At 62.1% G+C, this 48,670-nt stretch carries 41 protein-coding genes (1 of these 41 only partly in view); 19 read left to right on the forward strand and 22 right to left on the reverse strand.

Translation table 11 applies throughout. The features are described from left to right. Nucleotides 1-2,070, reverse strand: the 5' portion of a protein-coding gene (locus tag AYK65_RS11655) for a TonB-dependent hemoglobin/transferrin/lactoferrin family receptor (RefSeq protein WP_081158434.1). Its footprint begins 132 nt before the window's first position; the window shows 2,070 of its 2,202 coding nt (coding positions 1-2,070); its start codon is at nucleotides 2,068-2,070; the stop codon falls past the left edge of the window. 380 nt (nucleotides 2,071-2,450) lie between these two features. Between AYK65_RS11655 and AYK65_RS11660 the strand changes: the two genes are divergently transcribed. After that, a complete protein-coding gene (locus tag AYK65_RS11660) occupies nucleotides 2,451-3,269 on the forward strand; it encodes an extensin-like domain-containing protein (RefSeq protein WP_026617978.1) in 819 nt (272 codons plus the stop codon). Between the two features lie 223 nt (nucleotides 3,270-3,492). Continuing rightward, complete coding sequence (locus tag AYK65_RS11665) at nucleotides 3,493-4,002, forward strand: DUF1993 domain-containing protein (protein WP_046118600.1); 510 nt, start codon at nucleotides 3,493-3,495, stop codon at nucleotides 4,000-4,002. A 305-nt stretch (nucleotides 4,003-4,307) separates the two neighbouring features. On the opposite strand, the gene AYK65_RS11670 is transcribed toward AYK65_RS11665, so the two are convergent. From AYK65_RS11670 to AYK65_RS11700, 7 genes are all read right to left on the reverse strand, one after another. Then, nucleotides 4,308-5,987 (reverse strand): formate--tetrahydrofolate ligase, encoded by a 1,680-nt coding sequence (locus AYK65_RS11670; protein WP_081158436.1) that lies wholly within the window; start codon nucleotides 5,985-5,987, stop codon nucleotides 4,308-4,310. 83 nt (nucleotides 5,988-6,070) lie between these two features. Next, nucleotides 6,071-7,294, reverse strand: coding sequence for a DUF2333 family protein (locus tag AYK65_RS11675; protein WP_026617981.1), 1,224 nt, complete (start codon nucleotides 7,292-7,294; stop codon nucleotides 6,071-6,073). 3 nt (nucleotides 7,295-7,297) lie between these two features. Then, entirely contained in the window at nucleotides 7,298-8,587 is a 1,290-nt protein-coding gene (locus AYK65_RS11680) for a DUF6638 family protein (RefSeq protein ID WP_081158438.1), read from the reverse strand. A gap of 19 nt (nucleotides 8,588-8,606) precedes the next feature. Further along, a complete protein-coding gene (locus AYK65_RS11685; RefSeq protein ID WP_081158440.1) occupies nucleotides 8,607-10,523 on the reverse strand; it encodes an AAA family ATPase in 1,917 nt (638 codons plus the stop codon). 3 nt (nucleotides 10,524-10,526) lie between these two features. After that, nucleotides 10,527-11,675 (reverse strand): hypothetical protein, encoded by a 1,149-nt coding sequence (locus AYK65_RS11690; protein ID WP_081158442.1) that lies wholly within the window; start codon nucleotides 11,673-11,675, stop codon nucleotides 10,527-10,529. Nucleotides 11,676-11,736: 61 nt separating this feature from the next. Beyond that, entirely contained in the window at nucleotides 11,737-12,825 is a 1,089-nt protein-coding gene (locus AYK65_RS11695) for a coiled-coil domain-containing protein (protein WP_081158444.1), read from the reverse strand. A 168-nt stretch (nucleotides 12,826-12,993) separates the two neighbouring features. Beyond that, nucleotides 12,994-13,623, reverse strand: coding sequence for a thymidine kinase (locus tag AYK65_RS11700; protein WP_081158446.1), 630 nt, complete (start codon nucleotides 13,621-13,623; stop codon nucleotides 12,994-12,996). Between the two features lie 294 nt (nucleotides 13,624-13,917). Here AYK65_RS11700 and AYK65_RS11705 point away from each other — a divergent pair, with 294 nt between their 5' ends. From AYK65_RS11705 to ade, 8 genes are all read left to right on the forward strand, one after another. Then, the gene (locus tag AYK65_RS11705; protein WP_081158448.1) at nucleotides 13,918-14,871 is read left to right on the forward strand and encodes a choline ABC transporter substrate-binding protein; all 954 of its coding nucleotides are present in this window, start codon (nucleotides 13,918-13,920) and stop codon (nucleotides 14,869-14,871) included. Between the two features lie 186 nt (nucleotides 14,872-15,057). After that, nucleotides 15,058-15,903, forward strand: coding sequence for a choline ABC transporter permease subunit (gene choW, locus AYK65_RS11710; RefSeq protein ID WP_026617988.1), 846 nt, complete (start codon nucleotides 15,058-15,060; stop codon nucleotides 15,901-15,903). Continuing rightward, on the forward strand, nucleotides 15,900-16,946 hold the full coding sequence (gene choV, locus AYK65_RS11715; protein WP_081158451.1) for a choline ABC transporter ATP-binding protein: 1,047 nt from the start codon (nucleotides 15,900-15,902) through the stop codon (nucleotides 16,944-16,946). Before choW ends, choV begins: the two co-directional genes overlap by 4 nt. 85 nt (nucleotides 16,947-17,031) lie before the next feature. Next, nucleotides 17,032-17,775: a HugZ family pyridoxamine 5'-phosphate oxidase gene (locus tag AYK65_RS11720; protein WP_081158453.1), complete on the forward strand. Its 744-nt coding sequence runs from the start codon at nucleotides 17,032-17,034 to the stop codon at nucleotides 17,773-17,775. Nucleotides 17,776-17,893: 118 nt separating this feature from the next. Further along, complete coding sequence (locus tag AYK65_RS11725) at nucleotides 17,894-18,238, forward strand: ArsR/SmtB family transcription factor (RefSeq protein ID WP_026617991.1); 345 nt, start codon at nucleotides 17,894-17,896, stop codon at nucleotides 18,236-18,238. 93 nt (nucleotides 18,239-18,331) lie between these two features. Continuing rightward, nucleotides 18,332-18,874, forward strand: coding sequence for an ATP-binding protein (locus AYK65_RS11730; protein WP_081158583.1), 543 nt, complete (start codon nucleotides 18,332-18,334; stop codon nucleotides 18,872-18,874). Between the two features lie 236 nt (nucleotides 18,875-19,110). Next, nucleotides 19,111-20,439, forward strand: coding sequence for an omega-aminotransferase AptA (gene aptA / locus AYK65_RS11735; protein ID WP_026617993.1), 1,329 nt, complete (start codon nucleotides 19,111-19,113; stop codon nucleotides 20,437-20,439). Between the two features lie 192 nt (nucleotides 20,440-20,631). Continuing rightward, nucleotides 20,632-22,329, forward strand: coding sequence for an adenine deaminase (ade, locus tag AYK65_RS11740; protein WP_046118594.1), 1,698 nt, complete (start codon nucleotides 20,632-20,634; stop codon nucleotides 22,327-22,329). A gap of 61 nt (nucleotides 22,330-22,390) precedes the next feature. Here the strand turns inward: ade and bglA are convergent, their stop codons facing one another. Beyond that, nucleotides 22,391-24,037 carry a beta-galactosidase BglA gene (gene bglA / locus AYK65_RS11745; RefSeq protein WP_081158585.1) on the reverse strand — a complete coding sequence of 549 codons (1,647 nt, stop codon included), beginning with the start codon at nucleotides 24,035-24,037 and terminating at the stop codon, nucleotides 22,391-22,393. Between the two features lie 142 nt (nucleotides 24,038-24,179). Here bglA and AYK65_RS11750 point away from each other — a divergent pair, with 142 nt between their 5' ends. Then, on the forward strand, nucleotides 24,180-25,106 hold the full coding sequence (locus AYK65_RS11750) for a sugar kinase (RefSeq protein WP_081158455.1): 927 nt from the start codon (nucleotides 24,180-24,182) through the stop codon (nucleotides 25,104-25,106). Between the two features lie 87 nt (nucleotides 25,107-25,193). Here the strand turns inward: AYK65_RS11750 and der are convergent, their stop codons facing one another. The 3 genes from der to AYK65_RS11765 all read right to left on the reverse strand — a co-directional run bounded on the left by der (nucleotide 25,194) and on the right by AYK65_RS11765 (nucleotide 28,096). After that, a complete protein-coding gene (der, locus tag AYK65_RS11755; RefSeq protein WP_081158458.1) occupies nucleotides 25,194-26,624 on the reverse strand; it encodes a ribosome biogenesis GTPase Der in 1,431 nt (476 codons plus the stop codon). Nucleotides 26,625-26,754: 130 nt separating this feature from the next. Next, nucleotides 26,755-27,423, reverse strand: coding sequence for a tetratricopeptide repeat protein (locus AYK65_RS11760; protein WP_081158587.1), 669 nt, complete (start codon nucleotides 27,421-27,423; stop codon nucleotides 26,755-26,757). A gap of 85 nt (nucleotides 27,424-27,508) precedes the next feature. Next, complete coding sequence (locus AYK65_RS11765; RefSeq protein WP_081158460.1) at nucleotides 27,509-28,096, reverse strand: NnrU family protein; 588 nt, start codon at nucleotides 28,094-28,096, stop codon at nucleotides 27,509-27,511. A gap of 202 nt (nucleotides 28,097-28,298) precedes the next feature. Here AYK65_RS11765 and AYK65_RS11770 point away from each other — a divergent pair, with 202 nt between their 5' ends. Continuing rightward, nucleotides 28,299-29,300 (forward strand): polysaccharide deacetylase family protein, encoded by a 1,002-nt coding sequence (locus AYK65_RS11770; protein ID WP_026618000.1) that lies wholly within the window; start codon nucleotides 28,299-28,301, stop codon nucleotides 29,298-29,300. 12 nt (nucleotides 29,301-29,312) lie between these two features. Here the strand turns inward: AYK65_RS11770 and sbmA are convergent, their stop codons facing one another. The 10 genes from sbmA to glpK all read right to left on the reverse strand — a co-directional run bounded on the left by sbmA (nucleotide 29,313) and on the right by glpK (nucleotide 38,071). Next, nucleotides 29,313-30,575, reverse strand: a complete 1,263-nt coding sequence (gene sbmA, locus AYK65_RS11775; RefSeq protein WP_026618001.1) for a peptide antibiotic transporter SbmA — start codon at nucleotides 30,573-30,575, stop codon at nucleotides 29,313-29,315. Nucleotides 30,576-30,723: 148 nt separating this feature from the next. Next, a complete protein-coding gene (locus tag AYK65_RS11780; RefSeq protein ID WP_081158462.1) occupies nucleotides 30,724-32,034 on the reverse strand; it encodes an MFS transporter in 1,311 nt (436 codons plus the stop codon). Between the two features lie 116 nt (nucleotides 32,035-32,150). Beyond that, complete coding sequence (gene map, locus AYK65_RS11785) at nucleotides 32,151-32,900, reverse strand: type I methionyl aminopeptidase (protein ID WP_081158464.1); 750 nt, start codon at nucleotides 32,898-32,900, stop codon at nucleotides 32,151-32,153. A 67-nt stretch (nucleotides 32,901-32,967) separates the two neighbouring features. Then, the gene (locus tag AYK65_RS11790; RefSeq protein WP_081158589.1) at nucleotides 32,968-34,026 is read right to left on the reverse strand and encodes an LLM class flavin-dependent oxidoreductase; all 1,059 of its coding nucleotides are present in this window, start codon (nucleotides 34,024-34,026) and stop codon (nucleotides 32,968-32,970) included. Nucleotides 34,027-34,136: 110 nt separating this feature from the next. After that, complete coding sequence (locus AYK65_RS11795; protein WP_420810243.1) at nucleotides 34,137-34,598, reverse strand: DUF1801 domain-containing protein; 462 nt, start codon at nucleotides 34,596-34,598, stop codon at nucleotides 34,137-34,139. 113 nt (nucleotides 34,599-34,711) lie between these two features. Further along, entirely contained in the window at nucleotides 34,712-35,179 is a 468-nt protein-coding gene (locus tag AYK65_RS11800) for a DUF1801 domain-containing protein (protein ID WP_081158468.1), read from the reverse strand. 5 nt (nucleotides 35,180-35,184) lie between these two features. Then, on the reverse strand, nucleotides 35,185-35,412 hold the full coding sequence (locus AYK65_RS11805) for a hypothetical protein (protein WP_081158470.1): 228 nt from the start codon (nucleotides 35,410-35,412) through the stop codon (nucleotides 35,185-35,187). Between the two features lie 70 nt (nucleotides 35,413-35,482). Next, the gene (locus AYK65_RS11810; protein ID WP_081158472.1) at nucleotides 35,483-35,914 is read right to left on the reverse strand and encodes an SRPBCC family protein; all 432 of its coding nucleotides are present in this window, start codon (nucleotides 35,912-35,914) and stop codon (nucleotides 35,483-35,485) included. Continuing rightward, on the reverse strand, nucleotides 35,911-36,234 hold the full coding sequence (locus AYK65_RS11815; RefSeq protein ID WP_026618009.1) for an ArsR/SmtB family transcription factor: 324 nt from the start codon (nucleotides 36,232-36,234) through the stop codon (nucleotides 35,911-35,913). Before AYK65_RS11815 ends, AYK65_RS11810 begins: the two co-directional genes overlap by 4 nt. Nucleotides 36,235-36,577: 343 nt before the next feature. Then, nucleotides 36,578-38,071: a glycerol kinase GlpK gene (gene glpK, locus AYK65_RS11820; RefSeq protein WP_046118588.1), complete on the reverse strand. Its 1,494-nt coding sequence runs from the start codon at nucleotides 38,069-38,071 to the stop codon at nucleotides 36,578-36,580. Nucleotides 38,072-38,424: 353 nt separating this feature from the next. Between glpK and AYK65_RS11825 the strand changes: the two genes are divergently transcribed. The 7 genes from AYK65_RS11825 (at nucleotide 38,425) to AYK65_RS11860 (ending at nucleotide 48,580) form a co-directional block, all read left to right on the forward strand. Further along, complete coding sequence (locus tag AYK65_RS11825) at nucleotides 38,425-39,201, forward strand: 3-hydroxybutyrate dehydrogenase (RefSeq protein ID WP_081158474.1); 777 nt, start codon at nucleotides 38,425-38,427, stop codon at nucleotides 39,199-39,201. A 22-nt stretch (nucleotides 39,202-39,223) separates the two neighbouring features. Beyond that, nucleotides 39,224-40,711: a xanthine dehydrogenase small subunit gene (gene xdhA / locus AYK65_RS11830; RefSeq protein ID WP_081158476.1), complete on the forward strand. Its 1,488-nt coding sequence runs from the start codon at nucleotides 39,224-39,226 to the stop codon at nucleotides 40,709-40,711. Between the two features lie 174 nt (nucleotides 40,712-40,885). After that, on the forward strand, nucleotides 40,886-43,222 hold the full coding sequence (gene xdhB / locus AYK65_RS11835) for a xanthine dehydrogenase molybdopterin binding subunit (protein WP_081158478.1): 2,337 nt from the start codon (nucleotides 40,886-40,888) through the stop codon (nucleotides 43,220-43,222). 496 nt (nucleotides 43,223-43,718) lie between these two features. Next, the gene (locus tag AYK65_RS11845) at nucleotides 43,719-44,627 is read left to right on the forward strand and encodes a LysR substrate-binding domain-containing protein (RefSeq protein WP_081158591.1); all 909 of its coding nucleotides are present in this window, start codon (nucleotides 43,719-43,721) and stop codon (nucleotides 44,625-44,627) included. 149 nt (nucleotides 44,628-44,776) lie between these two features. Then, entirely contained in the window at nucleotides 44,777-46,009 is a 1,233-nt protein-coding gene (locus AYK65_RS11850; protein WP_026618016.1) for a urate hydroxylase PuuD, read from the forward strand. Further along, nucleotides 46,006-47,322 carry a guanine deaminase gene (gene guaD, locus AYK65_RS11855; protein WP_081158482.1) on the forward strand — a complete coding sequence of 439 codons (1,317 nt, stop codon included), beginning with the start codon at nucleotides 46,006-46,008 and terminating at the stop codon, nucleotides 47,320-47,322. Before AYK65_RS11850 ends, guaD begins: the two co-directional genes overlap by 4 nt. A gap of 112 nt (nucleotides 47,323-47,434) precedes the next feature. Beyond that, nucleotides 47,435-48,580: an alpha-hydroxy acid oxidase gene (locus AYK65_RS11860; RefSeq protein ID WP_046118585.1), complete on the forward strand. Its 1,146-nt coding sequence runs from the start codon at nucleotides 47,435-47,437 to the stop codon at nucleotides 48,578-48,580. The last annotated feature ends 90 nt before the right edge of the window (nucleotides 48,581-48,670 follow it).

The following is a 48,670-nucleotide window of genomic DNA, read 5'->3' on the forward strand; positions in this document are numbered from 1 at the left end:
ATTCACCCTCAGCCCCGGCATCTGTTCCGGTTGCCACCAGCCGGTGACGTCCAAGATGCCGTAGCCCGGAGCCTTGAAAGTGTTGGTCGACTTGTCCGAAACGGCCATCGCAGCCGTCAGGATGACGTCGGTTCCCCAGGTTTCCGTGGCATAGCCGACACCGAGAACTCCCTTCAGCGGAGGCACTGAACCCAGCGCCTCGTCGGTGTCCAGATCCCTGCCATAGGCATAGGCGAGCGCGGTGCGCACATGGACGCCGTTGGCGAAAACTTTGTGGCCTGACACTTCCACCCCGTGAATGGAGACGTTGGCGCGGTTGATCGCCTCGGTTATTCCGAGCGGATAGGTGAACGTCGGATCCGCATAGTTGATCCGGTCAATGAAGTTCTTGTACCTGTTATAGAATGCACTGACGCGGCCGCCGAACTCCTCGTCGCCGAGGTTCGCCCCGACCTCGAAGCCGTGGCTCGTTTCGGGCTTCAGATCGGGATTGCCGATCTGCAAATAGCTGCCCGGCGCGCCGTAATTCAGATAGAGTTCCTCGGCGGTCGGCGGCCGGAAAGCCATCGCCCATTGGGCGAAAAGCTCGACCTGTTCGGCTGCCTGATACGTCGCAAGCAGCTTCGGTGACAGGGCATAGTCGCTCTGGCCGGGCGGCAGGCCGTCATAGTTGGGATTGCGCATATAAGCGGCGGTGTTCTCAGGCGAATAATCGTACCAGTCGAAACGGAGGCCCGGCGTCAGCGCGAACAGGCCATCGCCGATCGAGATGCGATCCTGCAGGTAGATGCCGAACTTCTTGCTGTCGACGTCGGGGCTGTCCGACTGGTTCGTATGCAGGAAGTTGCAGGTAGGGCTCGGCGTTGTGTCGCAGCTATCCTCACCCGAGGAATATTGATGGAGTTTCCCGAGGGCAAAGTCGCCGCCAAGCGTAACCTTGTGCTGCAGGAAACCGGTATCGAAGAACTTATCGACATAGCCGCTGGCGCCGAAACTTTCCTCCTCGGCTTCGTTGAGCCGTGAATACTCGCCGATGACCGACGTGCTGCGGTAGGCATCGATACCGTTTTCCCTAAACAGCCTCTGCCAATAGACAACGGCCGAGGCGCTGTCGAACCAAGCGCCATCGTCAACGGCCTCGAAATCATAGTCGAGCGACAGGCGCTCGCGCCGGGTGTTGTCGAGCTTGTCGTAGTTGCCTGGCCGGTAATTGCCGGTGAGGCTTTGGCCGGACATGAAATCGATATCCTTGTCGCGATCGAAGCGCTCGGCAGTGAAGCCGAAAGTATGGCCGCTATCGGTGTATTGCCGGACCTTGAACAGAAGGTTGTTCTGGTCGTAGTCGGCCGGGTCAGCCTCGGTACGCGTCGTGAAATAGCCGCCGACGTCGCCATTGCTTTCCCGTTCGTGCCCTTTCTTATAGCCGCCCTGGAACAGCACGGCCGTGTTGTCGTAGCGTGCTGCAACGGCGGCGGAGCCGCCGAGGCTATCGTCTTCGCCGTCATAGGCGAATTTGAATATGCCGCCCCAGGTCCTGCCTTCGCCGATCAGGTCCTCCGGCTCAAGGGTGCGCAGGACCACCGCTCCCCCGAGCGCGCCGCCGCCAGCCCGGCTGGAATCGGCGCCGCGCACGATATCGATCGTAGAGAGCGCTGCGAAATCGAAGCTGTCGATGCCGCCATCTGCATCGCGCGCGCCGTCATCGAGGAAGGGGATCGGAATGCCATCGATCGTCGTCAGCACGCGAGCGCCCTCAAGACCGCGAATGTTGACGCTGCCGCTCGTGCGGTTGAAGTTCACACCGGGCTCGAGGCTTCTGCCCAGATCCTCGAAACTCGATATCTGGTTGTTGTCGAGTTCTTCTTCGGTGACCCGCTCGGCGAGCGGCGTGTCGGCCACGCCTTCCTTCTCTTCACCCTTGACGGTCAGCTTCTTCAGCGCCGTCACGCGCCCCTGTTTATCTGCGGCGGCGGCCGCCTCGTCTGCCGATTGCGCGTAAGAAATCGTTGTTCCAGCTAGGGTGAATGCCGTGCACGCCAAAAGCGCCAGGCGATGATGCCGGTTGAGCATGGACCAGTCCTTTGAGATGTTGGCCGGGCTTGCTGTTGAGCGGCGAACTCAAGGGCTGGCTGGGCAGGCGTCGGGAATTGGGAAGACGGACTTGTCGCCGCCTTCTTTAGGCCACATAAAAAACATGAGTGTAAAAGTCAATATATATTGAGGGGTGGGGCCGACACAGTTTTCCGACGATCGAAGGCCTCGTCCTCAGTTTCAGCACATTTTGAAACAGGATTGTTTCTTCGCGCGTTTCGCCGTTCTGGCCGCCACCGCATCCTGCCTTAAATCGAAATCGATCTAAGGACGGAGGCATGCAGCGGTTCGAAGTGTTACAGCGATCTTTTTGCGCGTCTGTTCAGAAGCGCGGCGCTGTACGGAATAGGAGGACCTGCATGCGCCGCGTTGCCGGAATGTTACTGCTCTCCACCTTCGTCCTTGCAGGAGCGACCCTGCCGATGGAGGGACCGCTACCGGTACCGAGGCCCGCAACGGATGGCGATCAGCCAACGCCAACGCCGCGGCCCGCGGTACCGCGCGCGAATGATGAGAACGGCGAGGGCGAGATCAACGCCCGGAGTGGGCGAGAGCTACCCCCGGGCTGGAAAGATGATGCTCTCGATGCCGTGCCGGTCGTCGAGATCGAGAAGGAAGACCCGCAAGCCTATGCGTCCTGTCTCTCCGCGCTCAGGTCGCTCGGCAGCACTTTTGCCGAGGCCGACCGCATCGATGACGGCAAGGGCTGCGGCATCGACAAGCCGATCGATGTCGATGCCATACTGCCGGACGTGGCCCTGAAGCCTGACGGCATGATGCGCTGCGAAACGGCCTTGGCGCTTGCTCGCTGGACCAAGGAGACCGCCACTCCGGCCGCCAAAGCTGCTTTCGGACCCGACACCCGCATTGCCGCCCTGAACCAGGCCTCCACCTATGTCTGTCGCCTGAGGAACAACGGCACCACCGGCAAGATCTCCGAGCACGCCCGCGGCAATGCAGTCGACATCGCCTCCTTCACTCTCGCGGACGGCAAGATCATCGAGATTCAGCCGCGGGATGAAGATGGCACGATGGCCGGCGCGTTCCAGCGAGCGGTCACGGCCTCTGCCTGCCTCTACTTCACAACGGTGCTCGACCCGGGCAGCGATGAGGCACATGAAGACCACCTGCATCTCGACGTCATCGAGCGGAAAAACGGGTATCGCTATTGCCGATAGGGCGCGATGGGCCGCGGAACTCCCTCATCCGCCTGCTAGCACCTTCTCCCTGCAAGCGGGGTGAAGGAAACGCCCCAAGTCCCTCGCAGTGGTCGGAAATGTCGCCAGCCTCGATTGAAACCATCGGCGATCGGCACGATCTATGGGGCGGCACAACGGCGACAAGCCGAAAGTGTTCCGTGTCGCTTGACTGCAATCGCCCGTCTACTCGAGGAGCAATTCCATGCCGCTGACCATGTACACGCTTTCCGTGCCGGCCTTCACCCGTGGCTTTTCCGCCCTCAGCGGCATTCTCGACAAAGCAGAGACCTTCGCCTCGCAGGCCGGCCTTCCGCTTGCCGAGCTCTTCGATGCAAGGCTTGCGCCTGACATGCTGCCGCTGGCGGGCCAGATTCAGCGGGCAAGCGACACGAGCAAGAACGCCATTGCGCGGCTGACGACACTTGACGTGCCGCGCTTTCCGGATGAGGAACGGACCTTTGCCGACTTGCGTGAGCGCATCGCCAAGACGGTTGCATTCTTGGAGACGGTGACCCCCGATGACCTCGACGGCAGCGAGACGCGCGAAGTGACGCTCAGCTTCCCAAGCTTCAAGACGACGCTCAGCGGCGAGGATTACCTCACGAAGTTCGTCCTGCCGAACTTCTACTTCCACGTCACCACCGCCTACGCCATCCTCCGCCACAAGGGCGTGCCGATCGGCAAAGCCGACTATATCGTCGGCCTCGGCTGAAACGCGACGGCGAGACTCTTGATGCGGATGGAGACACCCCCCTCTGCCCTACCGGGCATCTCCCCCACAAGGGGGGAGATCGAAGGAGGCACCGCTGTGCACCATTGCGGCCTCTGTTTGTACGGTTGCCTCGTCGAAGGAGAGGAAGCGGGGAGCGCGCATCTTGCCAATCTCCCCCCTTGGGAGATGCCCGGCAGGGCAGAGGGGGGTGCCACCCGAAGCAGTTTGGAGATGCCATTTCTCGTGATAGCCGGTCGTTGCCGCAACAGTCAGTTTCGAGCTCGCGCTGACCGTACCTAAAGGCTTCAGAACAATCCCTCAATCAGCCCCTGCTCATTGAGACGGATGCGCTCCGAAGACGGCGCCTTCGGCAGGCCCGGCATCGTCATGATTTCGCCCGTGACGACGACGATAAAGCCGGCGCCGGCCGCAAGCCGCACCTCGCGGATCGGCACGGCGTGGCCGGTCGGCGCGCCGCGCAGGTTCGGATCGGTGGAGAAGGAGTATTGCGTCTTCGCCACACAGATCGGCAGGTGGCCGTAACCCTGATCCTCCCAGGTCCTGAGCTGGTCCCGCACCACCTTGTCGGCGATGACCTCGCTCGCGCGATAGATGTCCTTCGCGATCGTCTCGATCTTATGGAAGAGCGGCATGTCGTCCGGATAAAGCGGCGAGAACTGCGAATGGCCCGCATTGGCGAGGTCGACGACCTTGTGCGCGAGCTCTTCGATCCCGGCCGAGCCTTCGGCCCAATGCTTGCAGAGGACCGCCTCGGATCCGAGCGTTCTGACATAGTCCTTGATCGCCTGAATCTCGGCCTCCGTGTCGGAGGTGAAATGATTGATCGCGACCAGCACCGGCACGCCGAATTTCTTGACGTTCTGGACGTGCCGGCCGAGGTTGGCGCATCCCTTCCTCAGCCCATCGAGATTCTCGCGCCCCAGATCCTCCTTCTTGACGCCACCATTCATCTTGATCGCCCTCACGGTCGCGACGATAACGGCGGCATCCGGCTTGAGGCCGGCCTTGCGGCACTTGATGTCGAAGAATTTCTCCGCGCCGAGATCGGCTCCGAAGCCCGCCTCGGTCACCACATAGTCGGCGAGCTTCAACGCGGTCGCCGTCGCCACCACGGAATTGCAGCCATGGGCGATGTTGGCGAAGGGCCCGCCGTGGACAAAGGCCGGATTGTTCTCGAGCGTCTGCACGAGGTTCGGCTGCATAGCATCCTTCAGGAGGACGGCCATCGCCCCGTCGGCCTTGATGTCGCGGGCATAGACCGGGCTCTTGTCGCGCCGGTAACCGATGATGATGTTGCCGAGACGCTTTTCGAGATCGTGAATGTCCATTGCGAGACACAGGATTGCCATCACCTCCGAGGCGACGGTGATGTCGAATCCCGTCTCGCGCGGGTAGCCGTTGGCGACGCCGCCCAGCGAGCCGATGATCTGGCGCAGCGCCCGGTCGTTCATGTCCATCACTCGCCGCCAGGCGATGCGGCGGATGTCGATCGCCTGCTCGTTGCCCCAATAGATGTGGTTGTCGATCAGCGCCGCGAGCAGGTTATGCGCCGCGGTGACGGCGTGGAAATCACCGGTGAAATGAAGGTTGATGTCCTCCATCGGCACGACCTGGGCATAGCCGCCGCCCGCCGCGCCGCCCTTGATGCCGAAGCACGGTCCGAGCGAGGCTTCGCGGATGCAGACGATCGTCTTCTTGCCGATGCGGTTGAGACCATCGCCAAGACCGACCGTGGTCGTCGTCTTGCCCTCGCCGGCCGGTGTCGGGTTGATCGACGTCACGAGGATGAGGCGGCCGTTTCTCTTTTCCTTCTGCGCCGCGATGAACTCCGCGCTCACCTTCGCCTTGTCGTGGCCGTAGGGAAGCAGGTGCTCCGGCGGAATACCGAGCTTGGCGCCTATCTCCATGATCGGCTTCTTCTTCGCGGCGCGCGCGATCTCGATGTCCGATTTCACCTCCCCCATGGCTCCCCCCTTTTTTGATTTGCGCACCTCACCTCCCGCGGGGTGCGCCGCATCCGTCTCTGTGGGCTTTTATATTCCCGCCGTCAGCGCGCGAGAATGTCGCGCATCTCCACGATATTGGACCTGACGCGAAGGATATAGAAGCCCATGGTGGCAAGATGCGTCGGCATGATCCAGCCATCCTCGCGGCCATTCGAGATGATGAGCGGTTGAATGCGCAATGCCGCGCGAAGCTGCCTCAGGGTTTCCGTATAGATCGGCGTCAGACCGCGTTGCGTGACGACATTCTCGAAGTCCGCGCCGGCCGCCGTCAGAATCCCGTAATAGCCGTAGAGCTGGCCGAAGGCGAACCAGAAGCGATCGTCGGCCCTTGTGTCGAACCAGCCGCCGTTGTGGAATTCCGAACGCTCGCGGATGATCGCCGACGTATTGCCGAGATCGTTGGCGATGCGGTCGAGGAACTCCACCATGTTGTCGGACCGGCCGTCGAAGATCGCCTCGCATTTGCCGAGCGACACGTTGAACTTCCGGAAATCGCGCATCGCCGCCCGATAGAAGCTCGGCGTCGGAGTCTTCGGGCCGAAAGGATTGAGGCCGAAATACCAGGTCTCCTCGTCGAACTGGATGTTGCCGCGCGCGCTCTGCAGATCGTTATTTACGCCGGACGTGCCGCGAACGCGACCGAGCGAATCGACGAGCTCGACCGCAGTGCGGCGAACCGCCTGATTGACGCCGCGCTGGAACGACGCCTTGTTGTCGAGCCACGGCGTATCGTCCCAATCGAGCCCGAAGAGGCCGAGCTTGTAGGCGAGCATCGAGGATATCCAGGCATTCTGATTGACATTGAGATCGATCAGATCGGCCGCGACATCGACGATGGCCGAGGTCTGGCAAACCGTTCCAGCCGGAAGCTGCGCCACTGCAAGAGCCTCCGTCGTATTGTCCGTGCCCGACGGATCGGCCACGGCAGCCTGGCTGGCGGTTGCGGCAGCACCGGATTGTCCCGTCGTCGCGCCGGGGCCGCTGACCGGCGAGCCGGCCGGCGTCTTGCGCTCGGCAAGCTTGTAGCGATCGACGTAATCCGGGTCGAAATTGGTCCAAGCCTGCGTCTGCCAGACGAAGTAACCATAGAAGAGGACGAGCCCCAGGAGGATCAGCGCGATCGGCCCTTTGATGACCCAGCTACGGGCCCGGTACCAATTGCCGAGCACGACGAAAGGCCAGAGAAGCCACGCCACCGCCAGCCCGATGCCACGGCCGATCGCCGTAAAAACACGCTGGAAGAACGCAACGATCGGATCGAACATTTTCTATTCCTCTGTGAGACCGTAGAGCTTGTGGCGGAAGGCGGCCTTGTCCCTGAGATATGTGTCGGTCAGGGTCGCAACAACATACTCGCGGAACTTTTCGCTGTAGCGCTCGTAGGACTCATAGAAGCCCTGCTTGTCGAAGACGAAGCGCGAGACGAAATCGCGGGGGGTGAGTTGCGATATCAGGCGGTTGACCAGCCATTGATCCGGATGCCGCGGCGCCGCCCGGACCAGCAGGAAACGATTTTCCGGCGCCACCTCCTGCATGCTGATCGTGCCCGTCGCCGCGATCGCCCGCGACATTTCCTGAAGGAAGGAATAGATCCCATCGCGCGTGACGAGTGCCGCATTGCGGTGGATCCAGGTCTGCAGCCATATCCGGTCGGCATTCATCAGATCGGCGTTCGGATCAACCTCGTTGATGAGGCCGCGGACGACCATGTCCGCCCGATGCTGGAACAGGCCGGATTCCTGCACCCAGGATGCCTGCGGCAGTTGCAAGCGATTTGTCGTCGCCAGGAAATCGTAGATGCGGGCGTAATCGGTGATAGCGATATAGCTCACTTGCCACGGCCTGGACCGCCGGAAGCCCGGAACCGAGGGATCGCAGATCACCGTCGTCGTCTTCTCGTCCAGGAAAACGTAAACGCCGCCGAAGTGATTGGCCCAGTAGGCCTCATGCCGGAAGACGAGTTCTTCCGGGACGAGCGCGTTCTGCCGGATGTCGCCGGTCGTCTTGGCGAGTTCCACCATCCGCTCGAGCATCGCATCATCGGCCCAGGCATTAGGCACCTTCTTCAGCCGGTCTATCAGTTCACGAAGCTCCGTCGCCTTGCCGAGCATGTCCTCGGCGGAGAGCACCCGGAAGCGCACTTCGTTGATCGACAGGAGATCGTCGATGTCCTCGATGACGGACACCGAGTCCTCGATCTCGCCATAGAGCGCGTCCTTGATCGTGACCGCGTTGATCGCGCGACTGTTGGCGTTGAAGAATTCATGCATCAGCGCCGCGGTATTGGAAAAGCTCGTGTGAACGACCGGCAGTTCCGCCTGCGCGGGCGTCAGGATGATGAAGCGCCGATTGACCCGGTTCGGGTCGAGATAATCGCGGTCCCCCAGTTCCTCGGCGATTTCCGGCGAGAAGCCGGTCATGTCGATGCTGAAGCGTTCAAGCGCCGTCGGTCTGAGGCCGAAACCTTCCAGCGCCTTGTTGTAGCGTGCAATAAGGTGCGGCTCGGAAATGTCGAGCAGCCGTCCGTAGATGAGTTCCGCTTCGAGGAGGCGCTTCATGCGGCGGTATTCTCTTTGATCATCCCTGCCACCTGCCCTCGCGCTTCATCGTCTCGATCTCGCGGATCGCCTTCTCGCGCTGGCGCTCGCGGCGGATGATGTCGGCGACTGCGGCATCGTCGGACTTGTCGGTGTAGCGGAATTCGCTGTCGGCATAGCGGTTGATTTCCTGCAGCACCATCTCGATCGTGATCGGCCCGCGCAGTTCCTCGATCATCGCCTTCTTCTCGTCGTAGGACTTGTGCATGAAGGAGCCCGCATCCCTGAACCAGACGTCGGGCAATTCGACGTCCATGGCGCGCATCTTGATCGCGTCGGTGATATTCCTGATCGCCCGGCCGGTGAAGCGGGGTTCCGCCTCCTTGATCATGTGCAGATAGGCGCCGACGTCCGCAAGCGTGGCGATCTTGCCCTTCTCCTTCTCGTAGCGCTCCCAGACGACGAGCAACCCCTCCTCCTGCGGCCGCGCATGCGCAGAGTAGGATTGAGAGACGGCCCGCTTGATCTCCTGTCCGGCATAAAGTTCGTGTTGCCCAAGCGGAATCTTGTGGTTCTTGCCGACGAGCAGCGCGAAGATGTCGATGTAGTCCGCCTCCGTCTGCGGCCCGTCGACCAGCCAACGCGCGCCGGCCCGCTGGCGCAGCGCATCGTCCACATTCTCCGGGTGGTTCGAGAACATGCCGAAAGTGCAGTTGCCACGCACGACGGTCGAGGCGCCGGCGAAACTCTCCATCAGCACCGCCGTCACCTCGTGCTGGCCGGCCGACGCGCGGTCATCGGAGCGTTTCGCCGCCACCTGGTCGACGTCGTCGATCGTGCCGAAGCCGATCGCCCGCGGGTTCATCACATTGTTGACGAACTCCTTGCAGTTCTGACCCGACTTGCCCTGATAGGACGAAATCTGGTCGACACCGAAGTTCTCGTAATGGAAGGAGTAGCCAGCGACACTGCAATAGTCGTGGAGCATGCCGGCAAGCATCTGGATCAGGATCGTCTTGCCGGTGCCGGGCATGCCGTCGCCGATGAAGGTGAAGAGGAAGCCGCCGAGTTCGACGAACGGATTCATCTGCCGGTCGAAGTCGTAGGCCATCAGCATCTTCGCAAGCTTCAGCGCCTGATGCTTGGCGATGTGGTTGCCGATGATCTCCTCGGGCTTCTTGAAGGTCATGACCAGAGGTTTGCGCTTCTGCCCGGGCGCGACGTCGAAACCGTTCAGCGTGAAGTCATCCTGGTCGAGCCGGATATGGACGTTCTCGAAATTCTGCAGCCCGGTGAAGCGGCCCTTGCGGGCGATCAGGCCCTCGATCGCAACCCGGGAAAAGGCCCGGGCCCGCGCGGTGAGCGCAAGGTCGTCCGGCGCGCCGGCGATGGCGCGATCGAGCCCAGCGACCATGCTTTTCAGCGCGTCCTGGGGCGTGTCGAAAAGGAAATCCGGTTCTGCGGCATCGTCGACCGGTTCCCCCTCCCCCTGCAGCGTCCCGCCGATATAGGCGGCAAGCGTGAAGGCGGCGATATAGGCCGATGCCGATAGCAGCGCCTTGAAGTGGCCCGCATCCTCGCCCGTCAACGGTGCGCTTACATTGCGCGCCTGCAGCTGCTCGAGGCTCGTCTGCCGCGCGAAGACATCGGCAACAGCGAGCGCCACCTGGATGCCGCGCCGGGTGCGGTAGAGGACGGCATGCTGCGCCGGCGAAAGCAGCGGATCGGCGCCGCGCACGGCCTGAACGGTGCGGGCGAGTTCGACCTCATGCGTGCGGCGCTGGCCGCCGGTCGACACGGTCGATACGAAACGCCTGCCGGTACCGGCGATCGGTGCGCCTGCGGGGGCGTCGGCCCGCTCGAGAACAACCAGCTTGGTGACGAGGCTCTGCGCGACCGCCTGATGCTTGGCGATCTCGTCCTCGTGCAGCGTCGTGAGGCCCGCATTCAACGTCATGGTTCAAACCTCGCTCACCACCTGGTTGCCGGAAATGACATGCACCTTGTAATCGCCGAAGACTTGGGCCGCCTCGCCGGCGGCATAAAGGGCCTGATAGGCGTCATGTGGCACCAATGCGTGTTTCTCGTAGGCACTGACGCCCATGCGCGCCGCCTCGAGATTGGCCGTGTCGATATGGAATTCCTCCTGAGCCGGAGTGGTCGACCAGAAGCCGCTTTTCGCCGGCCGTTCCGCCTTGGAGAAAACCTCCTGCACTGTCCAGGTCAGGAGCCAGGCATTTTCGGTCTTGCGCACCCTCGATAGAATATCGTTGATCCTGGCATTGTTCTCCGTGATGCCGGCCGAATAGAAGGGGCCGAGCACGATGCGGCGAAGCTGCTTCGGATGCAGTTCCGGCAAATCCTTGTCGAGATTGGTGGCGATCGTCACCGGCGTCAGCGAATAGGCGCTGTTCTTCGAGGCGAAATCGTCGAAGCGACTTGCAAGCTCGGGATTGAGCAGCCCTCCGACCGGAAGCGGGATCTCCACGTCAGGGTTGAGCTTGCCGTCTTCGGTGACCAGCATCTCGACGATGTTGTCCGAAGAGTCCTCGATCGTCGCCATGTAGACCATGGGCAGCGTCTGGCTGCCGTCGAAGGCGCCCCAGGAAACGACGTAATAGGGCCGCATCGTCTTCGGATTGACGGCGACCCGGATCGTCTCCGGCAGAACGAAGGGCGAGAAGATTTCGCCCTTGCCGATCTGCTCCAGGTAGAGCCTCTCCGCCATGCGGGCCTGCAGTGCCTCCGGAAAAGCCTTCTGCCGCAGGATGAAGTCCACCATTTCCTCGCGCAGCGCATCGGCGGAAGGGATGCTCGCCAGTCGCTTCTCCGCGCTCTGCCGGTCGTTTTCGAGCTCCAGGACGTTCTGGAAAACCGGGAACCCGCTCTCCGCACGCGAGATACGAAAATGCTCGACAAAGCCGATGCGATTTTCCCAGCAGGCGATCGAGGCCTTCAGCCGGGTAAGATAGGGAACGATGACCTCACCGATGACCGTGTTGCGGTAGAGCGGCGAATTGCGGTCGCCGAGAAAGAGTTCAAGCCCCGCCAGAGCGGCCCGGATGGAAGTGAAATACTGCCTGACGGCTGGAGATACGGCGGTATTCATCAAAACCCCTCCGGCAAGTGCCGAAAGGCGGTCGGAAAGCTGGTCATCGCCGGCTTACCGATCACTGCTTCACGTAGTTTGCGGCATTGTGCTTGTCCATCACCGCCTGGAAGCGACGGGCAAAGGCGTCGTCGGCCAATTTCTTGCGCCGCTGGATATCCTGCGTCGCGAGCATGTTCTTTTCATGCATCTCGAGCAGGTCGCCGATATGGCGCTGCGCAGCCGCACCGATCCCCGCCATCGTCTCCTCGGCCGCGGTGTCGACCTGGCTGCCGAGCGTGTTGATCTTATGGGCGACGTCCTGCTGCGCCGCCGTCTTCAGCGAGTCTTCGAGCGCCTTGTAGAGCACGATGCGCTGTTCGGTATCGATTGTCAGCTTGTTGATCAGCGTGTTCTGCGCGGCGATCTGGTTGTTGAGCGAATCGACGAAGGTCTGGAACATCGCGGTGTAGCGTTCGAGCGTCTGGCTCTCGGCGAGCAGTTCCTGCTCCTTCGCCTGCTTCTCGTTGTATTCGGTGGCAAGCTGCGAGCGCTCGCCCTCCAGCTCCGTGCGCGTCTTCTGGTCGGTCGAGGCGGCGATCCGGTTCTCGATGTCGAGCAGCAGCGGATTGAGCTCCTCGATGCGCTTCTGCGTTTCTTCGAGCGCCGCCATCGTGCCCTTGCGGCGCCCGATCACCTGGATGAGGCTCTGCTCGGAGGTCTTGTAGCGCTGGTCGAGGATCGACCTCTGGTCCTTGAGGATGCCGACGATGGTGTCGGATTTCGAAAGCAGTTCCTGCAGGTTGCCGGCGAGCGACATGTTGCGCACCCGGTCGGTGCGCATGCGCTGCATCTTCTGCTTGGAGAAGAAGCCGACGAATTTCTCGTAGCCGGTATAGCTCTTCATGCTCTCGAATTCGGCGCCGAAGACATTGGTGGCATCTTCCAGCCCGATGATCAGATCGGCGATGTTGGCTTCCATCACCTTCTGCTGCTGGATCACGTCCTGAATGCGGGCATTCTCGATATCGAAATTGACGTCACCGAGCTTGGTGTCCGCCTTGGCGAATTGTTCGAGGACGACGCCCGACTGCTCGAGCTTGCCGCGCATCTCCTTGACGACGCTCCTGGTCCTCTCGATCTCCGCGTCAAAATTCTGAAGCGTCGCCATTCCCCTTCTCCCTCTCTTCGGCAGGCTCTTGCAAGCCGAATTATTCAGCCCTCGATTGCAGTTATATAAAGGATGTTTAGAACGTTACGACAAGGGTGATCATAGGCTTTTTCGCCCGCGAGGCCAGGTGGCTTATGGGCCCTATCGGGCACAGGGCGATCCCGGTCGTTATGCGCCGTCGCCTCGCGCGTCGACCGCCGCGGTACTCTGGCAGCCTTCACGCATCCGGTCTTCCCAATGGCGCCGGCAATAGGACACGTATTTCTCGTTGCCGCCGACATCCACCTGCGCCCCTTCGCGCACGACCTTGCCGTCTCCGCCGAGGCGCACGACCATGGTCGCTTTTCGTCCGCAATGGCAGATCGTCCTGACTTCGCGCAACTCGTCCGCGATCGCAAGCAGGGCCATGGAGCCGGGGAAGAGCTTGCCCTGGAAATCCGTCCTCAGCCCATAGGCCATCACCGGTATGCCGAGGCGGTCCGCAACGCGCGCGAGTTGCCACACCTGCGCTTCGCCGAGAAACTGCGCCTCGTCGACGAAGACACAGGCAATGTCCCCGGATCCATCGGCGTTCAGCCGCTCGATCAGGCCGTAGAGATCGTCCCCGTCGCGGAAGGGAACCGCATCCGACTGCAGTCCGATGCGTGACGCGATGCAGCCCATGCCGGCGCGGTCATCGAAGGCGGCGATCAGCATCACGACGCGCATACCGCGCTCCTGATAGTTGTAGGCTGCCTGCAGGAGCATCGTGCTTTTGCCCGCATTCATCGTCGCATAGCTGAAATAGAGTTTGGCCATGATCCCGTCTCCGGCGTCGTAGTTTGCGCTAAATGACCGGGGTTGCATCCGTTGGCCAGAGCATGTCGGCGCGACCCACAGAATTTCGAAGGGGAAACAGGCATTCCGGCCCAGCGCCGCCGGCAGCCGCGCGGCGCTTTGAGGACAGCATTTCGTGGGCTTTGCGACATTCGGCGTCGCTTTGTGCACCCCCTTGGCGGATTGAGGCAATACACTCCCCTCGATGCCAAGGCCTTGAATTCGGGGCGCATTGGTGTTTGGCTAAAAAAAGAACACAGGCAGGGGAACGCAACGATGATAAGGACCTTCTCAATCAAGTTCATGCTGGCGGGCGCCGTCTGTATGGCCCTGACCGCGGGTAGTGCGCTCGCAGCCGAACCGGAAAGCTGCAGCACCGTTCGCTTCTCCGACGTCGGCTGGACGGACATCACCGCGACGACGGCGACGGCAACGACGATCCTCAAGGCATTGGGCTATCAGACGGACGTCAAGGTCCTATCCGTGCCGGTCACCTACACCTCCCTGAAAAACAAGGACATCGACGTCTTCCTCGGCAACTGGATGCCGACGATGGAGGCCGACATTGCGCCCTATCGCGAGGACAAGTCCGTCGAGACCGTGCGTGAGAACCTCGAGGGCGCGAAGTACACGCTCGCGACCAATGCCAAGGGCGCAGAGCTCGGCATCAAGGACTTCAAGGATATCGCCGCCCACAAGGACGAGCTCGAGGGCAAGATCTACGGGATTGAGCCCGGCAATGACGGCAACCGGCTGATCATCGACATGGTCGAAAAAGGCACCTTCGGCCTGAAAGGCTTCGAAGTCGTCGAATCCTCCGAACAGGGCATGCTGGCGCAGGTCGCCCGTGCCGAGAAGGACGGCGAACCGATCGTCTTTCTTGGCTGGGAGCCGCATCCGATGAACGCGAACTTCAAGCTGACCTATCTCTCCGGCGGCGATGACATCTTCGGCCCGAACTACGGCGGCGCTACGGTGCACACCAATGTGCGTGCCGGTTACACGACCGAATGCCCCAATGTCGGCAAGCTGCTCCAGAATCTGAAGTTCTCGCTGCAGATGGAGAACGAGATCATGGGCAAGATCCTGAACGACGGAGAAGATCCGGAGAAGGCGGCGGCCGCATGGCTCAAGGCCAATCCGGCCACGCTCGAGCCTTGGCTCGCCGGGGTCACGACCAAGGATGGCGGAGACGGAATGGCTGCGGTCAAGACCGCTCTCGGTCTCTGATCGGCTGCACCGCCATGCGTCTGGCACGGACGCTCAAATGTCGCTGTAGCACTTTGAATTGCTGCATGTTTCGCCTTTGCGTCGACTCCGTTCAAGAACATGCAGCGAGGGCGGGGAAGCACCCCGCCTTTTTCCACCGCTCCGTGCGATCCAGTGTTTGACCCCTGACAAGAGGGATTCAATTCCGTGGAATTTCTGACTGAAAACCGCATCCCGATCGGCGGCTGGGCCAAGGCGTTCGTCGACTGGCTGACCACGAATTTCGAGCTGTTTTTCGACCAGCTCGCAAATCTGCTTTCGGCGATCATTTCCGTTCTGCTCTACATCCTGCAAACGCCACATCCGCTCATCGTCGTCGCTGTGGTGACCGCATTGGCGTGGTGGTTCCGCCGCTCCATCGGAATTGCGGCTTTCACCTGTCTTGGGCTGCTCTTGATCGTCAACCAGGGCTACTGGAAAGAGACCACCGAGACGCTGGCGCTTGTGCTCGCAGCGACCTTCGTCAGCATGGCGGTCGGTGTCCCGCTCGGCATCGTCGCTGCGCGTCGCGCCTGGATCTACTCGATCATGCGCCCGATCCTGGATCTGATGCAGACGATTCCGACCTTCGTCTATCTCATTCCGGCGCTGATCCTTTTCGGCCTCGGCATGGTGCCCGGGCTGATTGCGACCGTCATTTTCGCCATTCCCGCCCCCATTCGCCTGACGCGTCTCGGCATCATTTCGACGCCGCCGTCGCTGGTGGAGGCGGCCGAGTCCTTTGGGGCAACACCGTGGCAGGTGCTGCGCAAAGTGGAACTGCCCTTTGCGATGCCGCAGATCATGGCGGGCCTCACCCAGACGATCATGCTGTCGCTCTCGATGGTGGTCATCGCGGCTCTCGTCGGTGCCGACGGTCTTGGCGTTCCGGTCCTCAGGGCGCTGAACACGGTCAATATTGCCAGGGGTTTCGAATCCGGCCTCTGCATCGTCATCCTCGCCATCGTTCTCGACCGCCTGTTCCGCTCGTCCGATGAAGGAGAAGGCGCATGATCGACGCCGTCGTTTTCAAGAATGTCGACATCATCTTCGGCAAGAATCCGCAAGCCGCCCTGCAGATGGTCGACCAAGGCAAGACGCGCGACGAGATCGGCGCAGCAACGGGCCTGGTGCTCGGCGTCGCCGGCGCCTCGCTCACCATCAACGAGGGCGAGATCCTGGTGCTGATGGGCCTTTCCGGCTCGGGCAAGTCGACGCTGCTCAGGGCCGTCAACGGCCTTGCGCCGGTGGTGCGCGGCGAAGTCGAGGTGAAGACCTCGAGCGGATCGCTGAACCCCTATCGCTGCAACGCGAAATCCCTGCGCGATTTCCGCATGCATACCGTCTCGATGGTGTTTCAGCAGTTCGCGCTCCTGCCGTGGCGCACGGTGGCGGATAATGTCGGCTTCGGACTTGAGCTGGCCGGTGTCTCGGACGCCGAGCGAAAGAAGCGTGTCGGCGAGCAGCTCGACCTCGTCAACCTGACGAAATGGGCGGACCGCAAGGTCAACGAACTCTCGGGCGGCATGCAGCAGCGCGTCGGCCTTGCCCGGGCGTTTGCCACCGGCGCGCCGATCCTGCTGATGGACGAACCGTTCTCGGCTCTCGATCCGCTGATCCGCACTCGTCTGCAGGACGAGCTGCTCGAATTCCAGCGGCGGCTGAAGAAGACGATCATCTTCGTCAGCCACGACCTCGACGAGGCCTTCCGCATCGGCAATCGCATCGCGATCATGGAAGGCGGGCGGATCATCCAATGCGGAACGCCGCAGGAAATCGTGAAGAGCCCAGCGAACCAGTATGTCGCCGATTTCGTCCAGCACATGAACCCGATAACCATGCTGACGGCGAAGGACGTGATGCGAATCGGCGTCGAGCGGGCGGCCAGCGCCGGTGTGACGGCAACCGCCAAACCGACGACGCCGCTCGTGGAGATCCTCGACGCCATGTCCCGCCAGCCCGGCAGCATCGGCGTCGTCGACAACGGCTCGGTGGTCGGCACGATCGACGCGCAGAACATCGTCGAAGGGCTGACGCGCCATCGCAGCAAAGGTTGACGCGGCACGCCAAGCGGCCAATAAAGCCTGGAGCCACCGCTCCGGGCTTTTATTTTGATCCGGCGGCGCCGCAGGAGGCGACACAATGAGCGAGAAACCCAACGTGTTGCGCGAGACCGACGACGAGGCGCGCAAGCTCGCGAGGACGCTGCTTCGTTCGGCAAGAAGCGGCGCGCTTGCCGCGATCGAGCCCGAAAGCGGCGGCTTTCCCTTCGTCAGCCGCGTGCTGATCGGAATCGATGTCGACGGCGCGCCGGTGATTCTCGTCTCACGGCTTTCGACGCACACACAGGCGCTCACTGCCGACAAGCGCGCCTCGCTCCTGACCGGTGAGCCCGGCAAGGGTGACCCCCTCGCCCATCCGCGCCTTACCCTTCAATGCGAAGCCGAAGCCGTTTCGCGCCACTCCGTCCTTCATGCCCGCATTCGCGAACGTTTCCTAAGGCGGCATCCGAAGTCCTCGCTGTACATAGACTTCCCCGATTTCGGCTTTTTCCGCCTCAATCCGCTGCGTGCGAGCCTCAACGGCGGCTTCGGGCGCGCCTATGTTTTGACGGCCGAGGATCTCGTCATCGCCTCGCCTGCCATGGCTGCGCTCGCCGAGATGGAAGCGAGTGCGATCGAGCACATGAACACCGATCATGCCGACGCGGTGAAGTATTATGCGACGACTCACTGCCGGGCGCCTGAGGGGGACTGGAAGATCGTCGGCATCGACGCTGCCGGACTCGACCTTTCCGACGGCGAGCGGCTCCAGCGGCTCGAATTCGAAACGCCGGTCGGAGATGTGACGGAATTACGGCCACTTCTAAAAAAACTTTACCGTTAATCCGCGCTTAGCTACCCCCATTTCTTGCAGTGGGTGGTTGCCCTTTTATGCATCACGGCTAATTATCGTGCTTCGTCAAACATAACTACGTGTGATGAATTTTCGCATGGAGCACGCGATGCAGCCTCTCTCGCCTGAAAGACACGAGGAAGCCGAGATAGCAGCCGGTTTCCTTTCGGCCATGGCAAATCCGAAACGCTTGCTCATCCTCGACTCTCTGGTCAAGGAGGAGATGGCGGTCGGAGCTTTGGCCAATAAAGTCGGGCTGAGCCAGTCGGCTCTTTCCCAGCACCTTTCGAAGCTGCGTGCGCAGAATCTGGTCAGCACCCGTCGTGACGCACAGACGATCTACTATTCGAGCTCTTCTGACGCGGTCATGAAGATTTTGGGCGCGCTCTCCGAGATCTACGGCGAAGTCACAAGCGCCGTGGAAGAAAAACCCCTCGTCCGCAAGTCGGCGTAACCTCCCAAGACGCCAGGCCGGACAGACCAGCCTCACAAGCCCCGGCGACCCAGTCGCGCGGGGCTTATGTTTTTTATTGCGCGGCTGCATGCTATGGATCACGCGGGCGAAATTCTCATACTCACCGGGCCGCCCGGTTCTGGAAAAACCACGACAGCGCAGACGCTCGCCAGAGAGCCTGGATCTTCGAAGGTCCATCTGCATTGCGACGACTTCTGGCACTTCATCAAGAACGGAGCGATTCCGCCCTATCTGCCTGAAGCTCGTGAACAAAACATCCTCGTGGTCGATATTTTGACAAAGGTGGCCGCGGCGTACGCCGATGGTGGTTATTTTGTCGTGGTAGACGGCATTGTCGGACCCTGGTTCTTGGAACCATTCAAGAAGATCTCAGCGCCGCTCCACTACGTCGTTCTACGTCCACCACTCGATATCGCGATCCGGCGTTGCCAGGAGCGTGGCGGGGACACCTTGACCGACCCCGGGCCTATCACGGAGCTGTACCGACAGCTCTCATCGCTGGGGCCACTTGAGCGGCATGTTCTGTCAACCAACGGACACAGTCGGGACGACACCTTGAGCGCGGTGATCGAGGCTGTGAAAAGCGGGTCGTTTCGCCTGCGACATAACAAATAGGCGAGCTCCCACAAACCAGCTTCGCAAGCACCGCGGTCATCATGCACGCCGCAACACGGCAGCTTCAAGCATGTGTGCAGCCGAGCATGCTGCTACCGAATTGCGACAGTTGATGGTGTGGGACGCGATCGACCGCAGGCTTGACGCTTGTCGGCGCGCTGATAGTTTGACCAACAGGTAAAAGAATCCGGCTTTAGCCATCGCAGCATGGGCAAGAACCGTCGAGGAGAACCGACATGTCGAACCGCCTGAACACCACGCCGAACGATCTGCGCGCCTTCTGGATGCCGTTCACGGCCAACCGCCAATTCAAGAAGGAACCGCGCCTCTTCGTCGGCGCCAAGGACATGTACTACACGACGCATGACGGCAGGACGGTGCTCGATGGAACGGCCGGCCTCTGGTGCGTCAATGCCGGCCATTGTCGGCCGAAGATTACCGAGGCGATCCGCGAACAGGCGGGAGAACTCGACTATGCGCCAGCGTTCCAGCTCGGTCACCCGAAGGCATTCGAGCTCGCCAATCGGCTCGTCGACATCGCGCCCGAAGGCCTGAACCACGTTCTCTACACCAATTCCGGCTCGGAATCGGTCGATACGGCCCTCAAGGTGGCACTTGCCTATCACCGCGCCAAGGGCAACGGCTCGCGCTTTCGCCTCATCGGCCGCGAGCGCGGCTATCACGGCGTCAACTTCGGCGGCATCTCGGTCGGCGGCATCGTTGCCAACCGCAAGATGTTCGGCACGCTTCTGACCGGCGTCGACCACCTGCCGCACACGCATCTGCCGGGCAAGAACGCGTTTACCCGCGGCGAACCGGAGCACGGCGCCGACCTCGCCGACGAATTGGAACGGATTGTCACACTGCACGACGCCTCGACCGTCGCGGCTGTCATCGTCGAACCGGTGGCGGGCTCGACCGGCGTGCTCATCCCGCCGAAGGGCTATCTTCAGAGGCTGCGTGACATCTGCACCAAGCACGGCATCCTGTTGATCTTCGACGAGGTTATCACCGGTTATGGCCGCCTTGGCACGCCCTTTGCCGCCCAATATTTCGACGTGAAACCGGACATCATCACCACCGCCAAGGGGCTCACCAACGGAGTGATCCCGATGGGCGCGGTCTTCGTCACTTCCGAAATCCACGATGCCTTCATGACCGGACCGGAGCACCTGATCGAGTTCTTTCACGGTTACACCTATTCCGGCAACCCGATCGCATCCGCAGCGGCGCTCGGAACGCTCGACACCTACAAGGAAGAAGGGCTTTTGACCCGCGCCGCCGATCTCGCCTCCTACTGGGAAGAGGCGCTGCATTCGCTCAAGGACTGCCCGCATGTGATCGACGTCCGCAATATCGGCCTGATCGGCGCGATCGAGCTCCAGCCGATCGCCGGCGAGCCGACGAAGCGCGCCTTCTCCGCCTTCCTGAAAGCCTACGAGAAGGGCCTGTTGATCCGGACGACGGGCGACATCATCGCGCTGTCGCCGCCGCTGATCATCGAAAAGCACCAGATCGACGAGCTCTTCGACAAGCTGCGCGACGTTCTGAAGAACAACATCTGAGATTACAGCGCCGCGCGTCTCATCAGACGCGCAAAGGTCGCTGTAACACTTTGAAGTGCTGCACGTTTTTATCCTTAAATCGGATACGATTTAAGGAAACATGCAGTAGCCGCTCAAATCTCCCGGCCCTTCCCCCGCATGCGGGGAGAGGGTTATTGTCATGAACAAACGTCGAAGAGCGGGGTGCAGGGGATGTCTGAAGCGCTGGAACAGTTCATCGATCAGGGCGTTGGCCGCGAGCCGGCGGACATCGTGCTCAAGGGCGGGCAGTTCTTCGATCTCGTCACCGGCGAACTCGTCGCTTCCGACATCGCAATCTCCGGCGACCGGATCGTCGGCACCTGCGGCGATTATCAGGGACGCGAGGAGATCGACATCTCCGACCTGACCGTCGTTCCCGGCTTCATCGACACGCACCTGCACATCGAATCCTCGCTCGTCACTCCCCACGAGTTCGACCGCTGCGTCCTGCCGCTCGGGATCACCACCGCCATCTGCGATCCTCATGAGATCGCCAATGTGCTCGGCACCGAAGGCATCCAGTTCTTCCTGGATTCGGCGATGGAAACGATCATGGACATCCGTGTCCAGCTTTCCTCCTGCGTGCCGGCGACGCATCTCGAGACATCCGGCGCCGACCTGCCGGTCGAGCGGCTCGTGCCCTTCCGCCACCACCCGAAAGTGATCGGCTTGGCCGAGTTCATGAATTTCCCCGGCGTCGTCCACAAGGATCCGGTGTGCCTGGCGAAGCTCGATGCCTTCCAGGGCGGCCATATTGACGGCCATGCGCCGCTCCTGCGCGGCAAGGAACTGAACGGCTACCTCGCGACCGGCATCCGCACCGACCACGAATGCACGAGCGCGGAGGAGGCGCTCGAAAAGATCCGCAAGGGCATGCACATCCTCGTGCGCGAAGGCTCCGTCTCGAAGGACTTGCATGCGCTGATGCCGATCATCACCGAGCGGCTGTCGCCTTATCTCGCGCTCTGCACCGACGACCGAAATCCGCTCGACATCGCCGAACAGGGTCATCTCGATCACATGATCCGCACGGCGATCGCCGCCGGCGTCGAGCCGCTCGCCATCTATCGCGCCGCCTCGATCTCCGCCGCGCGCGCCTTCGGTCTGCGCGACCGCGGCCTCATCGCGCCCGGCTGGCGCGCCGACCTCGTCGTCGTCGACAACCTGGAGAATTGCAAGGCTGAGATCGTCTTTTCCGCCGGAAGGCGGGTCAGGGACGCTCTCTTCGCCGGGCGAAACCCGGTCGAGCCGGTGGGGCTCGACAGCGTCAAGGCGCGCGAGGTGAAGGCCGCCGACTTCGCTGTCCCCTACAGTGAGGGCGAGACCTCGGTGATCGGCGTGCTGCCCGGCAAGATCATCACCGAGCACCGTCGCTACCGCCTGCCCGCAGAGGGCAACCAGACCGGCGTCGATCTCGCCCGTGACGTCATCAAGGTCGCCGTAATCGAGCGCCACGGCGTCAATGGCAATCACGCGAACGGCTTCGTCCAGGGCTTCGGCCTGAAGAAGGGCGCGATCGCCTCCACCGTTGGCCATGACAGCCATAACGTCTGCGTTGTCGGGGTCAGCGACGAAGATATGGCGCTCGCCGCCAATCGGCTCGGCGAGATCAAGGGCGGCTTCGTCGTCGTCGAGGACGGCAAGATAACGGGGGAGATCGCGCTGCCCGTCGCCGGGCTGATGAGCCTCGAACCCTACGAACGGGTGCGCGACACCCTGCATCACCTGCGCCAGGCCGCCTTCGCGCTAGGCGCAACCCTTGAGGAGCCCTTCCTTCAGCTCGCCTTCCTGCCCCTGCCGGTCATTCCGCACCTGAAGATTTCCGATCGTGGGCTCGTGGATGTAGATAAATTCGCCTTAATCGGGTGAGGCTGCCCTCTCGATCAACCCGTCCGGGCCGTCCGGCAGTCATGCCCAGAAAGCCTCTCCCTCACCGCAGCCTTCCGCAGAAGACGTCGAGCTCACCAAGCGTGATCGTGTTGTCCGCAAAGAGGGGGGCAAAGCCGGGCATCGGCAGCGGCTGGGTCACCCGCATGCCGACCGGAAGTTGAACCGTCTGCGCTTCCCGCGTCAGGTTGAAGACGAACAGCAGCCGCTCACCGCCACCTTCTCTGGTGAAAGCCAGGACATCCTGGTTGAAGGCAAGGAAGGCCATATCCCCGTCGATCAGCGGCGCGTGCAGGCAACGAAAGGCGAGCGTGCGACGATAGTGCTCCAGCACCGATTCCGAAACGCCCTCCTGCGCGTTGACCGCCAGCATTCGCTGTTCATCGCGCACCGGCAGCCAGGGGATGCCGGTGGAGAAGCCGGCATTCGTCAGTTCCTTCTCCCACACCATCGGTGTGCGGCATCCGTCGCGACCGGCGAAGGCGGGCCAGAAGCGGATGCCATAGGGATCCCGCAGTTCATCGAAGGCAAGCTCCGCTTCCGGTAGCCCCAACTCCTCGCCCTGATAGATGCAGATCGAGCCGCGGAGCGTGGCCAGCAACGAGATCGCAAGCTTCGCCACCCGTTCCCGCTCCGACTCGCGAAGCGCAAAACGGCTGACATGGCGCATCACGTCGTGATTGGAAAAGGCCCAGCAGATCCAGCCGTCCTTGACGGCTACTACCGAATTTTCGACGCAACGGCGAATGTGACGCGCCGTGAATTCCGGCCCGAGAAGGTCGAAGGTGTAGCACATATTGAGCTTGTCACCGCCGCTCGTATAGGCGGCGACGGTCTGCAGCGAGCGGGCGCCATCGCCGACCTCGCCCACTGTCGCGCGGCCGCCATACTCATCGAGCAGCGCCCGCAACCGGCGCAGGAAGTCGATATTTTCCGGCTGAGTCTTGTCGTAAAGGTGGTCCTGCATCCCGTAGGGATTGACCTCGGGCGCATCCCGGCTCGTCGCGTCGGGATCCGGTACGAGCGGCGGATTGTCCCTGAGAAGCCGGTCATGGAAATAGAAATTCGCCGTATCGAGCCGGAAACCGTCGACGCCGCGGTCGAGCCAGAAGCGGACCGTCGAGAGAACCGCTTCCTGAACCTCGGGATTGTGGAAATTGAGGTCGGGCTGCGACGACAGGAAATTGTGCAGGTAATATTGCCTGCGAACGCCGTCCCATTCCCAGGCCGGGCCGCCGAAGATCGAGAGCCAGTTGTTCGGCGCCGTCCCGTCCGGTTTCGGGTCGGCCCAGACGTACCAATCCGCCTTGGCATTGGTCCCGCTCGAGCGGCTCTCCCCGAACCACGGGTGACGGTCGGAGGTGTGCGAGATCACCTGGTCGATGATCACCTTCAGCCCAAGCCGGTGCGCCTCCGCAAGCATGTCGTCGAAATCGGCGAGCGTGCCGAACATCGGATCGACGTCGCAATAATCCGAGACGTCATAGCCCATGTCCGCCTGCGGCGACGTGAAGAAAGGCGACAGCCAGATGGCGTCGACGCCGAGCGAAGCGATATGGGGAAGGCGCCGGGTTATTCCGCGCAGGTCGCCGATACCGTCCCCATCCGTGTCCTGAAAGGAGCGCGGATAGACCTGATAGATCACCGCGCCGCGCCACCAATCGTCGCCCGCCCTCGCTGTAATCGCCATCGTCATCCCTCGGTTCGGCAATTCCAAAACAGATTTATCTTCCAGCATCGCCTGCGTAAACGCCACTTGCAACATTCGCTTGCCGGAACGACGGCGCAACGCTAGGGCATTGTGCATGGCGCGACGGAAGAGGAGGAGCGAAATGGCAGGCAGCATGCTTTCGATCGGCGAATGCATGGTCGAACTGATGCAGGCGGAGGCCGGATTGCTGCGCAAGGGCTATGCGGGCGACACGTTCAACACCGCCTATTACGCCCGCCTGTTTCTGCCAAGCGATTGGACGGTAGAATATCTGACCGCGGTCGGCACCGATCTGGTGTCGAGCGAAATGCTCGCTTTCATCGAGAGCACCGGCGTCGGCACGACACACATCCCGAGGATCGAAGGTCGGATGCCGGGCCTCTACATGATCCATCTCAAGGATGGCGAACGCAGCTTCTCCTATTGGCGTTCGACCTCCGCCGCCAAGCTGCTCGCGGATGATCCGGACCGGTTGAGAGCGGTGATCGAGGCCGCCGACGTCGTCTTCTTCTCCGGCATCACCCTGGCGATCCTTTCGCCCAACGCCGTCGAGACGCTGCTGTCGGAGCTGCGGCGGACAAAGGCAGGCGGCAAGCGGATCGTCTTCGATCCGAACATTCGGCCGCGCCTCTGGGACGATGCGGCCAGGATGCGCGCCACGATCGAGGCCGGCGCCAGGGCAGCGACGATGGTCCTGCCGAGCTATGACGACGAGGCGTCACATTTCGGCGACGCCTCGATCGACGCCACGATCGAGCGCTACCGTGCGCTCGGCGCCGAGAACGTCGCGGTCAAGGCTGGCGCCAATGGCGTCACGCTGCAATTTGGCAGAGATGAGCGCCGGCATATCCCGGCCGCACCCGTTTCCCGCGTCGTCGACACCACCAGCGCCGGCGACAGTTTCAACGGTTCGTTCCTCGCCCGCTTGGCGGCCGGCGACAGTCCGGCCGATGCGGCAGCCTTCGCCGCACGCGTGGCTGCCGCCGTCATCGGCCATCATGGGGCGCTGGTGGCGCGGGAGAAGCTGATGGTGGACCAGATCGATTAAGGGCTACGTCGGTTTTCCCTTACCCTAAGCTTTCTCGCCGCAGGCGGGGCGAAGGTGGCCGGCAGGCCGATGACGGGCGAACTTCCCTCAACGCTTCTTGCGCGCCTTCGATTCGTAAGGATTCTCCGACGCCCGGAGATGGATGCGGATCGGCACGCCCGGCAGGTCGAAATCGGTGCGCAGGCCGTTGGTGAGGTAACGGATATATGATTCCGGTACCGCTTCGGGCCGCGTGCAGGAGATCATGAACCCGGGCGGGCGAGCCTTCACCTGCGTCATGTATTTGAGCTTGAGGCGGCGACCGGAGACAGCCGGCGGCGGGTGCTGCACCTGCTGCGATTCCAGCCAGCGATTGAGGCGCGCCGTCGAGATGCGGCGGTTCCAGACCTTATCGGTGTCGATGATCGCTTGCATCAGCCGGTCGAGGCCGTAGCCGGTGTGACCGGATATCGGCACCGCCTTGATGCCGCGCGCCTGCGGCAGCAGCCGTTCGGTCTTTTCGCGCAGATCCGCAAGCACCGCCTGCCAGTTTTCGACGAGATCCCATTTGTTGAAGGCGAGCACGGCCGCGCGTCCTTCGCGCAGGACCAGGTCGACGATCTGCAGGTCCTGCTTCTCGAAGGGAATGGTGGCGTCGAAGACGATCACGACGGTCTCGGCGAAGCGGATGGCGCGTAGTGCATCGGCGACGGAAAGCTTCTCCAGCTTCTCCTGCACCTTCGCCTTGCGGCGCATGCCGGCCGTGTCGAACATCTTGATCGTGCGCCCGCGCCACTGCCATTCGACGGAGATGGAATCGCGGGTGATGCCAGCCTCCGGCCCGGTCAGAAGCCGGTCCTCGCCGAGGAAGCGGTTGATCAGCGTCGACTTGCCGGCGTTCGGCCGCCCGACGATCGCGACGCGCAGGGGTTTCGTTTCATCGTAGGCCGGCTCCTCTTCGTCCTCCGCCCCGACACCGCCGCTCTCCGGACGAATATCGACATCCGTTTCGGCCACATCCTCGGCCGGCGGAAACGCCCTCTCCTCCCCGAGCGCGGCGATGATCGCGTCGCGCAGGTCGAGCATGCCCTGACCATGCTCCGCCGAGACCGGGCAAGGCTCGCCGAGGCCGAGTGTGAAGGCGTCGTAGAAGCCGCCCTCGGAGCCGCGCGCCTCGGCCTTGTTGGCGACCACCACGACCGGCTTGCCCCGCCGACGTAGCATCTCGGCCAGCGTCTCGTCGGCCGGCGTCAGACCAGCCTTCGCGTCGATCACGAAAAGCGAAAGATCGGCCTCGTCGATCGCCGCCTCGGTCTGCGCCCACATCCTGCCCTGCAGACTATCGGGCGCCGACTGTTCGAGACCGGCTGTGTCTATAATGCGGAACTTGAGGTCGACGAGCTTGGCGTCGCCCGGACGCCGATCACGGGTGACGCCCGGCGTGTCATCGACGAGCGCCAGCTTCTTGCCAACCAGACGGTTGAACAAGGTGGACTTGCCGACATTTGGGCGACCCACGATGGCGACGGTGAAGCTCATCTCGAAATCCGTTCTTGCGCTGGAGCGGGAAGAAGAAAAGTGTGAAGCGGTCTTCCGCCCGCATCCCGCTCCGGCTCTTTAGAGTCGATCATGATGATTTCAGGTTCATGCGACCCGAAATCATCGTGACTTAGGCTTTGCCGCTCGCGGCAATCACGTCAAGCAGCATCTGCGCCCGGCTCATGATGCCGCGCGGGCTCTCGGCGTCTTCGGTGATCTGCTGAAACCAGCCTTTCGCCTTCACGTAATCGCCCGCCTTGTAGGCCGCAAGACCGAGTGCTTCGCGAGCCGAATGGCGCATGGCGTTCTGCGGAACGGCCAATTGCTCGACCTCGGCAGAGACCTGGTCGTACGTCCCCGCATCGATGAGCAGGTAGGCTGCGCGGAGCCGCGCCGCGTCGCGCAGCGCCGCCGGAATGCGTGTATCCTTGCCGATCTCCGAAAACGCCGTAATCGCCGCCTCGGTTTCACCCTTTTGCGCTTGAAGCGTAGCCGTACGCAGCCGCGCGAGAACCGGATAGGAGCCGTAGCCTTCCTTCTCCAGTTGCGTCAGCGCCGTGAGTGCCTCGTCTGTCTTGTTTGCCTTTGCGAGGTCGAGCGCCGCGAGGAATGCATCGCCCGACTGCGAGGAGGATGTCTCCTGCCAATAATCGTAGCCGACCTTGCCGACAGTGCCGAGCACGATCAGGACGGCAAGCCCGATGATGAGACCGCCGAAGCGCGTCCAGATGGCTTTCATCTGGTCGGAGCGGAGTTCTTCATTGACCTCGCGGATAAAGCTGTCGTCCTGGTTTACCATGTCCTGTCCCGGCTGCCCGGCCTTCATGCAAATTGTTGGCGCCTTCTACCCGATTTTGCGCCGCTTGTAAGGGGGCCGACGTCATTTACCCCATAACGATGGGAGGGACGCCGATCAGCCAGTCGTGCAGTTTCCAGATGAAGAGCACATAGGCAGCGAGGCCGATGAGAATCGCCAACACGTCGTTGCGCGCCGACTTGAACACCGGCAGCACGGTTTCGCCCGCGCGCTCGCGTCGTTTCAACGAGATGCGCAGGATCACCGCCCAGGCGAGAAAGGAACCGAAGAGCAGCACCGAAGACGCCTCGCCATTCGCGAGCAGGTGCGCCAGTGCCCAGATCTTGATGGAGAGTATCTGCGGATGCTTGACCGCGACGGCGATGCGCCCCGCCGGCAGGGAGCCTGCGGCGAGGAAGACAAAGGCAAACAGCATCAGCAGAAGGGCGACGTGGCGCAGGAACACGGGCGGATCGTAGAGTATGCCCGTTTCGCCGCGCGCCTGCCCGAATCCGTAGATGATCAGACAGAGGCCGACGAAGCTGACGAGCGTATAGAGCCCCGTCCATGTGCCCTTGCCGCGACTCTCGATGATGCCAGCGCGAAAACCGGGTGCGACCACCCGGACGAGGTGCATGCCGAGGAAGATTACGATACCCAAAAGCAGAAGCGCCATATCACACCCGATCTCGAAACGTTGCCCGTCTAAAGCGAGCGCAAGAGCTGCTCGCTCGTCTCGCTTTAGTAGTTTGTTCACCGTCGAATAGCTTTATCCCCCGCGAATTTCCAGCGAGATCAAAGGATTGCCGCATTGTTGAAGAAGGGACGGCACGAAGCAAGTCGTCGCAGTTGCCGATTCTCCCCAAGAAGCCTCCCGAATGTCCCACAAGATCGTCGCGCTCTCTTTCTGTCTTTTTCCCGCTCTTGCCATGGCCGACCCGCCGCGCGCACCGTATGCCGCGAAGAGCAAGCAGCTTGTCATCGTCTCTTTCGACGGCGCACATGACAATGCGTTATGGGAAAAGAGCCTTGCCATGGCGAAGCGCACGGGCGCGCATTTCACCTATTTCCTCTCCTGTACCTTCTTGATGACGAAGGCGGACGGCAAACAGAGCTACAAGGCGCCGGGCCAGAAGCCGGGCCGTTCGAATGTCGGTTTCGCGCAGAGCCGCGAAGAGATCGCGATCCGCGCCGGGCATATCTGGCAGGCGCATCTCGAAGGCCACGATATCGGCAGCCACGCCTGCGGCCACTTCGACGGCAAAGGCTGGAGCAAGGCCGATTGGGAAAGCGAATTCGCTGCCTTTCGCACGGCACTCCTGGAGGCCTGGAAGAAGGCCGGTAAGCCGGAGGCCGAACCGGCAGGCTGGGCGGACTTCGCGCACAAGGGCATCAAGGGCTTCCGCGCGCCCTATCTTTCGCTGAGCGAGGGCCTCCTGCCCGCGTTGAAGGACTTCAGTTTCACCTATGATGCAAGCCTCGTCACCAAAGGCCCCGGCTGGCCCGCAGAAGGCGGCTTGCCGCGCTTCGGCCTGCCCCTGATCGCGGAAGGTCCATCGCACCGGCCGGTGATCGGCATGGACTACAATCTCTTCATCCGCCATTCGATGGGCGTCGAGAACAGAAAAGACAGCGCCCGCTTCGAGGAACGGACGCTTGCGGCCTATCGCGAGGCCTTCCGAAAGGAATATGAGGGCGAACGCATCCCGCTGCAGCTCGGCTTCCATTTCGTCGAGATGAACGGCGGCGCCTATTGGCGTGCGCTCGATCGCTTCTTGACGGAGGCCTGCAGCAAGCCGGACGTCGCCTGCGTCAGCTATGCGGAGGCCTTGCCGCTGATCGACAGCGCAAGAAAGAAGGCGGATCGCTCCGCCTTCTGAGCGAGGAGAGAATTAAAGCGCCAATTCCTCCTTACCGCCAACTTCGATGAACTGCTGATCTATCTCAGGCAGCGGCTCTTCATCGAGTATCGATTCGAAGGCACGCAGGCGCTTGTAGATTGACAACAGTTCCACAATCGTCGGCCAGGAATTGACGAGATACTGGAATGAAGAAGTCACCTGGCCAAATGCGCCGGAGATCTGATTCAAAGCGCCTAAGGAAATCTTGCCCGCGATGATCGACGGAGCCAGGATCAAGAGTGCGAAAATATTGTTAATCTGCAGATAGAAGATACGGGCGATATTGAAGTAGAGATAGTGGAAATAGAGGCGGAAATAGTTTCGGCGCACATGGCTGAAGAGTTCTTCAACGGTGGGCGGTTGGGCGCGATCCGCATGGTCTTCGCCGTAAACCAGCTCTTTCCGATAGGCAGCTTCCACACGCTGATTCCGGAATTCCAATCCCGGCAGTTTGATACCGACCAGTGCCAGGAAAACTGTCCCGAAGAGCGACCACAAAACGGCCGCCGTAACCAGCGGATAGGGAATGCTGCCCACGATGGGCAGTTCGGTAACGTTCTCCGAAAGGCGGATCAGCACCGGCGTGAAGGCGATCAGGGTCATCACGCTATCAATAAGGCTGACACCGAGACCCTCGACCGTCGATGAAAAACGCATCGTGTCTTCCTGAACACGTTGCGACGCCCCCTCGATATGGCGCAGTTTGCCCCAATTCGCCATGTAGTACTCGTTCATCGCCGTGCGCCAGCGGAAGATATAGTGACTGACGAAGAAACGCGTCATAACCGCGACCGCGACCGCAACCATGGCGATGCCCAGAAATGTGGCGATCTGCCCATAGAACTGCTCTGCGGTGACTACAGCCGCTTTGGAAACGGCCGCCTGAATCAAATCCCAAAAGGGGCCGTACCAGTTGTTAATTGCCACACTCACCTGAACCTGGAAATAGGTGACAAACAGAATGAGCGAGGACCCCAAAATGGACCAACTCTGCCAACGGTGGGGCGAATAGACATACCAGAATGCCGTAAAGATCCCGACGATCAGGCCAAAGTAGATGTAAAACCAAAGGAATGGCGGGGACCAGAATGCCGATATGCCAACGATCGGAGGAGAGTTAGCCGGTGCAGGCGGGAGGCCGACGAAGGCACCGAGCCCTTCGCCCCAGGCATACCAGAACGCGATGGCGATTAGCGACCAAACCACAACGGAGATGAAGAATAGCCTAGGCTTGGGGAAGAACGACTGGAACAAGGGACGGCACTCTCATTTTCTTGGAGGACAAGGACTTGCCTCCTGATGCGCCGAAACTAGGGCAAATTGCACGCGGCAACAATTACGCAACGCGAATGTTACTGTTATTTCACGAATCTGAACCGGAGGATGCCGCATTCCCGGTGCTTCACCGGCCCAGCGCCGCCTTGATTCCACGCAATTCCAAAGCCACCATCCCACCGCAGCAGAAGAGAACAACAGCAGCCACCAGCGTCGGCAAGGCGAAGCTCCCGGTCCGCTCCGCAAGCCATCCGGCCACCAGCGGCCCGACGATCTGGCCGACGCCGAAGGCAGCGGTCATTAAGGCGAGCGCTCGGCGCGGGCTTTCGGGCGCCAGTTGCCGGCCGATCTGCAGACCGTAGGCGGTGATCATCATGAAGGTGGCGCCAAGCATCAGCCCGCCGGCGAGCGGCGCGACGGGCAAGGGCAGACTGACCGTCAGCACGAGTCCGGCCGCCTCGACCAGCAAGCCGGCGGCATAGACACCGGCGAGGCCGAAGCGCGGCACGGCGTATCGCCATAGATGCACCGAAAGCGCGGCGCTGATGCCCGTCAGCAGCCAGGCGAGGAACTCGACGCCGTGGCCGCCGCTCGCATCTCGCGCCATCGCGACGAGGAAGGTGGCGGTGATCACGTAGCCGAAACCGAAGAAGCCGTAGGTTAGCGTCATGACCTTCAGCGGCCGCGTCCATACGAGCGGCGCCTCCGGCCGGCCGCCATTGGCGGATTGATGAGTGCCTGGCAGCAGCGCGACCACCAGAATTGTGCCAGCGAGCGCAACAAGCGCGCCGGTGAACCAATCGGCCTGCGACACCGAGAAGCCCGCGACACCCGCAAGCGGCGCCACCCAGACGGCAATCGAGGAAAGCGCGATGCCGAAGCCGACGCCGCCGAAATGCACCGACGGTACATGCTCCGATCTGGCGGCGAGCCCCTGCCCCAGCACGATTCCCGAGACGAAGATCATCGCGAACGCGCTCGCAAGTCCCGCCAGGAAACGGATGATGCAAAAGGCCAGCACGGACGAGGTGAGCCCCATGACTGCAAGCAACAGCGTCGTTGCGGCGAGCGCGGCAAGGCCGATCAAGCGTTCGCGGCCATGCGCCCAGCCATACGCGGCGAGCACCGCGCCCGCGAGATAGCCGATGAAATTCGCCGAGGCGATCAGTCCGGCATCGCCCGGCGAAAGCCCGGCATCCGTCATCATGGCCGGCAGGATCGGAGTATAGGAGAAGCGCCCGAAGCCCATGGCCACCGCCATGGCAACTGCACCGGCGACGGCGGTGGCGGCAAGATTGACGCTTGGAAGGGAACTGCCGGCTACCCGTGGTTCGTCCCTCGCATGCCGCCTCCCCTGATGCGTCTCGATGCCGTCGGCGGCACCGGATCGCTGCGAGCCGGCATTCTCGCTATCCTGCGGTCTGTGAAGCGTGCCCATCTGTCCCTTATTGCATCGCAACAACAGGGCGACAAATCATTATAATTGAACGAACTATCGACGGAATCGAACGATCAGCCGCGGTGACGAGGTCGCAACGTCACTCGGAGCCCGCGTCAGGCCGGGAGCGTGACGACAAGCGGGCCGCCACGCGTCACGACGACCGTGTGCTCGTATTGCACGGTCGGGGCGCGCGGCTCGCTGTAGAGCGTCCACTCGTCGTCGCCGCTCTCGGCCCAGTGCGCGCCCATCGACAGGAACGGCTCGACGGTGAAAACCATGCCCTCGGCCATGCGCCGCCGCTCGGACGGGTCAGGCCAGGTGGCGATCTCGCCCGGCTCCTCGTGCAGCGAGCGGCCGATGCCGTGACTCGCCAGATTGGTGACGAGCGAATAACGGTTCTTGCGGGCGAACTCGCCAATGGCATTGCCGATCGCGGCCAGCGATTGACCCGGCCGGACCTGCTTCAGACCCACCCACATGGCGCGCTTGCCGTCGCGGCAGAGCCGGTCGATCTCGGTCGTCACCGGCGGTACCGGAAAGGACGCGCCGGTATCGGCGAAGATGCCGTCCTTTTCCGCCGAAACGTCGATATTGACGAGATCGCCGGGCTGAATGACCCGGCCACCCGGAATGCCGTGCGCGATCTCCTCGTTGACGCTGATGCAGGTCGCCCCGGGGAACTTGTAGCAGAGCTCGGGTGCCGAGCGCGCGCCCGCATCCTCCAGCACCTTGCGGCCGATCGCGTCGAGCTCCGCCGTGGTCATGCCGGGCTCGAGGGCTTCGCCCATCGCCTGGAGCGCGTTGGCGCAGATGCGACCGATTTCCTTGAGCCGCTCGAGGTCTTCGTCGTTGTTGAGGGTCATGATGTCTCGCTTTCGCGGCCTCATGTAGCGTGCCGGCGTGCGAGATACCAGTGTCGACCGGCGACGGTCAGACGCCGGATGCCTGCGGCTGGCCCTCTTCCGCCAGCATCTCGCGGACCAACGGCGCCACCTTGGTGCCGTAAAGCTCGATCCCGCGCATGATCTGGTCGTGCGGCATCAGGCCGATCGCCATCTGCAGGAGGAAGCGGTCATTGCGGAACAGCCGTTGGTGCGCCACGATCTTCTGTGCGACCGTTTCCGGATCGCCGATGAAGAGATTTCCAGTCGGGCTGCGCGCCTGGTCATAGTGGGCGCGGTTCGTGGGTCCCCAACCGCGTTCGCGGCCGATGCGATTCATCACCTCCGCCTGCGGTCCGTAGAACTTGTCAGCAGCCTTTTCCGTCGTGTCGGCGATGAAGCCATGCACGTTGATACTCGTCTTGAGCTTCGAGGCATCCTGACCGCTGCGGCGCGCGGCCTCGCGGTAAAGATCGAACAACGGAGCAAATCGGCGCGGTTCCCCGCCGATGATCGCGAGCGCCATCGGCAAACCGAGCGCACCGGCACGCGCAACCGATTGCGGCGTGCCGCCGACGGCGATCCAGAGCGGCAATGGGTTCTGCAGCGGCCGCGGATAGACGCCGCGGTCGTTGATCGGCGGACGCAGCTCGCCCGACCAGGTGATCTTCTCGCTGTCGCGCAGCGCTAGCAGGAGCTCCAGCTTCTCGGCAAAAAGCTGGTCGTAGTCGTCGAGCGACTGGCCGAAGAGCGGGAAGGATTCGATGAAAGAGCCACGCCCGGCCATGATCTCGGCACGGCCGTTGCAGATGAGATCGAGCGTCGCGAACTGCTGAAAGACGCGAACCGGCTCGTCGGAGCTCAGCACCGTCACCGCGCTCGTCAGTCGAATCCGGCTCGTGCGCGCCGCGGCCGCCGCAAGGATCACCGCCGGCGCCGAGGCCGCATAGTCGGGCCGATGATGCTCGCCGAGGCCGAAAACATCGAGACCGACCTGATCGGCAAGCTCGATCTCCTCGAGGAGATTGGCCAGACGCCGGTGGCCCTCCGCTCCCTTGTCGGCCGCATTCGGATCGACGTCGGCGAATGTATAGAGTCCGAGTTCCATGATTTGCTTCCTGCTATCGTTCCGCCAGAGATAATCGGGGCGCGATCGGGCCGCAAATGCGCCTTTGGGAAACACACCGTTTCCAACGGCCATCCGGTTCAAGAAGCTCTTCAAGAGCTCTTCGGTCTCTTCTGAGAACGGGCGGCTCGCGCCGACGTGTTCAGTACCACGGCGGCGCGGATGAGCGCCTTCAACGCCTCTTCGTCGATCTTGTCGCCCTCATGAATATCGATGGCACGCCTGGTATTGCCTTCGAGGCTGGAGTTGAAGAGGCCTGAAGGGTCTTCCAACGAGGCGCCTTTGGCGAAGGTCATCTTCACGACATTCTTGTAGGTCTCACCCGTGCAGATGATTCCGGCATGCGACCACACCGGAACCCCTCTCCACTTCCACTCCTCGACCACTTCGGGATCGGCCTGTTTGATGAGAGCTCGGATGTGGGCGAGCGTCTCGCCGCGCCAATCGCCGAGCTCGTTGATTCTCGCGTCTATCAGCCGAGAAGGAGAACCCTCTTCCATTGAGCCGCTCTTCGATGTCGCCGCTTCCTTCATGGTCGTTGTCTCTCCCTTCACTCGGGTATCGTCAGTCGCCGTTTGGCGTCACAGTACAGTATTCGACGCGCTGGGTTGGGACTTCACGGCTGGCGCGCCCGCTCACGCGACGCACGCACCTCGCCGCTTCCCACTCACAATTTTTCGCCGGGCAATTGGCTGGCCTGCTTCACCCAGTCGGCGAACTGAACCTCGTCGAGTTGGCCCTCATGGATGTCGAGGTATCGTACTTCCGGGTGCTTGGACGCCCCGGCTGGGACAGGGCGCAGCGATGTGCCGCGGAAGAACGTCACTTTGACGTACTTCGTGAAACAATGAAAGCTGAGGAACCAACCCTCGCCCTCGATGCCGTAGAAGGGCGAGTTCCATTTGACCGCCTTGTGCACATCGGGGACAGTGCGCACGATGATCTCGTCGAGGCGGCGGCCGAGGTCGCTCTTCCAGCCCGGCATCGCCGCGATGTAGGCCTGCACCGGGGCGTCACCATAGCCCTTCGCTATCTGAGGATTGCCGCCCGAGAGGAGGACAGGCTCCGCGGCGGCCTGCTTTGGAGCGGCCTTCGTTGCAACCGTCCCCGACTTCTTTGGTGTCTTGCCGGTCATCGCCTTCACTCCATTGAACCGGCAGGTCGCCCGCTGCGCCAGCTAATAGCATACGGCAACACGAACATGTACAGGCCGGTGAACAGCAGAAGGAAGAGCGGGAGCAGTGGCGAATAGACCACCCAGGCGGGAGGCTCGCCCAGTCCCATGGCGAGGAAGTTGGCGATCACGGTCATCGTGAAAAGGATAGACAACCAGCGGTGGAATTGTCGCACCCACATGTTCCAATTCATGAGGATCTCCTATCGGATGTATCGAAGCGGATCGCCACCTTATTGGCCCCTTGGACAACGCCGGCAGACGTCAGTCCATCCGCGCCAAAACCTGCTCCAGCTTTTCAAGGAATTGCTGCCATCCCGCCTTGGCACCGCCGTAGGCCTGCCGCTGATCCGGCCGGAAGCCCGACTGCTCCATGCGCAGCTGCGTCCCGGTGCTCGTTGGGGTGAGTGTAAAAGTCACCACACTCTTCAGGTCGAAGGCGGCATCCTCGTGGGTGAAATTCCAAGTGTAGGTCAGCTTTCTGTTCGGCTCTATGGCGAGGACCTCGCAGTCCAATACTCCGCCCCAGTCTCCGCGAAGATTGAAACGGTGCCCTACGACAGGCTTGAAATCGCTTTTCATCAGCCACTCCTCGATCAGGTGTGGTTGGGTGAGCGCGCGCCAGATCTTCTCCGGCGGATGAGGGATTTCACGCTCGACGACGACGGAGCGCGTTTCGGTCGGCGTATCGTTCATTGGTCCATCCTTTTCAGTAGGTCTTCGAGATCGTCGAAACGGCTCTGCCAGAACCCGGCCATCTGGCTCGTCCAATCGAGCAAAGGGGCAAGAGCGCCGAGTTGCGCGCTATAATATGTGTGGCGACCTTCGTGACGATCGCGCACCAACCCGGCCTCCTTCAAGAGCCCGAGATGTTTCGAGACGACCGGTTGCGAGACCCCGGCCCGAGCGGTCAGAGCTCCAACCGTCCTCTCTCCTTCGCGGCACAGTCGCTCAAAGAGAGCCCGCCGAGTGGGATCGGCAAGCGTCCTGAAGAGCATATCATGAGCATTCGACATCGGGATCAATACCCTGCTGGCTATTGATCGACCTATAGCTTCTGAGCTATGCGTGAGTCAAGCAGAGCCCGATCCTTATTGATCCTCTTCACAGGAACCAGTGTTAGCGGCGAGAGATCCGTTGTATATCTGATTACAGCGGCACAATTCGGGCGCCAGAGTGAACGCAATGCTCACGCCCGTGAGCGACGGCACTCGTGAAGACGTCCGCGCAGACCATAGTTAGACGGCTATGCATTATGATTGCTATCGTGATGTAGTGGTGACGCGCGTGCCGTCGCTCGGCACGCGACGTCGAGCTGGCTCCAGCTCAGCGGGTAGGACGCAAAGGAAACCGCAACACTTAGGCCGCGATCAACGTCCGCTTCACTGCACTGCGCCAACCTTTGAGCTTAACCTTACGCGTCGCCTCGTCCATTCGCGGCTCGAAGCGCCGGTCGCAGGCCCAGGACTTGGCAAACTCTTGCCTGTTCGGCCAGACGCCGGCGCGGCTTCCAGCAAGCCAGGCGACGCCGAGCGCAGTCGTTTCGAGGATGACCGGGCGGTCGACGGGAGCGTCGAGCAGGTCTGCTAGGCGCTGCATCGTCCAGTCGGAGGCGACCATGCCGCCGTCGACGCGCAGCACCGTTTCCTTGCCGTTGCTGCGCCAATCCTTGTACATGGCCTCCAGGAGATCGCGGGTCTGGTAGCAGACGGCTTCGAGCGCCGCACGAGCGAATTCCGCCGGACCCGTGTTGCGCGTCATGCCGAAGATCGCGCCTCGCGCATCCGGGTCCCAATGCGGCGCGCCGAGACCGGTGAAGGCGGGCACGAGATAGACCTCCTGCGACGGATCGGCGCTTTCGGCAAGCGTGCCGGTATCGGGTGCCGCCTTGATCACCTTTAGCCCATCGCGCAGCCATTGCACGGCAGCACCTGCGACGAAGATCGAGCCTTCGAGCGCATAGGTGGTCTTGCCGTCAAGGCGATAGGCGATGGTGGTGAGCAGGCGGTTCTTCGAGCGGACCATGTCCTTGCCGGTGTTAAGCAGCGCGAAACAGCCGGTGCCATAAGTGGATTTCATCATGCCCGGCTCGAAACAGGCCTGACCGATCGTCGCCGCCTGCTGGTCGCCGGCGACGCCGAGGATCGGGATCGCGGCGCCGAAAAGCGATGGATCGGTGATGCCGAAATCTGCCGCGCAGTCCTTGACCTCCGGCAGCATCGCCTTAGGCACGCGAAGGATGTCTGTGAGTTCGTCGTCCCAGGCATTCTCGGCAATGTTGTAGAGGAGCGTGCGCGAAGCATTGGTCGCGTCCGTGGCGAAGGACTTGCCGCCCGTGAGCCGCCAGATGAGGAAGGTGTCGATGGTTCCGAAGCAGAGCTCGCCCTTCGCCGCTCGCGCCTGCGCCCCCTTCACGTTGCTGAGCAGCCAATTGAGCTTCGTTCCGGAGAAATAAGGGTCGAGCAGCAGGCCGGTCTTCTTGACGAAGGTCTTTTCCAGCCCCTTCTTCTTGAGCTTGTCGCAAAAAGAAGCGGTGCGGCGATCCTGCCAGACGATCGCATTGTGGATCGGCTTACCGGTGTCGCGCTCCCATACGACCACCGTCTCGCGCTGGTTGGTGATGCCGATGGCGGCGATATCGCTCGCCGAAATACCGGCCGTAGCGATCGCCTCCTTAATCGTGAAGATCACCGTCTGCCAGATCTCCTCCGGGTCGTGCTCGACCCAGCCGGATTTCGGAAAGTGCTGCTTGAACTCCTTTTGGCCGATGCCCGCGATTTTCTGTTTGCCGTCGAAGACGATTGCCCGGGTCGACGTCGTGCCCTGATCGATCGCGAGAATATATCCGCCCATATGCCCCTCCTCGGCACGCTACTCCAAAAGGGCGGAACGGAATGCGAGCGGAAGACCGCGCCGCGCTTTCCTCACTCCACCCCTTTCGCCCTTCCTCAAGGGCGACATTCGGAAGACTTGAATACGATGGAAAAACGAATGTCAAACGAAAACAAAACGCAACTCTCTCCAGGCGCTCCCGCGAGGGCTGACTCTGCGTCGTCGGCCCGAAAAACACAATTGTCACCGCCGCGCTTTTGCGCGTAGGCTGAGGCTGTTGCGTCGCAAAACGAGGCGAACGGGATGACGAACGTGGGCCGCTTTCGCCCGCCTCCCGCTTCGGCGAATGCGGTCGGCGCGAAGGGAGAGCGAGAATGACGAAAACTGCAGTGATAACGGGTTCGACGAGCGGCATCGGGCTGGCGATCGCCAGGGCTTTTGCCGGTACCGGCGCCAATATCGTGCTCAACGGCTTCGGAACGGCGGACGAGATCAGGACGGTGACGGACGAGGTCGCGGGTCTCGGCAACGGCACCGTGCTCTACCACCCCGCCGACATGGCGAAGCCGGACGAGATCGCCGATCTGATGGCCACAGCCGCTTCGCGCTTCGGCGGCATCGACATCCTCGTCAACAATGCCGGCGTGCAGTTCGTCGAAAAGATCGAGGATTTCCCGGTCGAGCAGTGGGACCGGATCATCGCCATCAATCTCTCCTCCTCCTTCCACACGATTCGCGCCGCCATTCCGGCGATGAAGAAGAAAAGCTGGGGGCGCATCATCAATATCGCCTCCGCGCACGGACTCGTCGCCTCGCCTTTCAAGTCCGCCTATGTCGCGGCCAAGCATGGTATCATGGGCTTGACGAAGACCGTGGCGCTGGAGGTGGCTGAAAACGGCATCACCGTAAACTCGATCTGCCCCGGCTACGTGCTGACGCCGCTCGTCGAAAAGCAGATACCGGACCAGGCGAGAACCCGCGGCATCACCGAGGAGCAGGTGATCAACGAGGTGATGCTCAAGGGCCAGCCGACGAAGAAGTTCATAACGGTCGAACAGGTCGCGTCGCTGGCGCTCTATCTTGCAAGTGACGACGCCGCCCAGATCACCGGCACGCATGTCTCCATGGATGGCGGCTGGACGGCGCAATAACCGGAGGTTTGAAAGGAAGGGCATGGCACAGGAATCCGGCAGCATCCGCTTCATTCTGAACGATACGGAGGTCGCCCTTTCCGAAGTCGCGCCGACTGCCACATTGCTCGATTATCTGAGGCTCGAGCATCGCCTCACCGGCACCAAGGAGGGCTGCGCCGAAGGCGACTGCGGCGCCTGCACAGTGCTGGTCGGCCGGCTTGTACGTGACGGCCGCGGGGAAGAGGGTCTCGTCTACGAAAGCGTCAATGCCTGCATCCGCTTCATAGGCTCGCTGAATGCCACGCATGTCGTGACCGTCGAGCATCTGGCCGCCAAGGACGGCACGCTCCATCCGGTGCAGCAGGCGATGGTGGATTTCCACGGATCGCAATGCGGCTTCTGCACGCCGGGCTTCGTCATGTCGCTCTACGGCCTGTGGCTCACCAACGATAATCCGAGCCGCGCGGCGATCGAGAAGGCGCTGCAGGGCAATCTCTGTCGCTGCACCGGTTATGAGCCAATCATCCGCGCGGCCGAAGCGGCCGCCAGGGAACGGCCTTCGGCGCTCTTCGATCCGATCACGCGAACGCGCGAGGCGGTCACTGCCCGGCTGGAGGCCCTGCGGCAGACAGAAACGATCGTCATCAGCAAGGGCGAGGACTGCCTGATCCTACCCGTCGACGCAACCGACCTCGCGCGCGTGCTTGCCGAACATCCGGATGCGACGATTGTCGCCGGCTCGACCGATGTCGGGCTTTGGGTGACGAAGCAGATGCGCTCGCTCAACCCCGTAATCTTCATCGGCGGCATTGCGGAACTGCAGCGCATCGAGAGCTCGGAGGCGGGCCTGACGATTGGCGCCGGGGTCAGCTATACGGCTGCACGTGATGCGCTTTCCGCCGCTTACCCCACGCTTGGCTGTCTGATCGACCGCATCGGCGGCGACCAGATTCGCAACATGGGCACGATCGGCGGCAATATCGCCAACGGCTCTCCGATCGGCGACAGCCCACCGCCGCTGATCGCGCTCGGCGCGACTGTAACCCTGCGCTTGAAGGACAGCACGCGCTCGCTGCCGCTCGAGGACTTCTTCATCGCCTATGGCAGACAGGACCGCAAACCGGGCGAGTTCGTCGAGAGCGTCTTCGTTCCGGCGCTCCACGCGGGCCAGCATTTCGCCGCCTATAAGGTCACGAAGCGCCGCGACGAAGATATCTCTGCCCTGCTCGGCGCCTTCCGGATTTCCCTCGACGGAGACCGGGTGAAGACCGCCCGCATCGCCTTCGGCGGCATGGCGGCGACGCCGAAGCGAGCGAAGGCCGTGGAGGCGGCGCTGATCGGCCAGCCCTGGACCGAGGATACGATACGCAAAGCGCAAGCCGCCTTCGAGGCCGATTACCAGCCGATCACTGACTGGCGCGCGACCGCCGCCTATCGCCTGCTCGCGGCGAAGAACCTGCTGATGCGTTTCTTCCTGGAAAGCACCGGAGAGATAGTACAGTTGCAGCGGTTCGAGGAGGTCGCATGAGCGTGCATCGCTTGAGATTGCCCCTCTCCTCGGGTTTAACCCGAGGACTAGCCCTCTCCCCGCAGGCGAGGAGAGGGAATGAAGGCGACGCCGCGAGTCCCTTCGCCCCGCTTGCGGGGAGAAGGTGGCCGGCAGGCCGGATGAGGGGCATTTTCTTCGAAAGGAGGCCCCCACATGGATAAGTCCGCCTTCGAAGACCGCACGACCATCACCGGCCCGATGCATGCGCCGTTAAAACACGACAGCGCGCACAAGCATGTGGCCGGAACCGCCGACTATATCGACGACATGCCGGAACCCGCCGGCACCTTGCACGCCGCGCTCGGCCTCACCGATCGGGCGCATGCCGAAATCGTGGAAGTGGACCTCTCGGCTGTCGCCGCTGTCCCCGGCGTCGTCTGCGTACTCACCGCCAGGGACATGCCGCATTCCAACGACATCAGCCCAACCCATCTGCACGACGAGCCGGTGCTCGCGGACGGCCGGGTGCAGTTCCATGGGCAACCGGCCTTTGCGGTGATTGCCGAGACGCGCGATATCGCGCGCCGCGCCGCGCGGCTCGCCAGGATCACCTATCGCGACTTGCCAACCGTGATCGATGTCGTCGACGCGATGGCGACAGGCGGCGAGTTTGTCACGCCGCCGCTGACGCTCCAACGCGGCGACGCGGAAGGCGCGTTGGAGCGCTCCCCGCGCCGGCTGAAGGGGAAGATGCGGATCGGCGGCCAAGAGCACTTCTACCTGGAAGGACATATCGCGCTCGCGGTCCCCGGCGAGGATGACGAGATGACCGTCTGGGTCTCGACGCAGCATCCGAGCGAGATCCAGCGCATGGTGGCGCAGGTGCTCGGCGTGCCCGTAAATGCCGTCACGGTCAATGTCCGCAGAATGGGCGGCGGCTTCGGCGGCAAGGAAACGCAGGGCAACCAGTTCGCGGCACTCGCCGCTGTCGCCGCGCGCAAGCTCCGTCGTGCCGTGAAGTTCCGCCCGGATCGCGACGACGACATGACCGCCACCGGCAAGCGCCACGACTTCCTCGTCGACTATGATGTCGGCTTCGATGACGACGGGCACATTCTGGCGGTCCATGCGAATTATGCCGCGCGCTGCGGCTTTTCCGCCGATCTCTCGGGCCCCGTCACCGACCGCGCCCTCTTCCATGCGGACAATGCCTATTTCTATCCGAATGTGAAGCTGACCTCCGAGCCGCTGAAGACGAACACGGTATCGAACACCGCCTTCCGCGGCTTCGGCGGGCCGCAGGGCATGGTGGGCGGCGAGCGGATCATCGAGGAGATCGCCTATGCGCTCGGCAAGGACCCGCTCGACATCCGCAAGCTGAACTTTTACGGCGACGGGGATTCGGGCCGGGACGTCACGCCCTATCACCAGAAGGTCGAGGACAACATCATCCGCCGCATCGTCGACGAACTGGAGGCGAGCGCCGACTATCAGGCCCGCCGGGCGGCAATCATCGAGTTCAACAGATCGAACCGGGTGATCCGCAAGGGCATAGCCCTGACGCCGGTAAAATTCGGCATCTCCTTCACACTCACCCATCTCAACCAGGCCGGCGCCCTCGTCCACATCTACACGGACGGCTCGATCCATCTCAATCACGGCGGCACCGAGATGGGCCAGGGTGTCTACACCAAGGTGGCGCAGGTCCTCGCCGACAGTTTCCAGATCGATGTCGATCGGGTGAAGATTACCGCGACGACGACCGGAAAAGTGCCGAACACCTCGGCCACTGCCGCCTCGTCCGGCTCCGACCTCAACGGCATGGCCGCCTTCGATGCCGCCCGGCAGATCAAGGAACGGCTCGTCGCCTTTGCCGCGGAGCGCTGGCAGACGACGGCAGAGAACGTCTCTTTCGTGCCCAACCACGTCAAGATCGGCGAAGAGCTCGTGCCCTTCGCGGAACTCATCCGCCAGGCCTATGCGGCGCGCGTACAGCTTTCCGCCGCCGGCTTCTACGCGACGCCGAAAATCCACTGGGACCGCGCCACCGGCCGCGGCACGCCCTTCTATTATTTCGCCTATGGTGCGGCCGTTTCCGAAGTCTCCATCGATACGTTGACAGGAGAATATCTGGTCGACCGCGTTGACGTGCTGCACGACGTCGGCCGCTCCCTCAATCCGGCGATCGACCTCGGCCAGATCGAAGGCGGTTTCGTGCAGGGTATGGGCTGGCTGACGACGGAGGAGCTCTGGTGGGATGAGAAGGGGCGCTTGAGGACGCATGCCCCCTCCACCTACAAGATCCCTCTTGCCTCGGATCGGCCTAAGATCTTCAACGTGCGCCTCGCCGAGTGGTCACAAAACGTCGAAAAAACGATCGGCCGGTCGAAGGCGGTGGGAGAGCCGCCGCTCATGCTGCCGATCTCGGTTCTCGAGGCTCTGTCGATGGCTGTCGCCAGCGTCGCCGATTATCGCGAATGCCCCCGCCTCGATACGCCGGCGACGCCGGAACGGATCTTGATGGCGGTGGAACGGTTAAGACAGATTTGAGCTTGCCGGCCCTTACAGCGCCGTGCGTCTTTTCAGACGCACAAAGGACGCTGGAGCACTTTGAATTGCTGCATGTTTTTGTCATTAAATCCGGTATGATTTAAGGAAACATACAGTAGCCCCGCTTGCGGGGAGAAAGTGCCGGCAGGCGGATGAGGGGCGGCGGACGCGAACGTAGCCACGCACAGCCCTATTGAAACATCTCATCCTCGTGCCGCGGCTCGCCCCAATCCATGAAACCCAAGTCTCTTTTCATGTAATCAGAGAGCGCGTCGACATCCAGCCGCGAGTGCCTCGAGCGCATGAGCGCGCGTGCGGCGGAAACGAGCCAGGAAACCGGCTCGAACGCGGAAAGAGGTTTTCTTTCAGTGGTTTCCAATATATCGCAGGCCATCTGAGCACCCTTTGTAAGCGGTGAAGTTGACTTGCAGGATGCCGGGAAAGATGCTCGAATTCCAATCGAACATCCGTCTGTATGCATCAAGAGAACTTATCCATGAAGATGTCGAAGCAGTTTCCGCTGAATGCGCTCAGGGTCTTCGAGGCGGCCGCCCGGCTCGGCAGTTTCACCAAGGCGGGCGACGAGCTCGGCATGACCCAGACGGCGGTCAGCTATCAGATCAAGCTGATCGAGGAGAATATCGGCGAGCCGCTGTTCCTGAGGCGTCCGCGGCAGGTCACGCTGACGGAGGTTGGCAAGCACTTGGCACCGAAGGTGACGGAAGCCTTCGAGATGCTGCAGGAAGCGGTCGCCTCGGCGCGTGGGGAGACTGAAGCGGCGCTGCTCATCAACTCGACAGCAACTTTCGCCTCGCAATGGCTCGCTCGAGAAATCGGCACGTTCCAACTCGCGCATCCAAATATCGCCGTTCGTCTGGTGGCGAACGATGCGATCATCGATTTCAACAAGGAGGCGGTCGACGTCGCGATCCGCTCCGGCAAGGGCGACTGGCCAGGCCTCATAAGCCATCGCCTGATGCGGGTGGAGTTCACCCCAATGCTCAGCCCGGCCCTTGCGGAAACGATCGGGGGCGTGCGCACGCCGCGAGACCTGCTGAAGCTCCGCATCATCGACCCTCGGGATCCCTGGTGGGCCTTGTGGTTTCGCGCCGCCGGCGTGGAGGATCCCGATCTGGCCGGACGTCCGGCCAGCCGGCTCGGCGCCCAGGCCTTCGAGGCTCGGGCGGCGGTGGCCGGCCAGGGCGTCGCGATCCTGATGCCTGAATTCTATAGTGACGACGTGGCCCTCGGCAGGCTTTACCAGCCATTCGATCTGCGTTGCAACGACGGCCACGATTACTGGCTCGTCTACCCGCACGCTCGCCGCAACACCCCGAAGATCCGCGCTTTCCGTGACTGGATTCTTAGCAAGCTCAATCCGGAAGCTCCTGAAGGCCCTCACTGAAAATCGACTTGGAGGATCTCACTCTACCCTTTGGACAAGATCGGCTCGCCGGTAGAGCCGGCGCCGAATGGAGCGAGCGATGAAATCGCCCCTTCCCCGTTCCCGTTTTTTTTCGCAAGGTTGCGGCAACGGAGAAAAAGGGGCTCTGAATGTACGAATTCGCCATTGCCTGGGAGTGGCTGGCCTTTGCCGTCCGCTGGCTGCATGTCGTCACCGCAATCGCCTGGATCGGCTCGTCCTTCTATTTCATCGCTCTCGACCTCGGCCTCGTGAAGCGCGACCACCTGCCGGCGGGCGCCTATGGCGAGGAATGGCAGGTCCATGGCGGCGGCTTCTACCATATCCAGAAATACCTGGTGGCGCCGGCCACCATGCCGGAGCACCTCACCTGGTTCAAATGGGAGTCCTATTCCACTTGGCTCTCGGGCTTCGCGATGCTCTGCATCGTCTATTATGGCGGCGCCGACCTCTTCCTGATCGATCGCCACGTGCTGGACATTTCGGCGACGACCGCGATCCTGATCTCGCTCGCCTCGCTCGGCCTCGGCTGGGTCCTTTATGATCTCCTCTGCAAGTCGCCGATCGGCAGGAACACCTGGGGGCTGATGGCGCTGCTCTACATCGTGCTCGTCGCCATGGCCTGGGGCTACACCCAGGTTTTCACGGGCCGCGCTGCTTTCCTGCATCTCGGCGCCTTCACCGCGACGATCATGTCGGCCAACGTCTTCTTCATCATCATTCCCAACCAGAAGATCGTCGTCGCCGACCTGATCGCAGGGCGCACGCCCGATCCGAAGCTCGGCGCGCAGGCCAAGCAGCGTTCGCTGCACAACAACTACCTGACGCTGCCCGTTATCTTCTTCATGCTGTCGAACCACTATCCTCTCGCCTTCGCGACGGCCTTCAACTGGATCATCGCAGCGCTGGTATTCCTGATGGGAGTCACAATCCGCCACTGGTTCAACACCACGCATGCGCGCAAGGGCAAGCCCACCTGGACTTGGGCTGTCACCGCGATCCTCTTCATCCTGATCATGTGGCTTTCGACAGCACCGAAGGTCCTCACAGGCGCGGCACAGGCCGAGGCGGCGCCGGCGTTCAGACGCTTTGCCGAGAACGCCCATTTCCCGGCGGTGAGGGATATGATTTCAACCCGCTGCAGCATGTGCCACGCAGCCGAACCCGCTTATGAAGGCATAGCGCGTCCGCCGAATGGCGTCATACTCGAGAGCAATGCCGAGATTGCCGCGCGAGCGCGCGAAATCTATATCCAGGCCGGGCGCAGCCATGCCATGCCGCCCGGCAACATAACCGATATGACGGCGCAAGAACGCAGGCTTGTGGCGGCCTGGTACGAAAGCGCCGTCAGGGAGACACGATGACATCCACCCTGATCCGCGGCCGCCTCTTGAGCTTCCATCGGGAGCCCCAGAGCATCGACGACAATGCCGCCTACGCCTACGAGAGCGATGGCGCCCTTCTTATCGAAGACGGGGTGATCAGGGCCGCCGGCCCCTACGCAACGGTGAAGACGGCAGCGCCTCAGGATGTCTCGGAAATCGACCACCGCCCGCATCTCATAATGCCGGGATTCATCGATACGCATCTGCATTTTCCGCAGATGCAGGTGATGGCCTCCTATGCGGCCGATCTGCTCGAATGGCTGAACACCTACACCTTTCCGGAGGAATGCCGCTTCGTCGAAACGGCGCATGCCGAGCGGATCGCCGTCCGCTTCTTCGACGAGATGGTCCGCCACGGCACGACGACAGCGGCCGCTTATTGCTCGGTACATAAGACCTCCGCCGACGCCTTTTTCGCCGAGAGCCTGAAGCGCGGCATGTGCATGGTCGCGGGCAAGGTGATGATGGACCGCAATGCGCCGCAGGGGCTGCTCGACACGCCCGAGATGAGCTATGACGAGACCCGCGCTGTCATCGCGGACTGGCACGGCAAGGGCCGCAATCACGTGGCTATCACCCCGCGTTTCGCAATCACCTCGACGCCGGAGCAGATGGAGGTCGCGAAATCACTTGTCCGCGAGTTCCCCAACCTGCATGTGCAGACGCATCTCTCCGAGAACCGCGATGAGATCAGCTACACTTGCGAGCTCTATCCGCAAGCGAAGGACTATACCGACGTCTATGCCCGCTACGGCCTGCTCGGGCCGAAAAGTCTTTTTGGCCATTGCATCCACCTCTCCGAGCGGGAGGCGGACGCCATGAGCGAGACCGGCTCCGTCGCCGTCTTCTGTCCGACATCCAATCTCTTCCTCGGTTCCGGCCTGTTTCCGCTGCGCGCGCTGACGCGGCGGGAGAAACCCGTGCGCGTCTCCGTCGCCTCCGACATCGGCGGCGGCACGAGCTATTCGATGCTGAAGACGCTCGATGAGGCCTACAAGATCCTGCAGTTGCAGGGCGAGCGCCTGAACCCCTTCGACAGCTTTTATCTGATGACCCGCGGCAATGCCGAAGCGCTCGCGCTCGTCGACCGCATCGGCACGCTGCAGCCAGGCAGCGATGCCGACCTCGTGGTGCTCGACATGGCGGCGACGCCAGCTATGGCGCTTCGCGCCGAAGTGGTCAATTCACTGGCCGACGAGCTGTTCCTCCTCCAGACGATGGGCGATGACCGTGCGGTCGTCGAGACCTATGTGGCCGGCAAGCCCTCGAAATCCGTCCTCCGCGCCGCCTGAGTAGGAAAAAGAGAAGAGGTCAATTTTTTTGACCTCTTCTTCCCGCAGCTATTACAAGGCTTTTGAAAACATGATATGGGCTCGGCAATCGTTCACTTGATGGGGCCGATCCATGACGCAGATCCTCGAAATCCGCGACCTCAAGGCGCTTGCCAAACGGCGCGTCCCGAAGCTCTTCTTCGACTATGCCGATAGCGGCGCCTGGACGGAGGGAACCTACCGGGCCAACGAGGAGGATTTTTCGAAGATCAAGCTGCGCCAGCGCGTTCTGGTCGATATGACCAATCGCTCGCTCGAGACGACGATGATCGGCCAAGAAGTGTCGATGCCTGTCGCCCTCGCCCCGACCGGCTTGACCGGCATGCAGCACGCTGACGGCGAGATGCTGGCGGCGCAGGCGGCGGAAGCCTATGGCGTCCCTTTCACGCTCTCGACAATGAGCATCTGCTCGATCGAGGACGTCGCCTCGGTCACCACGAAGCCCTTCTGGTTTCAGCTCTATGTCATGCGAGAGCGCGGCTTCGTGCTTGACCTCATCGACCGGGCGAAGGCAGCGAAATGCTCCGCACTCGTGCTCACGCTGGATCTCCAGATTCTCGGGCAGCGCCACAAGGATCTCCGCAACGGGTTGTCGGCGCCGCCACGCCTGACGCCGAAGCATCTGTGGATGATGGCGACACGGCCTCGCTGGTGCATGAGGATGCTTGGCACCAAGCGGCGCACTTTCCGCAACATCGTCGGCCACGCAAAGGGCGTCACCGAGCTTTCCTCGCTCCATTCCTGGACTGCCGAGCAGTTCGATCCGCAGCTCTCCTGGAAGGATGTCGAGTGGATCAAGGAGCGCTGGGGCGGCCCGCTCATCCTCAAGGGCATTCTGGATGTCGAGGATGCGAAGATCGCGGCAAAGACCGGCGCTGATGCGATCGTGGTTTCGAATCACGGCGGGCGTCAGCTCGACGGCGCCCCCTCCTCCATCAGCATGCTGCCGCGCATCGTCGACGCGGTCGGCGGTGAGATCGAGGTCCATCTCGACGGCGGCATCCGCTCTGGCCAGGATGTCTTGAAGGCGGTAGCGCTTGGCGCCAAGGGCACCTTCATCGGCCGTCCCTTCCTTTACGGCTTGGGCGCGATGGGCAAGGAAGGCGTGACACTGGCGCTCGACATCATCCGTAAGGAGATGGACATCACCATGGCGCTCTGCGGCAAGCGCCGCATCGCCGATGTCAGCCGTGACATCATTGCCGACTACGCAATGTGATTGGCAGCAACGGGCGCGACGCGTCTATTGCATGTTTCCTTAAATCGTAGCCGATTCAAGGACAAAAACCTGCAGCAATTCAAAGTGCTA

It is taken from the genome of Ensifer aridi (genome assembly GCF_002078505.1).
GTDB lineage: Bacteria > Pseudomonadota > Alphaproteobacteria > Rhizobiales > Rhizobiaceae > Sinorhizobium > Sinorhizobium aridi.

Excerpts from the sequence above, each read along its gene's own strand:
- AYK65_RS11660 (WP_026617978.1), top strand. The coding sequence starts at position 2,451 with ATGCGCCGCGTTGCCGGAATGTTACTGCTCTCCACCTTCGTCCTTGCA.
- AYK65_RS11665 (WP_046118600.1), top strand. The coding sequence starts at position 3,493 with ATGCCGCTGACCATGTACACGCTTTCCGTGCCGGCCTTCACCCGTGGC.
- AYK65_RS11670 (WP_081158436.1), bottom strand. The coding sequence starts at position 5,987 with ATGGGGGAGGTGAAATCGGACATCGAGATCGCGCGCGCCGCGAAGAAG.
- AYK65_RS11675 (WP_026617981.1), bottom strand. The coding sequence starts at position 7,294 with ATGTTCGATCCGATCGTTGCGTTCTTCCAGCGTGTTTTTACGGCGATC.
- AYK65_RS11680 (WP_081158438.1), bottom strand. The coding sequence starts at position 8,587 with ATGAAGCGCCTCCTCGAAGCGGAACTCATCTACGGACGGCTGCTCGAC.
- AYK65_RS11685 (WP_081158440.1), bottom strand. The coding sequence starts at position 10,523 with ATGACGTTGAATGCGGGCCTCACGACGCTGCACGAGGACGAGATCGCC.
- AYK65_RS11690 (WP_081158442.1), bottom strand. The coding sequence starts at position 11,675 with ATGAATACCGCCGTATCTCCAGCCGTCAGGCAGTATTTCACTTCCATC.
- AYK65_RS11695 (WP_081158444.1), bottom strand. The coding sequence starts at position 12,825 with ATGGCGACGCTTCAGAATTTTGACGCGGAGATCGAGAGGACCAGGAGC.
- AYK65_RS11700 (WP_081158446.1), bottom strand. The coding sequence starts at position 13,623 with ATGGCCAAACTCTATTTCAGCTATGCGACGATGAATGCGGGCAAAAGC.
- AYK65_RS11705 (WP_081158448.1), top strand. The coding sequence starts at position 13,918 with ATGATAAGGACCTTCTCAATCAAGTTCATGCTGGCGGGCGCCGTCTGT.
- choV (WP_081158451.1), top strand. The coding sequence starts at position 15,900 with ATGATCGACGCCGTCGTTTTCAAGAATGTCGACATCATCTTCGGCAAG.
- AYK65_RS11720 (WP_081158453.1), top strand. The coding sequence starts at position 17,032 with ATGAGCGAGAAACCCAACGTGTTGCGCGAGACCGACGACGAGGCGCGC.
- AYK65_RS11725 (WP_026617991.1), top strand. The coding sequence starts at position 17,894 with ATGCAGCCTCTCTCGCCTGAAAGACACGAGGAAGCCGAGATAGCAGCC.
- AYK65_RS11730 (WP_081158583.1), top strand. The coding sequence starts at position 18,332 with ATGGATCACGCGGGCGAAATTCTCATACTCACCGGGCCGCCCGGTTCT.
- aptA (WP_026617993.1), top strand. The coding sequence starts at position 19,111 with ATGTCGAACCGCCTGAACACCACGCCGAACGATCTGCGCGCCTTCTGG.
- ade (WP_046118594.1), top strand. The coding sequence starts at position 20,632 with ATGTCTGAAGCGCTGGAACAGTTCATCGATCAGGGCGTTGGCCGCGAG.
- bglA (WP_081158585.1), bottom strand. The coding sequence starts at position 24,037 with ATGGCGATTACAGCGAGGGCGGGCGACGATTGGTGGCGCGGCGCGGTG.
- AYK65_RS11750 (WP_081158455.1), top strand. The coding sequence starts at position 24,180 with ATGGCAGGCAGCATGCTTTCGATCGGCGAATGCATGGTCGAACTGATG.
- der (WP_081158458.1), bottom strand. The coding sequence starts at position 26,624 with ATGAGCTTCACCGTCGCCATCGTGGGTCGCCCAAATGTCGGCAAGTCC.
- AYK65_RS11760 (WP_081158587.1), bottom strand. The coding sequence starts at position 27,423 with ATGGTAAACCAGGACGACAGCTTTATCCGCGAGGTCAATGAAGAACTC.
- AYK65_RS11765 (WP_081158460.1), bottom strand. The coding sequence starts at position 28,096 with ATGGCGCTTCTGCTTTTGGGTATCGTAATCTTCCTCGGCATGCACCTC.
- AYK65_RS11770 (WP_026618000.1), top strand. The coding sequence starts at position 28,299 with ATGTCCCACAAGATCGTCGCGCTCTCTTTCTGTCTTTTTCCCGCTCTT.
- AYK65_RS11780 (WP_081158462.1), bottom strand. The coding sequence starts at position 32,034 with ATGGGCACGCTTCACAGACCGCAGGATAGCGAGAATGCCGGCTCGCAG.
- map (WP_081158464.1), bottom strand. The coding sequence starts at position 32,900 with ATGACCCTCAACAACGACGAAGACCTCGAGCGGCTCAAGGAAATCGGT.
- AYK65_RS11790 (WP_081158589.1), bottom strand. The coding sequence starts at position 34,026 with ATGGAACTCGGACTCTATACATTCGCCGACGTCGATCCGAATGCGGCC.
- AYK65_RS11800 (WP_081158468.1), bottom strand. The coding sequence starts at position 35,179 with ATGACCGGCAAGACACCAAAGAAGTCGGGGACGGTTGCAACGAAGGCC.
- AYK65_RS11805 (WP_081158470.1), bottom strand. The coding sequence starts at position 35,412 with ATGAATTGGAACATGTGGGTGCGACAATTCCACCGCTGGTTGTCTATC.
- AYK65_RS11810 (WP_081158472.1), bottom strand. The coding sequence starts at position 35,914 with ATGAACGATACGCCGACCGAAACGCGCTCCGTCGTCGTCGAGCGTGAA.
- AYK65_RS11815 (WP_026618009.1), bottom strand. The coding sequence starts at position 36,234 with ATGTCGAATGCTCATGATATGCTCTTCAGGACGCTTGCCGATCCCACT.
- glpK (WP_046118588.1), bottom strand. The coding sequence starts at position 38,071 with ATGGGCGGATATATTCTCGCGATCGATCAGGGCACGACGTCGACCCGG.
- AYK65_RS11825 (WP_081158474.1), top strand. The coding sequence starts at position 38,425 with ATGACGAAAACTGCAGTGATAACGGGTTCGACGAGCGGCATCGGGCTG.
- xdhA (WP_081158476.1), top strand. The coding sequence starts at position 39,224 with ATGGCACAGGAATCCGGCAGCATCCGCTTCATTCTGAACGATACGGAG.
- xdhB (WP_081158478.1), top strand. The coding sequence starts at position 40,886 with ATGGATAAGTCCGCCTTCGAAGACCGCACGACCATCACCGGCCCGATG.
- AYK65_RS11845 (WP_081158591.1), top strand. The coding sequence starts at position 43,719 with ATGAAGATGTCGAAGCAGTTTCCGCTGAATGCGCTCAGGGTCTTCGAG.
- AYK65_RS11850 (WP_026618016.1), top strand. The coding sequence starts at position 44,777 with ATGTACGAATTCGCCATTGCCTGGGAGTGGCTGGCCTTTGCCGTCCGC.
- guaD (WP_081158482.1), top strand. The coding sequence starts at position 46,006 with ATGACATCCACCCTGATCCGCGGCCGCCTCTTGAGCTTCCATCGGGAG.
- AYK65_RS11860 (WP_046118585.1), top strand. The coding sequence starts at position 47,435 with ATGACGCAGATCCTCGAAATCCGCGACCTCAAGGCGCTTGCCAAACGG.